Below are 57,671 nucleotides of genomic sequence, written 5' to 3'. Positions count from 1 at the left end.
TGGCGCTATAGCTGGTGAAGAGGCAGTGATTGAAGGCGATATGAAAACCTTAGCCTCTAAAGGAGCAAATATGTTGTTTGATGTTGCTGTAGCTGGGACTTATCGCTTTACGGTAACAGGCCCAAGTTCAAGTTCACCTACGTTAACCGTTAATAGTGTTAACTAGATAATTGTGTTGATGGTAAAAGGCTCAGCGAAAGCTGGGCTTTTTTGTTTTCAAAAACCGCAATACGTGTTGTGAATGACACCTAGCGTGCTGGTCGGTAGTGCTTTATTAATTATGTTTCATCAGGATAATTCAGTGTTAAATAGCAGGGTTCTCGGTAAAAGCAGCCTAATGTTATTTATGCTAAAACGGTTTTAAAGCGCCTTTTAAGGGGGCGAACAGTAATATATTACTTTGTTAACTGGCTTGCTCTGAATGAAATTTAAACAAAAAAGAGGGCTAATTGTCTGAAAAATGACAATAAATGCATTTTTGATGTAAAGACGACAAAAGTTGCAGATTTTGTTTGGTTTTTGTGTCTATACTAAAGCTGTAAAGGAAGAAAATGACAGTAGTATTAAAAGAAGGCAGGTTGTTAGCTAAGTTAACAAAAATTTATACAACGGCCCTTGTGATCTAGGACACACGCCCCAAAATCTACTTATGTAAGAATAAATATCTGCTAGAAAGTGAAGTATATAGCCTTGCTATATTATTAAAGGATAAGTTATCTATGAAAATAAATCTTTCGGGTCACCATGTTGATGTTACAGATACTGTAAAACAAGACGTTAGCGCAAAATTCACCAAAATTGCCAGCCATTTCCCAACGCTAATATCACTCGATATTATCATCTCAAAAGAACACGGCGAATTTGAAGTTGAAATCACGACAAATTATGAAGGCAGTCGTATCGCAGCAAAAGCCTCAGATCCTGTTATGTATCCAGCACTTTCAAGTGCAGGTAAAAAACTTGATGCAGCTCTTAAACACCGCAAAGGCCAGCTAAAAGCTGATTTACACGCCAAGCCTGAAGTGACAGCGCCTGAAATTGCTTATGAAAGAGTGCAAGAGATGGATCTGAAATAGTCCAAGACTTTCTAACGAAATAAAAAAACGCAGTCAAATGACTGCGTTTTTTGTGGCCGTTAACTAATGATGTTTAATCATTAATTTCAGCATTGTGATAAACATTTTGCACGTCGTCGCAATCTTCTAATGCGTTAATAAACTTGTCAAACGTTTCAACATCTTCACCAGTAACTTCGGTCATTGCTTGTGGCACAAAAGTAATGTGCTCAACTTCAAAGTTGATATCGGCAATTTCTTCAGTCAGTGCAACACGTACCTTGTTAAACTCAGTAATTGGCGCAAATACACTGATCATGCCATCTTCAAGTTCAACGTCAGTGACATCAACATCAGCCATCATTAGCAGTTCTAAAATGGCTTCGTCGTCATCACCTGCAAATACGAATACGGCTTGATGATCAAAGCTGTGGGCAACAGTACCAGGGCCACCTAACTTAGCATCGTTTTTAACAAATGCTTGGCGTACTTCTGTAAAGGTACGTTTTACGTTATCGGTTAGGCAGTCAACGATAACTGAACACCCGCCAGGGCCAAAACCTTCATAACGTGCAGTATCGTAATCTTCACCGCCACCGCCTTTCGCTTTTTCGATTGCGCGTTCTATTACATGTGCTGGTACTTGGTCTTTCTTTGCGCGAGTAATTAAGCTGCGTAACGCTAGGTTACCGTCAGGGTCAACACCACCATTTTTGGCACAAACATAAATTTCTTTACCATAACGCGAGTATAAACGCGTTTTTTGGCCGGCAGTCTTTGCCATAGATTCTTTGCGGTTTTGGTATGCTCTTCCCATCTTGATCTCGTTTTAAATTTCGAAAAATTGCCGCTGATTCTAACAAAAATAATCGCAGCTGTTTAGTCTATATGAGCATAGCTATTGATACAGATCAGCCGATATAGGGTTAATGCATTCAATTTAACATAGTTACTGTTAAATTTGTGTAAGATATTGATTACTAAAATGCGGAAATAGACTTAATAATCATCTAAACTCAAAGCTGTGTGAGTAACCCTCTATAGTAAAAATGCGCTAAACTTGGAGGGAAGTAACGATATGATTGCATTGATAAGTCAGCATTAATAAGAGAGTTCTATATGACAGATGTTAGCCAGGAAGTTGCCACCACGGATGATAATAACAAAGCCACGGTAACCGTGCTATTTTACGAGGCCCCAGTTGGTTTACTGATGAAAAATACCGTGTTGACTGATCTTGACGTAAGTGAAACAGGTAGGGTGATGTTGCCTAATGAGTTTCGTGCTGGTAAATCAATCATTGCTGTACTTGATGGCGAGTGTAAAATTCTTAACTCATTGGGCGAGCGTGTTTATGCGCAAAAAAACCTTGTTTAAAAGTCACTTAAGCCGTAACTAATTATTGTTATTTGATTAATGACAATCAATCTGAACTTTCTACCTCCTTTCTTCGTAATCTTGAGGCAAACTAATCGACTGTAAAAAGTGAGTCTCAATATTCATTTCATACTTATGACGAGCATCTATGTTGAATCATTGACCTAGATGTTTGAGATAATCGTTTAGTTGCTTAAACATAAAATATGACAAACTTAATCTGTTGTTAAACTGGCAGACAAAGTATGTATATACTGCCATCAAACGCGGTGACTTATTTACCACACCAATTAACGATCTCATTTTCAAGGAAGCATTATGCCAGCCTCGTTATTTACTCCCTATAAACTCAATGACACGTTGACTCTTAACAACAGAATATTAATGGCCCCGTTAACTCGCTGCATGGCTGATGATGATTTAGTTCCAACGCAAACCATGGCTGATTATTATGCTCGCCGTGCCGATGCTGGACTTATCATTAGTGAGGCGACCATTATTCGTCCCGATGGCCAGGGCTATGTCAATACACCTGGACTTTATACCCAGGCACAAGTTGATGGCTGGAAAGTTGTCACCAAGGCCGTGCATGATAAAGGCGGTAAAATTTTTGCTCAGCTTTGGCACACAGGACGTGTTGCTCATCCATTCTTTTTTGGTGAAGGTAATGGTGAAGTGCTATCAGCATCAAACATTGGCATAGAAGGCACAATACCTCGCAATCGAGAGTTAATGTATCAACAGCCTAAAGCAGCGACCAGTGAGGATATTACTCAGCTGGTGGCTGATTATGCAACCGCAGCAGACAATGCGCTCAAGGCCGGTTTTGATGGCGTTGAAATTCATGGTGCTAACGGCTACCTCATTGATCAATTTCTACATTACTCCTGTAATAACCGCACAGATGAATATGGTGAATCACCAGAAAATATGGCGCGTTTTGCCATTGAAGTAGTAGATGGGATTGTGGCTAAAATTGGCCACGAGAGAACGGCTATTCGTTTATCACCTGGGGCGTATTTTAATATGGAACCCGATAGCCGCGATCGGGCTGTATTTGATTACCTACTTAAACAATTAGAGTCTCGTCAACTTGCCTTTATTCATTTAGGAATATTTGATGATGCAATGGAGTTTGACTACCTAGATGGTAAAGCGTCCGCGTATTTAAGAAAGCATTACAATCAAACCTTAGTGGGGGTTGGTAGCTATACCGCTGAAACTGGCAATAAAGCCATTGAGGCGAATGAATTTGATTTGTTGGCGATTGGCAGGGCGTTTATTGCGAATCCTGATTATGTGAGCAAGGTACGTCGTGGAGAAGAGCTGACTGCTTATGATGATGCCATGTTAGCTGAGCTAGTTTGATGCCTACAATGCGATGGTAAGTTGCTAAACAGGTAAGTTAGACGTATTAAAAAAGGCAGCAAGGCTGCCTTTTTTAATGAGTATATCGTTAATAAGTTAGCGCGTTTCAAGTTTGCTTATGGATAAGGCTTCTGCAATGCTCGCCTCTGGTTTTCCGAGTAAAAAACCTTGGGCATAATCGATATGGTAGTGTTTCACGCGCTCAAGAACTTGGGGAGAATCAACAAATTCTGCAACCGTTTCAATGCCCATTTTTTTCGCAAAACTTGATACGGTTTCTACTAGGTGCTGTGCTTTAGTGTCTTGATCTAAATGCTGGATCAATGAACCATCAATTTTGATGATATCAATATCCAAACGCATTAAATGAACGAAGTTTGAATATCCAGCCCCAAAGTCATCAATTGCTATTTTACAGCCGTAGGGCTTAACTTTTTCAATAAAGTCATGCACCAAATCATAATTTGTAATCTCTTCGCTTTCTAATAACTCTAAGGTTAAGCGAGTTGATGTTTCTGGATTGGCTTTTAATAATTTTAGCAATTGCTCAACCCTTTCTGTATCAGCAATATCTTCGAGTGAAATGTTAACTGAAAAGGCATAGGGTAAACCTTTAAACAAGGCAAAAGACTTGGTTAACATCGCGGCCATTAGACGTGGATATAATCGGGAGCGTACTGCAGTTTGCATAAACTGAGCAGGCGTTAACACTGTGCCATCGTCTAAGCATATTCGCATCAAGCACTCAAACTTAGGTGGCAAGTTTTCAGTTATTGGCTTAATTAATTGCACATAGGGCGTGACCCAATCATGGGTGACTGCTGCAACAAGCATGCGGCTTTGATGCATGTTTGCTTCAAAAGCTTCAGGGTTAGACATTTCAGCTGTAAATAGTTGGTATCGTTGAAAATGCCGCCTAGCAATACGCCTTGCTAAATCAGCTTGTTGATGTAACTGAGTATATTGGTCATTGACGCAGTGGGCACCGCCTGCGCTTAGTGTGACATAAATTTCATTACCGTCGATGGCAATGGCTTTATGGCTAACATAATCAATGATTTGAACAGCAAGTTGTTGTAACTGGGCATCATTGAATTGGGAGTGGGTGAGCACGACAAATTCATCAGCACCAGTTTTATAAAGGTGATGAGGGGCTGAAACGAGTTCTAAACTATTGGCCACTTCAATGATAATCAAATCGCCAGCGTTAACACCATAAAAATCATTAATTTGCCCAAAGTCATTAATATTGAAGACGATTAATGAGGAGGCTTGATGTTGGTGTAAATCAGCGTACAGTTTTTTTCTATTAGGTAATCCGGTTAAGTTGTTAAAGTACGCCTCTTTAAAAAGGTTACTGTTTTGCTGTTCAATTTTATGAAAATTATCCGCTAAGGATTGGCGCATGACTTCAAAGTTATCACCTAACTGCTGAATTTCATCTTGGCTATTTAAGGTTAGCTTTTGGGTTAAATCACCCCTGACAATTTTTTGTGTCCAATTGGTTAGTGTCAATATATCCGAGGTGACAATTTTACCCACACTCATTAATAACCAGCTGGCTAAAGACAAGACCCCAGATAGCAGCAGTAGCTGAAAAAATAAGGTATTGAGTAATTCCTCTCCATAGAGTTTGACCTGAATTGAACCGCCATAAAACCCTTGTAACTGCCCACGTGAAATGATGGGCTGCATAACTTGGCTAAAGCCTAAAACCCATTCACTTTGGCGGGTTTTATTCGTTTCAACATGACGAATTGCAGCAGGGCGTTTTGCTGTAATAAGTTGGCCATTCGTCGCTTGACTCAATGCGTTGGGGATCAAGCTTGCCCACATTCCTTTAATAAAATAATCGTGCGTATTATCAAACCCGAGCTTTTGGGCTCGATTAAGCTGGATAGATTGATTTTGAAGGCGATGATGCAACGAAATAAGTTCACCGTTTTTATCTAAAACGGCAAAGTCAGATAAAGTGATTTGAAATAGGCTGGTTTGTTTTTTGTCTATACGCGTGGTTGCCTGAGCGAAGAACTGATCGATAGCTGTGTCGATTTCATCTTTTTGATTGTTAAGCTGGCTAAAATCAATCTGGTTACTGGCTAATACCAAATGCATGTTATGCAAAGTATCACTTATGCTGAGTTTAATGAGTTGTCTGTTTTGGTGGAGTTGATAGCTGAAAAAAATGACTTGAATACAGATTAAAATCAGAATGTTAGATAGCATAAGTTTGCGATAAAGTGGCATTTTTAAGTGCAATAACCAATACAATAATGGTTCTAACACACAATATAATAAAAACGCGCCAATCACCGCTAAGGTTAATAGTTGGCTAATGACCGCAACTTTTGGCCAATCGGCAACTTCTATTAAGGAGTTTGCATCGCCCCATGGGTTAATTGCTGTGTTGGGGTTAGTTGGGTCTACAATCCATGTTGGATTCGCTTGCCCTTCAATTTCTAATACCAGTTTATATTCTATATCTCCAGGATGGAGCGGTAACTGATACTGCCATTGATTTTTACCTGTGAGCTGCATTTGATAAAAGGGATCATCACTATGCCAGTCTGAAAAATTACCGCTGACAAATACCTTATTGATTTTACTTGTAGGTGACAGACCAAATTGCTGATTTAATTTTTCGGAAAGCGGGAGGGATAGCGTTATGTCGTAAGGGGTGAGTGCATTAGTTGCAAGGAGCGAGACGACCCAAGTTTGTAGCGGCCACAAGCAAAGTAAGGCTAAGAGTATCCCAAGCCTTTTCTTCCATTTATGTAAATAATGAGTAAGTAAACTCAATCAGGAACCTTACTTTTACAGTATTTAAGCTTGAATTCTATAACGTAAACTCAATCACTGAAAACTGTGAAGTTTATGTAATTATTAGCAATTATCTATCAATATGGGCTGATTTTTAAGCTAGGTCAACAGCATGAACAGTATTTTATTAGCGATTTTTTAGTTAATTCGATTACAACGTTAAGGTACTAATGAAATAACATTCAGTAATTGGATTTGCTTTTGCCGCGAGTGAATTATCTGCTTGAAGTGCCAGTGCATAAGATAATTAGGGGAAAACTGTTGCAACTAAATTACATCAAATTCATGCATTAACTTAGCTGTAAAATGAAAAAATTGCCTTTGAATGCTCAAGGCTGTTAACAAGAGCACAGTTGCTGCCTAGCTGATATTAGATATATTGATTATAATGTCCTGATATCGATTGAGTAGTTAACCCTATACTGAATCACACTTATTTTGATTAAAGAGAATTGACCATGAGCGCTATCCCACCTTGTCCTAAATGTGAATCTGTCTATGTATACGAAGATGGTTCGCAACTTATTTGTCCTGAGTGCGCTCATGAATGGAACCCAAACGAAGAAATCATCGATCCTGATGCCATCATATTAAAAGATGCAGTGGGTAACTTACTTGCTGAAGACGATAAAGTGACACTGATTAAAGATCTTAAAGTAAAAGGATCTTCATTAGTGCTTAAAGTAGGTACCAAAGCCGTTATTAAGCGTTTTGTTGATGCTGATCATGATATTGATTGCAAAGTAGATGGCCATGGCCAAATGATGCTGAAGTCTAAATTTGTAAGAAAGCAAAACTAAATTTAGCTTTCAAATAATAATAAAAAGAACCTGCTAAGTGCAGGTTTTTTTATGTTCCAAGTCAACAGCACTAGTATATACAACAGCACTATGTATATACAACAGCATGATGTATGTGCGGCAGGTACATAATGCGGTATGGGATTTTAAGTATCGCGTTGATTAGTATTATCAGGAAAACATAAATCTGTAGCCAAACAAAAGGGCTTAGCATTGCTGCTAAGCCCTTTTTAGGTATTTGGTGGAGGCGGCGGGACTTGAACCCGCGTCCAGAAAGCCTACATCCAAGGCGCTACATGTTTAGTCTCTCTTTTGGTTAACCTTGCAAGCTCCGAAAGACAGGATATTACAAGGCGAGTCCGGTACTGTTTCGCGGTTCACCCCCAGACAAGGTTCCCTCGCTAGCACGATGTAAGATGACCATCAAAATCCACTGCCCATGTGCAAGACGTGTGGTTGATGGCTAGCTAGCCTAAGCTGCTAGAGAGTAGTTAGAGTCGTTTGCAACTATAACAGTGCGGCTTTTTACGAGGCCAACCGCCCCTCGACATGCTCCCAGGGTTTCGTGAATCCTGTCGAATCCAGAATCGCCCCCAAAGTTTGTTGATTGTATCGGTTAAATGCCAAAATACCTAGTGCATTTCACCAATTAACAATCGTTTGTACATTATCCGTCCAGTCTAGACTTCTTCATTACGCGAGATTGTTCTACTTTCCATTCGCGTTCTTTAGTGTCTTGTCGTTTATCGTGATCTTTTTTACCTTTACCTAAACCAATTTCAACTTTTACCCAAGCGCCTTTGCGCCAGTATAGTGAAAGGGGGATTAATGTATAACCTTGACGCTCAATTAGGCCTTCAAGCTTATCAATTTCACTGCGCTTTAATAACAGTTTTTTAGTACGAATTGGATCGCAAACCACATGGGTTGATGCGGTATTTAAAGGCTGTACTGTGCAGCCATGCATAAACGCTTCACCATGCTTGATATAAACGTAACAGTCCGCAAGCGTGACTTTGCCCATACGCAAGGATTTTACTTCCCAGCCCTGAAGCTCTAATCCAGCTTCGATTTTATCTTCTATTTTAAACTCAAAGGTCGCGCGCTTATTACGTGTAATCGTAGCGGGTGGATTCTTTGACTTTTTTGAATTCTTTTTTACCATAATCGCGTTTACTGCCCGCTGTTATCCCATTTAAAAACTCTAGTCACTTATGCTTACTGTGGTAGATATGGGGGAGAGAAAAAACTAATCAAGGGATTATACCCAAACCACTTAAAGATGCGAGTTTAATCATCAGGGTAATGGATGCGTTTTACTGTAAGCGTGTTAAAATTGCCTCATTGTTATCGATAGTGTTGTTATTCATGCCAAAAATTTCAAAAAATGTGTTGGTTCGTTTTAGTGCGATGCAAATGTATGACTTGGTTAATGACGTTGAGTCATACCATGAATTCTTGCCAGGTTGTGTTGGCGGTAAAGTCATTGAGTTTGATGGTAAAACCATGGTTGCATCTGTTGATGTCTCAAAGGCTGGGATCCGAAAAACTTTCACCACTCGTAATCAAGTGGTGCCAGGTAAAAGTGTGGCGTTAACATTAGAAAATGGCCCATTTAAAAACCTAGATGGCATGTGGCGTTTTACTGAGTTAACTGATGATGCTTGTAAAGTGGAGTTCGATTTAAATTTTGAGTTTTCCAATCCACTAGCGGATATTGCATTTGGTCGTGTTTTTAAAGAGTTGATGAATTCAATGGTAACTGCTTTTACTGACCGAGCTAAGGTGATTTACCATGACAAATGAGACAGACTTATTTCCAGTTGATGTTATTTACGCATTACCTGAGCAGCAAAAGGTGATTACGGTTAATGTTGCGCCTGGTACTCGATTTATTGACGCGGTAAAGCAAAGCAACATGGCAAGTTTCTTTCCAGATATCGATTTAGCTAAAGTAAAATTAGGCGTTTTTAGTCGACAAGCAAAGCACGATGAGGTGCTTGTACCTGGACAACGAATTGAAATTTACCGCCCTTTGATTGCTGATCCTAAAGATGTTCGCCGTAAGCGTGCAGAAAAAAGCGAAAGAAGAGGGACGTAGCAACAAGATTACTGGTGCGAAAATTTAGCGAAATTTTCAAGGTTACACAGTGGGCACTGAGCTTGAACAAGCACAATGATGAAGCTGTGTCATAATTTGTTGTGTACTTAGATTATTTTTCACAATAAAAAAGCGGAAAGACGTGTCTTTCCGCTTTTTTGTATAAGTCAGTTTTTCACTTAATGCTTATTCGCCTTTTGGCATATTCTCATTTCCTGTTGGCACGTCATTTTCTTTTTCTAGACGGTTCTCTTCAACCAGAGGTTTAGCATCACGACGAATTGATGCAGGATCTTGTTCTGGAAGTAAAGGTTCAACAGTAGGAGATGAAATCGAAGGCAAGGCACCTGATTCTAGAGGAGTGTCAAAGTCCTCACTGAGTTTGTAGTCGCCTTCAACTTTGACAAGTAAATCATCTTCAAAGAACAATATGAGCTCTTTGTGAGTGATACTTGCGTCACGGCCACTTTTGAAGTGATAAACATAATACCAAACATTATCGGCAAAACTATCACGAAGAACTGGGCGGCCAAGAATGTACTCAGCTTGTTCTTTGGTCATTTCTACACGCAGCTTTTCAACTTGCTGTAATTCCATGTAGTTGCCTTGTGCGATATCCGGCTTATAGATCAGCCAATCAAAAACACTACACGCACTTAAAGAAACTGAAAGCGCAACTGCGCCTAAAAGGGTAAGACTTTGTTTTTTGTTTATCATTGTCTGTGCTACTTCCTAAAAATCTGACGACATCATACCCAAGGGGTCCCTATGCTGACAAGGGGCTATTCGCTGAGAATGCTATAACGATGTGAATAATAGAGTCGATATTATAGATATAGTTCAATGATGCTATCGGTAAATGACTTAGTTATAAATTCTTTTACGCTTGATGATGTTACGAAAATGTAGAAAATCATGGAAAATCTGAATGTAATTCTATAAGTTTGATATAAGCGCTTATGCAAAATTTGAATCATATAGATATTAATAGGATTTAATTGGCGGTTAGGTTTGTTAAGTAATTAACTTTTGACGAAAGAATAATGATAAATAATGTCACCAATTTACTCTGAACATAACGTAAAACAGTATACTGAAACCAAAGATGGTCGGTTAGTTTTTGTCGGCACGGGTCTGCAACTTGCTGGGCACATTAGTGTGCTGAGTCAAAGTTATATTGAACATGCCGATGTTGTTTTTTCTCTAGTGCCAGATGGTTTTACTGAACGTTGGATTCAAAGCCTGAATGATAATCATCGATCATTACAGCCTTTTTATGCTCAAAAAGGTGAAGTTAAAAATCGCCGAGATACTTATGCACAAATGGTTGACGCTATTCTTAACGAACTCAGGTTAGATAAAAATGTGGTGGTGGCGTTATATGGTCACCCTGGCGTGTTTGCTTGCATTTCACATCTTGCTATTGCACAAGCTCGTGAAGAAGGTTATCAAGCTGACATGCTACCGGGGATTTCTGCTGAGGCTTGTCTATGGGCTGATTTAGGTATTGACCCTGGCCATTCAGGGCACCAAAGCTACGAAGCAACTCAGTTTATGCTGTATCAGCATACTCCAAACCCCAAAACCCATTTATTGCTGTGGCAAATTGCATTAGCTGGCGAGCATACGTTAACGGAATTCTCTACCACACGCGAACGCTTAGATATTTTAGTCGCCCATTTATCTCAGTGGTATCCGCTAGATCATGAAGTCGTGATTTATGAAGCTGCAAATTTGCCGACACAAACACCAAGAGTCGAGCGATTACCCTTGAAAAACTTACCCAATGCTCGTTTAGAAATGATCTCGACTTTGATGATCCCACCTTCAGAAACACTTAGCCTTAATCTGAGTATTCTCGAAAAGCTTGGGATCAGTGCGTGTGATATCGGATAACGTAAACCAAACCTGAAATAACAAATAAGGAAATAGAATGGCAAATTTAACGGAGTTTTTTACCGAACTTAATACTGATGCGAAATTATTAGAAACCTATAAAAAAGACCCTGAGGGGACAATGAAAAACTATGGTTTATCTGAAAATGAAATCAAAGCAGTATTATCTGGTGATGCTAAAGCAGTGAGTGCATTAGCGGGTGATATTGAAATGAAAGCATTCTTGCTGATATCAAATCATACAAAATAGCCGTGCTTAATCATTTTTTACGTTTCACAGTCGTTTTAATGGCGTTACTTGTTAGTGATGCCATTAATGCTGCTGTGGATTTTGATCAGCAACTGGACACATTAGAGGTAGCGCTTCAAGTAGATTTAACCGAATCAGAAAGGCAAATTGAAACATTAGAAAAACAACAAAACCAATTGTCTCAACTGCAGTTAGCGCGTTTTCATACGCTTAGTAGTATTAAACATTTATATTTAGGTGAATTTGAACAAGCCTTGTTTACGCTCGATAAGGCGCTGTTGTTCAAGCCTGATAACGAGTTAATGACGCAAATCTCGATGTATAAGATCACTGCCAATATTGGGCAGAATAATTATCAGCAAGCATTTCAATTACTGGAAGAAAGTCTAGCCCGAATTGATAGTTATGATGACAGCAAGATAAAAGTAAACGCGTATATTCGCTTAATGAACGTGTATATGGAGCTTGATGCATTTGAAGAAATGCTCACCACTGCAACTGAGATTTTAAGTTTAAACAAAGGCGAAAATAAGAAAAACGAATGTTACGCAAAATTATATTTACCTGTTGCAAACCTAAAGTTAGAAAATTTTGAATTGTCCGCTTCTCAGTTCAAAGAAGCAGAACTGTATTGTAATAAACATAACTTTCCTCTTATTGTTGCGATGGCTATTAAAGGCCAGTCACACGTATTATTTGAAACTGGCCAATACCAAGCTTCACTTAGCGGGTATTTGGATTCGTTAGAGCGCTATCAAGCGTTTAAATTTCATATAGAAATACATGATAGCCATGCTTATTTAAGCGAAGTGTATTTTCATCTAGGAGATTATGACCAAGCATTAACGTATGCCAAGCTTGTTGAGCAACTCCCTAATGAACCGATGAATTTAAAAGGCAAGAAACGAACTTTTCACGTTCAATCGATGATCGCAAGTAAGCAAGGAAAGTTTAAAGAAGCCTATCAATATCAAGTGCAAGCTCATGCTATTGGCGTGCAACTACTAGACGAGAAAAAGGTTAAAGAAAATGCCTACCAAATGGTTAAGTTTGATAGTGCAGAAAAAACCAGAGAGTTAAACAAGTTAGTACAAGATCACGAGATGATTGCCAAACAGCGTAGCATCTTAAACAATGAGAAAAGCGCTTCGTTTATGTTTTCTACGGTACTTGCAGGTACCGTAGCGTTATTGGCTTTACTCCTTTATACCGCTTGGAATCAACGAAATCAGTTCCGAAAGCAAGCTCAAGTTGATTCATTAACGGGTTTGTTTAATCGTGGAGCAGGGATTGATAAGGCTGAGAACGAATTTATTAAAACGTTAGCCAGTGGTGGAACTTTCAGCGTTGTAGTGATCGATTTAGATTGGTTTAAAAAAATCAATGACAGCTTTGGCCATGCTACTGGTGATTGGGCGTTAAAGAAAGTGGCTGATACCATCAATGAATATAAGCGTAGTACCGATATTGCTTGTCGTTTAGGTGGTGAGGAATTCGCTATTTTTATGCCTAACACGGATAAAATGTTAGCTAATGAAGTGGCAGAGAATGTATGTCAGGCTTTTGCTAACATTAACACTCGATACTCTGGTCACCAATTTACCATTACAGCCAGTATAGGAGTCAGTGATAAAGCGGAGGAGGATTTAAGCTTAGATCCTATTATCAACAGGGCTGATACAGCGCTTTATCAGGCCAAATCTCATGGTCGAAATAGGGTCGTCTGTTTATAACACTTCCAACTTTTAAAACTGCCAAACTAAAACTATCTCGCTTTATTGCTTTCAACCGCTGAGCTATCCCATTTATCTCGTAAAAGAAAACTCATTCTCTATTGATATATTTAACATCTCAATACTGGTGATGTTTTGAGCTTTGGCTCAACCACTGCGCTTAAGTTATCGCGTGCTTTATCGATAGCGCATTTAACAGTAGATAATTTCACGGTAGATAATTTAACGAAAGCCCGCTATTTAACGCTACGTATAGGCTGCTTGCAGGCATGGTAACTCGCGCTTTATCTTTCGGCTACTTCGCATCTTTAAACCACTAAGAGCTTACTCGCTTGAGTGCAATCTTATCGTCATCTTATTGCAATCTTAAGTTTTAACGGTATCGCTTAATCGTGTGAATAGAAAAGCCAAATGAAAGAGGGGGAAGGGGTAACATTCTCGTCTTCAGAACTCTTATTGATACTCAAAACATTAGTATGCCGTATCTTCCTCGTTGCTTACTGCTTACTGCTTACTGCTTACTTTTTATTGTTCTCGATGTTTGCAGCGACGAGTAGAACCTCAAATAGGAGTATGTTTTTTAGCTAACAGCTAAACCTGGGGACACTGCCACTATCTTGAGTTGCATCTTTGAGCTTATACCAATGACCCCTTCATTCTATCGCTAATGCATGGTGTTCTTTTTTGCTGCTCACAATGGCGCTTTTTCAGTGTAAAACTCGAAATCTCAGTTTTTTTTAACTTTTTTGTAAAAAAAACGTCTTTTTTTTCAGCTGAACCAATATTTTTTGTGATGTTGATCGGACTACATCGGTTACCGTCTAGAGTAAATATTCTACATTGCTCATTACGTTTACGTTAACGTAAAATTAAAACGGTTGTTTGAATTAGTTTGGGGTGGCCCTTTAGCTAATATATTGTATTTGTTGATTTTAATTGCTTTACCTTAAGGGCAGTTCAAAACAAACATCTAATTCTACTTTGGTATAAAACCCTAAAAATGCTGTAATTAAAAATTTACATCACGTATTTTAATTACGGATTAATTTTCTTTGATTTGTCTTTGGTTAACTTGTAAGACAATTGACCAATGAAAAAATAAAAACAAAATGGATTTATTTTAAGTTGTTTTTAATCAAGTATTTATATTTTGATTTGTTATGGTCATACCAATTTATATTGCTATTTTTATTCGCTCGAGAGCAATTTCAAGCTGTTGCAAATGCAAAGGTTTGTCGTTAGGTTTTAGTACGAAACAAACATTTGACGGTTAAATATTGGCTAGTTTGTTTTGAAGATAGAGATGGAAAGGAGCAAGGCCTAAAGAGTTCGTGTAAGACTGTCATTGAGACGACTTATTGAGTTTTACGTAACTTCTTTTACTAACTTAGGACTGGATAACAATGAGTACATCAAGTTTCCAAGGTTAGGTAAGGCAACCTTAGACAAGTTAACGATGAATGACATTTAACGACTACCTTCTCTCTTTTGAAACTGACTTATGCTCAAGGGGCTTAATATGACAGCAGAACAATTAGTGGCTAGATATGCGAAATCCCAGCCAAGTGCTGATACTGAATTACCAACAAGTGCAGAACTTGCATTAATCGGTCCAGAGGTCCCAGGACAAGATACGATATTTAATGATGGTGCTTTATCTTTATTAGCTGCGCTTTGTGAAGAGTTCACTCAAGAAGTGCCTGAGTTACTAAGTAAGCGTCAGCAAAAACAGCAACGAATTGATAATGGTGAATTACCAGACTTTTTACCTGAAACTCGTGCTATTAGAGACGGTGAGTGGTCAATTCGAGGCATGCCAGACGACTTGAAAGATCGTCGTGTTGAGATAACCGGTCCAGTAGACCGTAAAATGATTATTAATGCTCTGAATGCGAACGTAAAAGTGTTTATGGCAGATTTTGAAGACTCATTAGCACCGAGTTGGGAGAAAGTGGTTCAAGGCCAAATTAACCTTCGAGATGCCGTCAGAGGTGACATCAGTTTTACAGCCGAAAATACCGGTAAGCATTACAGCTTAGATGAAGATCCTGCCGTACTAATTTGTCGAGTACGTGGTTTGCATCTTAAAGAAAAGCATGTCGAATTTAAAGGTGAGGCTATCCCGGGTGGCTTATTTGATTTCGCCATGTACTTCTACCACAACTATCATCAGCTTTTAGCTAAAGGCAGCGGTCCATACTTTTACATTCCAAAACTGGAAAGCCATGTTGAAGCACGTTGGTGGGCAAAAGTGTTTGCTTTCGTTGAAGAACGTTTTTGTCTAAAACCTGGCACGATTAAATGTACTTGTTTGATTGAAACTTTACCTGCCGTATTTGAAATGGATGAGATTCTTTATGAGTTACGTTCAAACATTGTGGCATTAAATTGTGGTCGTTGGGATTACATCTTTAGCTATATCAAAACACTGAAGAAGCATGCAGACCGTGTATTGCCAGACAGACAAGCCGTTACGATGGACACACCATTTTTGAGTGCATATTCACGCTTGTTAGTTAAAACCTGTCATAAGCGTGGTGCGTTAGCGATGGGCGGTATGGCGGCATTTATTCCAGCTAAAACACCTGAAGCAAATGAGCAAGTACTGCAAAAGGTTAAAGGCGACAAAGAACTTGAAGCACGCAATGGTCATGACGGTACATGGGTCGCTCATCCTGGACTTGCTGATACAGCAATGACCATATTCAACGATTATATCGGTGCAGGCACTAATCAGTTGCACATTACTCGTGATGTTGATGCGCCTATCTTAGCGGACGAGTTACTCACCCCCTGTGAAGGGGAACGTACCGAAGATGGCATGCGTTTAAATATCCGCATTGCGCTGCAATACATTGAAGCGTGGATCCAAGGTAACGGTTGTGTCCCAATTTACGGACTCATGGAAGATGCGGCAACTGCAGAGATATCTCGTACTTCAATCTGGCAATGGATCCAGCATGAAAAATCACTGTCTAACGGCAAACTTGTCACTAAAGCGTTATTCAAAGAGATGCTCAGTGAAGAGCTTGCTAATGTTGAGCAGGAACTAGGTTCAGCACGTTTTAACCAAGGTAAATTTAATCAAGCTGCTTGTTTGTTTGATGAAATTACCACCTCAGATGAACTTGTCGATTTCTTAACGTTACCAGGCTATGAGCTGTTAACCGCTTAAAAAATGGTGCTTCACATTGGGGTGTGAGCACCGATATTAATCAGTAAAACATAACGAATTACACAGGAAGGAGTAACACTATGTCTAACACTAATAAGCAACTAACTCGTCAAGAACAAATTGATGCGATTAAGAAGGATTGGGCTGAAAACCCTCGTTGGAAAGGTGTTAAGCGTCCGTTTACAGCGGAAGAAGTAGTGAAACTACGTGGTTCTGTGGTACCTGAAAATACCATTGCTAAACGTGGCGCAGAAAAACTATGGGATCTTGTTAATGGCGGCGCTAAAAAAGGCTATGTTAATTCTTTAGGTGCATTAACGGGTGGTCAAGCGGTTCAACAAGCAAAAGCCGGTATTGAAGCTATTTATCTTTCTGGTTGGCAGGTCGCTGCAGATGCTAACTTAGCAGGCACTATGTACCCTGATCAATCATTATACCCAGCTAACTCAGTACCTGCAGTTGTTGGACGTATTAATAATTCATTCCGTCGTGCTGATCAAATTCAATGGGGCAAAGAAGTTAACCCAGGTGATGAGAATTACACTGATTACTTCCTACCAATCGTAGCAGATGCTGAAGCTGGTTTCGGCGGTGTGTTAAATGCGTTCGAATTAATGAAATCTATGATTGATGCAGGTGCTGCTGGGGTTCACTTTGAAGACCAATTAGCATCAGTTAAAAAATGTGGTCACATGGGCGGTAAAGTATTAGTGCCGACTCAAGAGGCTGTACAAAAGTTAGTTGCTGCACGTTTAGCAGCAGATGTTAGCGGTGTTGATACATTAGTCATTGCACGTACTGATGCAAACGCTGCAGATTTAATGACTTCAGATTGCGATCCGTATGACCGTGACTTTGTCACCGGCGATCGCACCGAAGAAGGTTTCTATCGTGTGAATGCTGGTATCGACCAAGCGATTTCACGTGGTTTAGCTTATGCGCCATATGCTGATTTGATTTGGTGTGAAACGGCAAAACCTTGTCTTGAAGAAGCGAAGAAGTTTGCTGACGCTATTCACGCACAATACCCAGATCAGTTACTTGCTTATAACTGTTCACCGTCATTTAACTGGAAGAAAAACTTGGATGACGCAACAATTGCTAAATTCCAACAAGCGCTTTCAGATATGGGCTACAAGTACCAATTCATCACGTTAGCGGGTATCCATAACATGTGGTACAACATGTTTGATTTAGCTTATGACTACGCTCGTGGTGAAGGTATGAAGCACTACGTTGAAAAAGTACAAGAAGTTGAATTTGCCGCTGCTGAAAAAGGTTACACATTCGTATCGCATCAGCAAGAAGTGGGTACAGGTTACTTTGACCAAGTAACGACTTGTATCCAAGGTGGTAAATCATCAGTGACGGCATTGACTGGTTCTACCGAAGAAGAGCAGTTTTAACCTTTATTAACCTTGTAACAGTTTAGCTGCTTTGCAGCTGATTTCCCCCGGTGTTACTCACCTACAGGTTTCACCGGGTTTTTATCCAGTATTTGGAATATTAGCGCAAGCTAGTTGTCGTTCTTAATGCGAGGATTTTTAACTTCCTACCCAGTAAGTTTTCAACCAATCGCTTGTGTTGCGGCTCTTCGGAGCCGTTTTTTTTGATAAATTTTTCGAATGATTTTTGCTAAGAATGCTTCATCCGCTCACATAAAGAGTTATAGTAAAACTATTGTAACAATTGGTGACTTAAGCATTGAAAAACTCTTTACCTATCACTAAAGGCGTCGACTACTGGACCAAGCGTATCAGTGAACAAGAAATGCCTGCTTTGTGTTCAACCGTCAGGGATTTAGAAAAGCTGGCAAAAGATGATGTGTCATCATTAGCGACATTAGGTCGTAGTGTGCTGCATGATAATGCGCTTACCACTCGGATATTACGTGTGGCCAACAGTGCTATTTATAATAAAGGCACTAATCACGTTACAACGGTCAGTAGAGCTGCCGTGGTGCTGGGTTTTGATACCATTCGCAATATTTGTATTACCGCTAAACTACTCACCAGCTTGCTCGAAAATAACAATTTATCTGAGTCTGTGTATCAACGATTAATCAAACTCATGGCGCACTCTTTTCAAGCTGCCATGATTTCGCGGGTGATGCTTAAAGATTATGATGAAGCACTTCGTGAAGAAGTGTTTATCGCTTCGTTATTATATCGCATTGGTGAAAGTGCATTTTGGAGCATTGGTGGCGAATTTGTTGATAACTTAGATCAAGCGATATTAGTCTCCCCATCAGTAAAAGATGAAAAGGCTATTGTGCGTGAGCATCTTGGGACATCATTTTCGCAATTAACTCAAAGCATTGCTCGAGCTTGGGGCTTAGGTGACGTATTAACCACATCACTGTCTCACCCTGATGAGAGAATGCCTGAAATAAGGACTATTTTTCTAGCAAATGAAATTTCTGAAGCGTTGAATCAGCCTCATGTTAACCCAGAAAAGCTCAATGATTTACTCTTAGCTGCTGCAGAAATTCAAGGAATTAGTCTTGAGCAATGTAAGTCGAGGATCAGTCGCTGCGCAGAAGCCACAATGAGGTTAGCTGAAGATTATGGGGCTACTGAGTTAATTCAATACCTTCCCGATACTGCAGAAATCATTTTGTGCTTAGATAAGCCAGAACAAAAACCGCAATTTCGTGATGCTGATTTAGTACTGCAATTGAAAAAGCTGCGTGAATTGACTGAGCATGCCATTCAAAAAGCGGACTTTAATCAAGTGGTGCAGACTGCATTAGAAGGTATTTTAGATGGGGTTGGTGTTGATAGATGCGCGGTGATGTTGCTATCACTTAACCGAAAGCAGCTATCTGCTCGGGTTGTGTTTGGCGAGAGTGCAGAGTTTTTTAAGCAAGAGCTACTAATTGATATGCAAGGGGAGTTGAACCCATTTTCACAGGTCGTTGACGCTAAAAAACCAAGCTTGATTCACTCAGCTGAAAATAGCCAACTAATGTTGGTTCAACAAGGAAAAAATGAAGACCTTAATAGCAAAGTGAATTTTGCTTTAGGCTTTATGGTTGCGCCAATTGTCGTAAACGACAAAGTAATAGGGGTGTTTTATGCCGATAAGCATGCATCCGAAAGACCTTTGTCTCAGCAGGATTTTGATGGTTTTTGCCATTTGAGTCAGCTGGCTAATTTATGTTTTGGTTTAACAATGAAGTAAGCTTGGGATTGTGCAAGGTTTAGGCTAAAAACTTAAGTTCATGACATTAGCCTAGTATTGTCATCAGCTTAGTATTGTCATCAGCTTAGTATTGTCATCAGTTATTATTTTAATCATTTTATTAAAGACGAATTAAATGGAATTAGCATTAGTATCACAGGGTAAAAGCTCCTACATTTTCAAATCTTGTACGTTAATCTTATTGGCTGTTATTTTGAGTGTTATTGCAGGTAATTCAGTTGCGAATTCACTTGTGAATTCAATGGCTCAAATCGATAAAGCACAAGTTCAACCGCAATCTCTTCTAGTTGTCGATACTCTCAGACAAAGAGAGATTCCAATAGAGTTATATCTCCCAGAAAAAAGTTTTGCCTGCCATGTCGAGCAGCAGTGTCCTGTGATGATAATTGGTTCCGGATATGGGTTATTACACACAGATTATCAATTTATAAGTCAGCTATTTCAGCAAAATGGATACTTAGTGGTGGCGATTCAGCATGAGTTAGCCACAGATCCTGCATTATCAAGAACGCCGCCATTTATCCAAACACGCGCTGAAAATTGGCAACGAGGTGCTAATACTGTTGATTTTATTTTGCAGCAAAGTCGTCAATACTTGCCTGAGTTCGATTTTGAGCATGTGACATTGGTCGGCCATTCAAATGGTGGTGATATTTCAGTTTGGCTAGCAACCCAAGGTATTTCACTAATTAGTGAGAGTGAGAGTAATTTAAAACCAGTATCATCAACAGACTATGCTGATTACATCTCGCGAATTATTACTTTGGATCATCGACGAGTTCCGTTACTGCGTAATGCCAAGATCACGCAGCTTTCAATTAGAGCGAGCGATTATCCTGCTGATGAAGGTGTTTTGCCACTACCGAGTGAACAAGTAACAACTATTTCAGTGGTGACCATAAAAGATGCTAAACATAACGATATGAATGACTACGGGCCGCAATGGCTTAAAGATGAAATCGTCAATATCATCAGTGAGCATATGCAGTTTTAAGGTTTACTACCGTTTCTTTACCTTGTAAAACCCTACTCAAGCTCTATACAAAGAAAATAGCCAGCGCTTAAACATGCTGGCCATTGAGCTTTGTGTAATCGATTATTTAGCCGCACCAATTAACTTAGCAACGGCTTTGGCGTTTTCATTCGGGACTGCAATACTCAAATGATATTGGACGATTTTCCAACCTTGATCTGTTAATTGCAGAGCTCCAGTACCTCGACACAAACCATAGCTGGCACTGTTCAATAGCTCATCAAATACAATGGTATTGTCGAACTGTAATAGTTGCCTAGATTGCACCTCATAGTGCCAACCATCAGTTGGTCTGGCATAACCTTCAAACTCTTTCATATCCCATCGCTCTGTCGCATCGGTACCTAAAAAGACTGCATCAGTATCGTATAAAGAAAAATAACTATCCCAATTTGCCGCACTAGCATCTTGATGCAGTTGGTTAAGTACATTGTCAGCTAGTTGTTTCGATTCGGTTGATATCGCCACTGTCGCTGATGATGGGAGGGATGACATAACCCATAAACTGCTGGTGAGTAATAAGGTAAGAATGGCTTTTTGCATGGGAGTTCCTGTTACTTAGGTTAGCGGATATTGGTATCACGACTAATGCCAATGAATTGGATCTAGTTGATAAAAACGGCTTAGTTCTTTATACAGCAAAGGATGCTGTTGGTAAAAATCATGGGGCATTTCAAAAAAAGTTTCAGTGATAACGGCAAAAAACTCGGCTGGGTTGGTAGCGCCATAATAGTTAAACAGTGATGGGAGTTGTTGACTCGCGCAGCGCTGCAATGTGTCAAACTCTTGCCCGAGAATTGTTGACCACGCTGAATAGGACGTGATATCTCGTAGCGGCGGCGCGCCATTTGCTTGGCCGTTTTCTTGATCGAGTTGATGTGCAAACTCATGTATGACGACATTTTGTCCGTCTGTCGGATCAGCAGCGCCATCTATGGTGCTTTTCCAAGAAAGAATGATTTTACCATTTCCCCATGACTCACCTAAGAGAACATTACGTTGGTTTGACTGAACTCCAGCAAAATCAGTTCCCTGCTTTTCCACTATAAAAGCATAAGGATAGACTAAAATTTGTCTGAGTTTAGGGTAGTAGTCTGTTTTTCGATTTAATAATAGTAGGCAAGCTTGTGCCGCAATGGTGACTCTCACTTCATCTGTGGTAATAAAGCCATCACAGCCTATAAATTCTTTTTCTTCGATAAATACTTGTATGTGCTTTTTGAGCTGTAACTGAAGATCCGTTGGCATAGCTTTAAAGTAAGGGAAACGATGTTTGAGAATTTGACGCCACTGTTTAGGGAAAGCCTGCTTAGTGATCTTTGCACGTCTTATTTGATTGCGTTTCGGCTTAGTGATAATCAAACCAATAGCAATCGTTGAGACGATAATCAAAGCGATAAGAGCAAACATTTGCCTTCCTTGTGTTAAGTCATCATAGATAAAATATCCTGAACCTAAAATAGTTATTGGGCGCAAGTTGTCATAATTCAAGGGTTAATCTGTAGATGCTAAGCTTATTTTAGGTATAGCTAATAAAAATAATATCAAGGATGCGATTTGCGAGTAAAAAAAGCTGGCAAACAACTTACGTTGCTGCCAGTAAAGGAGGGGGAGGGAGATTTATTATTTTTTGCGTCACAATGCTAGTGTTGTCAATTCTGGTTAGAGTTCATTACCTTATTTGTATTTGTTGTTCAATTTCTCGTTGCTCCGCCACTGGCAGTGAGAAATGCTGTTGTATCAGCTGACGGATCAATTTCGATTTTGCAGTATGACTACTTTGGCTGAGTAGCGTTAGCTGGTTAATTGCATCCTCACTTAGCGTAAAGGTCGCCCGTTTAAATGGTGCTGGCTTTTTAGCTAATGGCTCGTTAGCTTCTGTTAACGCAAGTAACTTTTCCATTGCTTGTTTATTTGCGTTTTCAATGCTGTTTGAACTTGAATGCTGTTTTCCCATTGCATACAAGTTGGCAGCCTCAATAAAATCATCCACTGACATTTGTGGCTCAAACATCGTATTACATGGCGTAACGTTTTTCTTGAGATCTGCTAGCCCCATAGGTCCCCCTCAGTTGAGTAACATTAGCGGCATCATTACGTTGCTGAATAATCTGTTCGGCGTTTTGTACCTCTAGAAGCTCGCAGGCAATTGCCCTGATTTCGCTTGCTGCTTTGCCTGTTGGGTCAATTTCGATAACTGATAAGCCAGACTCTTCACTGTCATCGTAAATATTGCGGCTATAGGTAATTGCATCTAGTACATTGATATCGAACGTGTTGCAGACTTCTTTAGCTTCGACGATACGCCCTGCTTGGTTCGGTAAGCTTGGGCATTGAGTGATGACAAATGAGGCTCTCATTTTAGGGTTAATCATTTTACAGGTGGCAATGATGTCGTCCATGTGACTGACCGTTTTTAAGTCCCGGCGCTTAGGTCTTAATGGCATCAATACATGAGATGCGACAGATAACGTCGCTCGCAGTGCAAGGTTATCTTGTCCGCCACAATCAACAATAACGTAATCATAATGCTGCTCAAGGCTTAAAAGATCGTTGCGAATTTTTCCGTATAGTTGAACGCAATTAATCCCGGGTAATTCAGGGTTGTTATTTCTTGCTTGGATCCAATCTGAAGTTGTTCTTTGTGGATCGCAATCAACCATGATAATGCTTGATTTAGCATCTTTTGCGAGAAAAACGGCAATATTTTGTGCAAGGCAACTTTTGCCACTACCACCTTTTTCTCCGCCAACTAATATGATCATTTCAACATCTCCTGATAGGTGCAACGAGAACGGCTATATAAACACTCGCTGCAGTGAACCTGGTGAGAAGGGCATGATGCAATAACTGCGATTTGAAAGCCGAATTATTGAGATGATAAACAGCTCAAACTTCGATTAAATCAGTCATTAAATAGCAACATTTAGCTTCAATGCTATTAACTTTATGTGCAGTTTTGTAACGGGTCAATTGGCAGTATATTGACGAAAAAGTCATTTTGACTTGATGGTGTTTATTTGACAAAAACTGACTAGAGGCAACTTATTGACAGGTTTGTTTCTTGTCATAAAACGGTAACTGAACTTATTATTTTTTAGTAGGTTAGCGTGTAAAAATATTGACGAGGGGATGCTTGTATTCTGTTCTTGTGTTTTTGCAAAAAAGTCTGGGTGACTTTAATAGCTAAAAGCTGCCTTTTAGAGTTTTGTTATTCCTAATCGGTATATATCTTGTGGTACAAAATATGCAAAAACTAACCTAGAAGCTTACAGATAGTACATTGTTAAACGCTATAAGTGGTAATGAGTAATGTTACTAAGCCATCACTCACGGTATGATTCGTCCCGTTACCTTGATGAGCAAAGCGCACTGCATTAGCAGAATAAGCGAGATACGAATCTATTATCTAATTAGTTAGGAAGAGCCAAAATGAATGAAGCGTTATTATTAGAAGCAATTAACCAGAAAATGCCTTTTGGAAAATATGCTGGACGTAAATTGTTAGAACTTCCTGAGCCTTATTTAGTCTGGTTTCACAGTAAAGGCTTTCCTGAAGGAAAATTAGGTGAGCAGTTAGCGCTAATGTATGAAGTTAAACTTAATGGTTTAGAAGAAATGCTGCAGCCATTACTTAAAAAGTAGTGTGAGTTATGTGAGGTCTTTTTTCATGTAAAAACCGTTTATGACCTGTCCTTTTGTGATTTGATAGCTTGGCTGCACTTGCTGGAACCCTTGCTTTAAAAAGAAGCCTTTAGATAAGTAGGATGCATCTACGCTGAGCGCATGATAACCCTGAGTAATAGCCCATTGCTCAAGTGTTTGATAAAGCTTGCCAGCTAAGCCTTGTCGCTGCTTACCAGGGCTGATATATAAACTATCAATATACCCACGATGGTTAAAATCCGTTTCAACATTAATGACACCAATCACTTCCGGCTGCGATGGGTCGTTATTTAATAATAGCCAGCTTTGACTGCGTAAAAGGCGTTGGCGCCAATGTCTGGCTGAGCGAGGGGCAGTTGACCACGCATCTAGATGTGCTTGTGTGTAGCGAGGATGGTCAATGTGCTGAATACATTCGTGGACAAGTAGACTAACGTTACTAGCATATTGTGGGCTGAAAGGTGTTATTGATTGGTTAGCGGTGTTTTCCATAAATTTTGTTAATGCTGCTTTATGTTGATGCGTATTACGGCAGTTTAACCAAAAAAAATCGGCTAATGAAATCATTAACCGATTATGTCTTGTTTGAGGTTAAATCGAATTATTTCTTCTCGATTTTTCCAACAAATAATAATTCGTCGAATGTTTTGTTTAGCGTGCTGCTGGTGAAGTCATTCATCCACATTTGCTCATTCATGCTGACAGTATCGCCTTTAGCGATTTCAACCTGTGGACCCGCAGCCCAGAATGTTTTGTCTTCGCCTTTAACTTGAACGTAAGTGTATCCACCGCTGTTCATTGTTTCTAATACTTCACCCTGGTGCATGATACCTGCAGCCCAAGCTGAAGATACGCCTAGTGCTAATGTTGCTGCTGCAGCTAATTTGATCAGTTTTGCTTTCATGAAGTTGTTTCCTATTTGATTAGGCTAAAATTTGCAATGATTCAAGTCATGAATCCACATAAAGATACATCATTAAATCATGAAGCGATCATTGGGTCTGTGATCCGCTGCAGATTTGTGAAGTCTACATTATCATAAATTATATTAACTTAGGCTAATGCACGCCTGACTTATGTTAATTGGCATCTTAGTTTGCTTACCAACAATTAACGAAATAACTGGCAAGTCATAGTAAAAGTGTAATTGCTATTAAATTCAGTAATGGTTACCTCAGCGATCACCAAGTCAGCTACATTAACGGTGACTGATGTAATGAACATTCGGTTGTAACGGATTTTCAATCAAATTACCGTGCTGCGACACAAAATCGACAAACGCTTCAGGTAATGTCATGGACTCCATATCTTGCTGCCAATGCGCCTTTAACAATGCATCGTAACCTTCTTTACCCGCAGCGGTATAAGCACTTGAAACGCCAATATATAGCTTCTGTGAATCAATCGCTCGCCATTCGCCTTGAGTGAACTCTTCAATTAAGGTGATACGATGACTCATAGGCAAAGTGCCATCATAAAAGTATCGAATACCATAAGTGTAGGGAAAGCTTCCTGCGCCAGTACCTGTTACCCCATTATTTGTTGCCGAGTTAATGGCAGATTCCAAAGCTTGATATAAGAACTTTCCCTGAATTTGATATTTCACCAAAGGTAACTCGAACGGCAAAATGCGCCCTAATACGTCAGCTAATGACAGGTTCCCCTTGATTAATGACTGACGAACACCGCCAGCATTATGCAGCGCAAAGTCTAGTTGTGGTTCTGATAGTTTGGTGGCTTTATACATACTTCGACACACCCAAGGCGCAATTTCACTGCCATGTGGAAAGTGTTTACTTGGAAGGCGTGTATGAATTAAATCTCGAGGAATATGTGCCAATACCTGTTCTTCAAGTGCATTTAAGGCAGGGCGGTAATCTCGCATAATGGTTTGGTGAACCTCATCATTTGCGGCATTATTCAATATTCCAGGGTGAGCTAATAGCTGGGAGGTGACTGCATCAATTTCAGCTTGACTGATGTCTTGTAAATCAGATTTTTTCGCCTGTTTGGCATCGAGTGAAACTTTAATTTGTTCATCAATCATAAAGTAATTATTGCCATTTAATGAAAGGCATAGACCACTTTCATTGAACTCAATTTGAGCGAGCCCGAGAACTTCTGCATATTTACTGGCATGAATGATAGGGGTGCTATTAATACGTTCACCGTATTCTGTGTGACTTAGTCCTAAATCTGAAAATTCACCTTGAAGAGTGTGAGAGTGGCCGCCAACAATAACACTTATCCCATCAACTTTTTCAGCCAGTTCACGGTCTTGATCTAACCCTAAATGACTGAGTACAACAATGTGGTATATTCCTTGTTGATGAAGTTTTGCAATGGTGTTTTTAGTGGTGTCGATAGCATTGATAAAGTGGGTGTCAGGATCAGGTCTAGCAATGAGTGGCATTTGATCTAGAGTGATCCCAATAATTGCAATTTGTTTATCGTAAAAGGGTTTGATTAGTACTTTGGCACATTGCTGCTCAGTGTCGTAGTCAAATAACATTGGGTGGTGCTTTAAGCGACCTTCTTTATCTTCAAGCTCTTGGCTTAAATCCATATTGCCGGCTAACAAAGGGAATTCGATTCGATTTAGAAATGCCAACACAGGACTATTGCCTGCATCAATCTCATGATTACCTAATACCATGGCATCTGGCTTAAGCATATTCAGTAAATGTGCGTTTGCTGCGCCCTGAAATTCACGAAAGTACAATGTGCCTTGAAAGCTGTCGCCGCCATGAAGAAACATAAATTCGTGTTGGTTTTTCATCGCCGCGATTCTTGCTGTTTCAATTTGGTGGCCCAAACGGGCATAGCCGCCGGTTTGCGTTTCTGCAAGGTAAGTTTGCTCATTAAACGACAAGGAGAATTGAACCTGACTTGGCTCGAAATTTGAATGCGTGTCATTGATATGGGCAAGTGATAAAGAATAGGTGTTCGGCATTTCGTCCTCAAAAAATGGTAAGAGCGAATTGGATATTAGCCCTTATTAGTAAATGCTTAAGTAATTAACTTGGCGACATGATAATGCGTTAACCCCTTTTTGGGAAACGACTCAAAAAATAAATACTCTGTGAGGGTATTATTATTGGCAAAGTCGCAATAATCATAGTCAAAAAAGGGAGCTAGGCTCCCTTTTTATTGAAATATCAAACTGTTTTATATCGTACTATTTTTTGCCGCAACCTCGGGCTCTGGCGTATGTTGGGTTGTTTGTTTTGTAAACTCGCCATCATCAGATAATACGATGCCTTTATGTTTCATTCGCGTGCCCCACAGTTTACGCGCTAATTGCTGCATATCAGTGACAGGGTCGTTTGAATCGACAATTTCTAAGCCTAGTAAAGATTCGACAATATCTTCTAATGTCACAATACCTTCACCTGAGCCGTATTCGTCCACAATCATGGCAATTTTTGTATTGCGCTTAATCATGAGCTCGAAAATCGGTAATATCTTCGCGGTTTCAGGGATCACAAGCAGATTCTTTTTCAACACACCAATAGATTCTTTTGGAGTGTATCGTTCTGCTTGAATAATATTATTACGGTTAACGTAACCGATAATATTATCCGGATCATCTTCGTAGACAGGAATACGCGTAAAAGGTTTCGCTAGAAACTGCTGTACAAATTCACCTTGTGACAAGTGAATTGGTAATTTAAACATGACCGTTCTTGGCGTCATGATTGCAGAAACTGGCATTTCTTTTACTGACAACATTTGGGTCAAAATTGATGACTCTTGTTTGTCTAGTTCGCCTGAACGCAAGCCTATTTCAGCCATCGCACTCATTTCTTGTCTGATATATTGGCCTTCATCGCCTTTCCCCATTAATTTGGTCACTTGAGAAGACATCCAAATTAGCGGTTTAGTTAATCTTTCCATCCAAACCAAAATCAAAGACACAGGCGCAGCGAGTGAACGCCAATAGTTAGCACCTAATGTTTTCGGAATGATTTCAGAAAAGAATAAAATCAAGAAGGTAAGCACACCAGAGAATACTCCAAGCATTTCATCACCAAAGACTTTTGCAGCTTGTGCACCTGCAACAGCGGCACCCACGGTATGGGCGATGGTGTTTAATGTCAGAATAGAAACTAGTGGTGATTCCACATTTTGTTTCTGTTTATCAAGCCGTTTCGCGGCTTTAGGGTTAGTTTTTGCCAAGTTGGCAATATAACTAGGGGTAACAGACAGTAATACCGCTTCAAATACACTGCAAAGAAACGAGATTGCAATGGCGATAAATACTATAATGATAAGAGTTATCATAAAGGTGGAATTACACCTCCATATGGCAGACCAATATTAGTCCAACGAAATTTTAGCACAGTCGTGAAAGTATCAAAGCTTTAATGCAGTGACACTGGCGAAATTTTGTAAGGATCTGTATAATTCGCCGCCCGCTAGCAGGTTTTAGGTTTTTTTGAGGTTACACAAGATGAGTGAGAAAAAGATCAATTTATTGGATCTTGATCGAAAGGCAATGAGAGCGTTATTCACCGAAATGGGCGAAAAACCGTTCCGTGCTGATCAATTGATGAAATGGCTTTATCACTTTGGTGTTAGCGACTTCGAAGAAATGAACAACATTAACAAAGCACTACGCGCTAAATTAGCTCGTAAGTGTGAAGTGGTTGCGCCAGAAATTTCTAGCTTCCAAAAATCTGAAGATGGCACGATTAAGTTTGCTATCAATGTTGGCCAAGGCCAAGAAGTGGAAACTGTCTATATTCCTGAAGAAGACAGAGCCACTTTATGTGTGTCATCTCAAGTGGGTTGTGCGCTAGAGTGTACCTTCTGTTCTACAGCTCAACAGGGCTTTAACCGTAACTTAACGGTTGGCGAAATTGTTGGACAAATTTGGCGAGTATCGCAATTTTTAGGTTTCCAAAAAGAAACAGGCGAACGACCAATTACAAACGTAGTGATGATGGGCATGGGTGAGCCATTACTTAACTTAGCTAATGTGATCCCTGCAATGGACATCATGTTAGATGATTTTGGGTTTAGCTTGTCAAAACGCCGTGTCACCTTATCAACCTCTGGTGTTGTTCCAGCACTTGATAAACTGGGTGATGCGCTAGATGTCGCTCTGGCTGTGAGTATTCATGCGCCAAACGATGAACTGCGTGACGTGTTAGTTCCAGTTAATAAAAAATACCCATTGGAAGAGTTCCTTGCTGGTATTCGTCGTTATTTAGCAAAATCAAACGCTAACCGTGGCCGTGTAACGGTTGAGTATGTGATGTTGGATCATATCAATGACAGTACTGATCAAGCACACGAGTTAGCCAAGTTAATGAAAGACACACCGTGTAAGATTAACTTAATTCCATTTAACCCTTATCCTGGTTCGCCTTATGGTCGCTCTTCTAATTCCAGAATTGACCGATTCTCGAAAGTGCTAATGGAATATGGGCTGACTGTTATCGTTCGTAAAACACGTGGCGATGATATTGATGCTGCTTGTGGTCAATTAGCGGGTGATATTCGTGACCGCACTAAACGTCTTGCGAAAAAACGCATGCAAGAGAGTGCTATTTCGGTCACAATGGATTAACTCATTGTTTGTATAGATTAATAGGCGTAAAAATCATGCACGGATTGCCGAAGCTTTTAATGATTGCTACTTTATCACTGCCTTTAGTGGGTTGTGTAACGGAAAGAACGTATACTGGTACGGATATCCCTGTTTCTGAAAGAACCTTGGATAAACAGTCTGCTGCAAAAGAAAGAATGCAATTAGGCCTAACTTACCTTAACCGTGGCAATATGGAGCAGGCAAAGTTCAACTTAAACCGTGCTGTTGAGTATGCGCCGCAATTAAGCGCAGTGCACACAGCTATGGCCTATTATTACCAGACTGTAGGTGATATTGAGCGCACAGAAGAATCATACAGAAAAGCAATTAATACCAGTGATGCGACGGGTGATGCGATGAACAACTTTGGTGTATTTTTATGCCAACAAGAAAAATATTCGCAAGCTGAAGCTATGTTCAAAAATGCGATTAATGCAAAAGAATACACACGTACTGCGTCAAGTTATGAAAACCTTGGCGTGTGCAGTTTATCAGCAGGTGAGCCTGAAAAGGCGAAGCAGTACTTTGAAAATGCATTACGTTATGACCCAAGAAGAAAGTCTACTTTAATGGAGTTAATTGATTTAGCTATTTTAGAGAATGACTACGATAGCGCTAAATTCAACTTAAGCCGTCTTCATCGAGTGGCAGAGCAAACGCCTGAAAGTTTAGCTTTAGGAATAAAAATATCGCGCGAGTTAGCAGATGAGGATGCGGTTAAACGCTATGGTATTACCTTAATTGCCAAATACCCGACATCAGAACAAGCGAAAGAATACAGGGCTACTTTGCATTAATGACAAATAACAATCAAACATCCCAAACCAATGGGAGTGACGCTGAACAGGCAGATATACTTGAAGCAGTATCTACTGCTGGTATGTTGCTGCGTACAGCTCGAGAGAAAAAAGGGTTATCGATTGAAGCGGTTGCGACCCAATTACATTTACGTCCTGGCATCATCGAAGATATTGAGAATGATAAATTTGATAATATTGCTTCAGCAACCTATGCACGTGGATATGCGAAAAACTATGCCAAATACATCGAAGCAGATGTAGATGCAGTACATCAATGTTTAGCGCAACAATTGCCAGATGAAACTGCAGCAATGCAGAGTTTTTCTCGCAAAACCACACGTGAAGCCCGTGATAGCCGCTTAACAATAGTGACATATTTAATTGTCCTTGCCTTGTTAGCGCTGCTAGTAGTGTGGTGGGTGCAAAAAGACTCTATGTTAAGTGGGATAGATTTATCCAAACCTACCGTAGAAGAAGTTGCAGCTGCAAATGTTGTTAGTCAAACAGAAGATTTATTAGAGCCAGAAATCGACCCTAACATGGCGTATGTAGAGCCAGCGGATCAGTTAAATGAACAGACTGCCCTGCAAAATGAACAAAGCAACAACTCAGATTTGCCGGCATCATCAGTTCAACCTGTAGAGCCAGCGAGTACTGATGTTGTAATGCTTGATAATGCGCAACAAAATGTGGTCGAGCCTGCGTTACAATCAGCATCCGCTTTGGTTGCTGATAATGTTGCTGCACAAGATGCTATTTCTATGAGCTTTAGTGCTGATTGTTGGGTGAATATCGTTGACGCAACAGGCAAAACCATTGTTGATGGTGTCAAAGGTGTTGATAGAGTGGTTGAAGCACAAGGCGTTGCTCCGTTCAAATTGATCTTAGGGGCTCCACAAGTTGTGACCCTTCAATTTAATGGTGAAAATGTCAGTTTAGCTGACTTTTCAGAAGGCAGTGTAGCGCGATTAACCTTGCCGAAAGTGTAACCTTGATTGTAATTAGATAAGCAGTAGAGCAACAGATTATGTATAACGAATCTCCAATCATCCGTCGTCCTTCGAGCCGCATTTATGTCGGCGATGTCCCTATCGGTGATGGCGCACCTATTGCAGTTCAGTCGATGACGAATACTAAAACGACTGATGTCGAAGCTACAGTTGCACAAATTCGCGCTCTTGAAAAAGTCGGTGCAGATATTGTGCGTGTTTCTGTGCCAACTATGGATGCAGCTGAAGCATTCAAAGTGATCAAGCAAAGTGTTAACGTGCCTTTGGTGGCAGATATTCACTTTGACTATCGTATTGCACTCAAAGTCGCAGAATACGGTGTTGATTGTTTACGTATTAACCCAGGAAATATTGGCAACGAAGAACGTATTCGCAACGTTGTTGAATGCGCTCGTGATAAAAATATTCCAATTCGAATTGGTGTTAATGGTGGTTCATTAGAAAAAGATTTAATGGATAAATACCATGAGCCAACACCAGAAGCACTGCTGGAATCAGCAATGCGACACGTGGATATTTTAGACCGCCTTAACTTTGACCAGTTTAAAGTAAGTGTTAAAGCATCGGATGTCTTTTTAGCGGTTGAGTCATACCGCTTATTGGCTAAGCAAATCAAACAGCCTTTGCACTTAGGTATTACTGAAGCTGGCGGCGCTCGTGCAGGCTCAGTTAAATCAGCTGTTGGTTTAGGAATGCTATTAGCTGAAGGTATTGGTGATACCTTGCGTATTTCATTGGCAGCCGATCCCGTTGAAGAAATCAAAGTCGGTTTTGATATCTTAAAGTCGCTACGTATTCGCAGTCGTGGTATTAACTTTATTGCTTGTCCTTCATGCTCTCGTCAGGAGTTTGATGTGATCAATACTGTTAATGCACTTGAAATGCGTTTAGAAGACATTACCACTGCCATGGATGTTTCTATTATTGGTTGTGTGGTTAATGGCCCAGGCGAAGCATTAGTATCAGATATTGGGCTAACAGGTAGCCATGGTAAAAGTGGTTACTATGACGATGGTAAACGTCAAAAAGAGCGTTTTGATAACAATAATTTGGTGGATTCATTAGAAGCCAAAATCCGTGCAAAAGCGGCGATGATGCAAAATCGAATCGATATCAAAGACGCAACAGAATAAGTTTGCTTTACATGAAAAATACACCTTACCAGCGATGGTAGGTGTTTTTTTGTGTAAGGCGTGAAAATAAATTAAGGCTCTCGGTCATCGATTATTAATCGATCTAATAGAGCAAGTAAGTAGGCGAATCAACGTGGCAAAACAGATCCAAGCAATCCGCGGAATGAATGACATTCTGCCAACGCAAAGCCCATTATGGCAACAAGTCGAGTCGGTTATCCGCTCAACGGTTAGTGCTTATGGTTACAGCGAAATTCGAACTCCAATTGTTGAGTCTACTGACCTTTTTAAACGTTCAATTGGTGAAGTCACCGATATTGTTGAAAAAGAGATGTACACTTTTGCTGACCGCAATGAAGACAGCTTAACGCTGCGTCCAGAAGGTACAGCGTCTACTGTTCGTGCTGGTAATGAGCATGGTTTACTGTATAACCAAGAGCAACGTTTATGGTACATGGGTCCCATGTTCCGCCATGAGCGCCCTCAAAAAGGCCGCTACCGTCAATTCCACCAGTTTGGTGTAGAAGTGTATGGTATTCCAAGTGCTGATGTTGATGCTGAAGTATTAATGTTATCTGCACGCCTTTGGGATTCGTTTGGTATTAAAGAACACGTAAAACTGGAGCTGAATACACTTGGTGATACAGCGGAACGTGCTGCTTATCGTGATGCGCTAATTGCATTTTTAGAGCAACACAAAGAACAATTAGATGAAGATTCTAAGCGTCGCATGTACTCAAACCCATTACGAGTATTAGATTCTAAATCACCGCAGGTTCAGGCTATTTTAACTGATGCACCAGCACTGATGGATTACTTAGGTGAAGAATCAAAAACACATTTTTCAACCTTATGTGAACTCTTAGACGCGGTTGGCATCGAATACACAGTTAACCCTCGTCTTGTTCGTGGATTAGATTACTATAATCGTACGGTTTTTGAGTGGGTAACAGACAGCTTAGGCTCGCAAGGTACTGTTCTTGCTGGTGGCCGTTATGATGGCTTAGTGGGTCAGTTAGGCGGTAAAGATACGCCTGCTGTTGGTTTTGCAATGGGCCTTGAGCGCATTGTATTACTACTGCAAACGCTAGAGCTTGATAAAGATGTGGCACCTGTTGTTGATGTTTATGTCACAGCAATGGGTGAAAAGTGTGTTGTTGAAGCAATTAAAATTGCTCAAGAGTTGCGTCAAAACCTGCCAACGCTTAAAGTCATGACTCATTGTGGTGGCGGTAACTTCAAAAAGCAGATGAAACGTGCAGATAGAAGTGGCGCTGAATACGCACTTATCATTGGTGAAGATGAAATTGCTAACCAGCAAGTCGCCGTTAAACCATTGAGAAATAAAAACGAACAACTTTTGGTTGCCCGAGCTGATTTGGCGACCACGATTAAATCATTATTTTAATGTCAGCGTGACGCTGATATAAAACAGAACTGAATAGAAAGGGGAAGTGCGCGTGGAAATTTATAGCACAGAAGAACAACAAGTCGATGCTATTAAGCAGTTCTGGAAAGATTACGGCAGCTCAATCATTGTTGGCGCTGTAGTAGGTCTGGGTGGATTATACGGTTGGAACTATTATTCTGACGTCAAATTAGAAAATGCAGAAGCCGCTTCTGAAGCATTCCAAAGTATCAGTGCTAATTCAGCTGATAGTGCAGCGGTAATGGCTGCAGTGAGCGAGTTTGGTCAACAACACGATCAACAAGGTTACCAAGCGTTGCTAGAGTTAATGGCGGCAAAAGCAGCTGTTGAAGCGGGTGATTTAGATAAAGCAGAAACTGCTTTTACAAAAATTATTGCTTCAAATCCAGGTGCTTCTTTAGCGTCACTAGCAACAATTCGTTTATCACGAGTTCAAGCTGAGCAAGGTAACTTAGGCACTGCACTTGCAACATTAGATCAAGTGACAGATGAAGCATTTAATGCACAGCGTGATGAATTAAAAGGTGACTTTTTAGTGCGTCAAGGCGATATGGATAAAGCACGAGTTGCTTATCAAGCTGCAATTGATAATGGCGGTGCATTAGCAAGCCCAGCGCTACAAATGAAGCTAGACAATTTAAACAAGGCATAAGGAATTAGCCGAATGAAGTCTTTATGCAAAACCTTGCTTGCTGCTGGATTAAGTGTCGCAATGCTATCGGCTTGCTCTTCAAGTGATACCGAAGAAGAAGTCGTAACAGAACTTACAGAAATTCAAGCCACTGTCTTTCCTGAAGTGAACTGGGAAGTAAACGTTGGCAATGGTGTAGGCGATTACTACTCGCAGTTAAAACCAGCTATTTTTTATGGTCACGTGTATGCCGCTGATCGTAATGGGACAGTTGTTGCTTATAATGAAGAAACTGGTGAAGTAGCTTGGCGTAAAGATTTAGCGTCAGAATTTAAAGATACTGCGCTGGCTAAAACAAAAGAAGCGCGTATCGCAGCGGGTGTAACCGTTGGCCGTAACAAAGTATTTGTGGGTGGTGAGTCAGGCTTATTAGTTGCTTTAGATGCAAAAACGGGTGAAACCCAGTGGAGCGCTATCGCAAGTGGTGAGTTATTGTCAGTTCCTACGGTATCGGAAGATTCAGTCGCAGTGCATACCAGTGATGGTAACCTGGAGTCTTTTTCAATTGCAGATGGCACCAAGTTATGGAGTCATGAAATGCAACTACCTAACTTGACCCTTCGTGGAACAGGTGCTCCAGCATATGATTCTGGTGGTTTCTTCCTTGGTACTGCTGATGGTAAAATAGCGGTAGTAGTAAAAAATAACGGTCAAGTTGCTTGGGAACAAGCGGTATATAATCCAACCGGTGGTAACGAGTTTACTCGTATGGCCGATGTGGACATGACACCGTTAATTTTGGGCGATAATTTATACGCGGTAAGTTACAATGGTAACTTAGTGTCAATGGAGCTGAGAACGGGTCGTGTTGTTTGGACACGTAAGTATTCAAGCTTTAATGAATTGGCCTATGCAGGTGTTGGACTATACTTAGTTGATGACCATAGTCGTATCTATTCAGTAGACAGACGAAATGGTTTAGAGCTTTGGAGTAATACTACGTTAACAAACCGTAGCTTAACATCTCCTGCCGTTATTGGTTCTTATATTGTTGTAGGTGACTTTGAAGGTTATCTACACTTTATCGACCGCAACACTGGCGAAGTAGCTGGGCGAGTTGAGGTTGATAGTGATGGTTTATTCTCACAACCGGTTGTGGTTGGAGACAAGGTATATGTACAAGGTCGTAGCGGAAAGCTAGCGACTGTTGTTCTGCCATAATTAAACCAGAAACCCTATTAGAGCCCCTGGAAGTGTGTTCCGGGGGCTTTTTATTTAAAAGTTTTTAGAGGCAAAATCATGATCCCTGTAGTGGCCCTTGTCGGGCGACCTAATGTTGGTAAGTCAACTTTATTTAACCGTCTTACTCGCACAAGAGATGCGCTTGTCGCCGATTTTCCAGGTTTAACTCGTGACCGTAAATATGGTCGTGCTTTTTTATCTGGTTACGAATTTATTGTGGTTGATACTGGCGGTATCGATGGCACTGAAGAAGGGATCGAAACCAAAATGGCTGAACAGTCGCTAGCGGCGATTGAAGAAGCTGATGTTGTACTGTTTTTAACGGATGCTCGTGCCGGCTTAACAGCAGCGGATTTAGCCATTGCTGAACATTTACGAAGCCGTGATAAAACGACTTTCGTTGTTGCAAACAAAGTTGACGGTATTGATGCTGATTCTGCTTGTGCTGAATTTTGGTCACTGGGTTTAGGTGAAGTTTACCAAATGGCAGCGGCTCAAGGTCGTGGTGTCACAAACATGATTGAATACTCACTAGCACCGTATGCGGAAGCGATGGGTATCAAGCGTGAAGAAACAGACGAGCAAGACGAAGAAGTTCGTGAGTATACCGAAGAAGAAGCTGAAGCTGAGCAAGAGCGCTTGCAAAGTTTGCCAATCAAATTGGCTATTATCGGTAAACCCAATGTAGGTAAATCAACGCTGACTAACCGTATTTTAGGTGAAGAACGTGTTGTTGTTTATGATGCACCCGGTACGACTCGTGACAGTATTTATATTCCTATGGAACGTGAAGGTCGTGAGTACGTGTTGATTGATACTGCAGGTGTTCGCCGCCGTAGCAAAGTGCATGAGACAATCGAAAAATTCTCTGTTATTAAAACCCTGAAAGCGGTTGAGGATTCAAACGTTGTTCTGCTTGTTATCGATGCGCAAGACGGTATTACAGAGCAAGATCTTGGTCTATTAGGTTTTGCGTTAAACGCAGGGCGTGCAATTGTATTAGCAGTGAATAAATGGGATGGCCTTGACCAAGACTTTAAAGAAAGTGTTAAAAGCGAACTTGATCGCCGCTTAGGCTTTATTGATTTTGCCCGTATTCATTTTATTTCAGCACTTCATGGAACAGGCGTTGGCCATTTATATGAGTCTATTGAAGAAGCTTACGACAGTGCGACTCGTCGTGTGAGTACTTCAATGCTGACACGTATTATGCAAATGTCACAAGATGATCATCAGCCACCGTTAGTGCATGGTCGCCGTGTTAAATTGAAATATGCTCACGCAGGTGGATATAACCCGCCAATCGTCGTGGTGCATGGTAACCAAGTGAGCAAATTACCGGATTCATACAAACGCTATATGATGAATTACTTCCGTCGTTCATTAAAAGTGATTGGTACGCCGATTCAAATTCGTTTCCAAGAAGGTGCGAACCCGTTCCAAGGTAAGAACGAAAAGCTAACCATTAGCCAAGAGCGTCGACGTAAACGCGCTATGAGCCATATTAACAGCCGTAAAAAGTAGTATTAAACGGTATTTATTGCCAATAAAAAGCCTGAATGATGTTCAGGCTTTTTTTATGGCATAAATTTATAGCTCACTATTTAACGTACTTTTTGTTTAGGTGCACTTGTACGATGACTTCGTTGAGCAGTACTTCTTTGAGACGACATCCTTTGAGTTGACGCTTTATAAGATGAACTTCTTGATTGGGTCATCGTCTTATTATGATTTGAACGGGTAGCACTTGTACGATTCGAAGCGTACTGTTTTGAGCTCGCTGCACTTTTCATTTGATGTGATTTCACCTTATTTTGATGGCTTGATGCTTTCACGTTCGACGGGCTTTTATAGGCTGTCGACTTATGGGTATTTTTATTTCCATGGGCGCTTTTGTTCACATGTGTGCTTTTGTTCAAATGCGCCGCTTTATTCGCCGTTGTTGCCTTGTATGCTTTATCGGATTTAACCGATTTACTGACAGCATGAGACTTATTGTGCTTCAGCGCTTTATTGATTCTTTGCTGCTGCGACTGCTTGGCATAATGTGATTTATTAAGCTGGCTGCTTTTGATGCCATGCTTAGTTGAATGATGAGCCACCTTGACCTTGTTATGACGTAGCTTATCGTAACGGTGACTGACTTTCGGCGACTTATACGCAACACCTCGTCTATGAGTCGGATTATGCTTCCAACGCTTTGAGCCGCTGCTATAAGCTATTTTATGTGGCTTGCGGTAATAACGGGTGTGACGGTGATTAACCACGACAACTCGATGATGTGACCAGTGGACAGCGCCAAAGAAATAATTAAAGTTGATGTAAACACTCGGCCCCCAATATATCGGACGATGTGGTCGATAGTAGGCGTAAGCGGGGTAATGCCAATAGACTGGTGGGTAAGCATGCCAGCGCCAGTGACCGTATACAATTCTTGGGTCATAAACGGGCACGTAAATGACTTCAGGTTTTGCCGGTTCAATAATGATTTGTTTTTCAACACGGGTAACGGTCATGTTATCCATATTATCGAAGCTATCTGCATCATCTGCTTGTTGTCTTAGTGTTTGAATACTTGCAAGAACACTTGCTTCATCTTGTAAAAATGTTTCCCCTAAATGTTGAGTCCAGGCTAAGTCTTCATTGAGCTTTTCAAGTACTGTAGGAAAGGCCACTAATGCGGTCACGCTTGGATCCCATGACTGTGATTCAGCTTGCTGCATCTTCTGCTCGCTTGATAAATGCTTGTGTTGTTCCTCCCAGCGACGAGCTTGTACAACTTCTAGCGGGTATGTCGATGCAATTAAAATATGCGTCAGTAAACTATCAGGATAAAGCGCTATTGGCGCGAGCATTTGCGCCAATTCAGCTTCAGATGGCAGAGTTTGTTGATACTGCGTGTCATTATTGTCAGAGGCGATGACCGAGAAAGGCACCAGCAAGCTCAGACTGATAAGGCCAGCCTTGAGTAGCTTATGTGGAAAATGCAGTCGTCTCATAAAATCTCCAGATATCGAATATCGATACTTTGCGAATGATAGAACTAGCTTAACCAAGTGAAAATGAACGTAAGATGAAAGCGGCCATTATGAGCGTAGAAATTAATAGAAAAGTGACCACAAGGATGAGCAACACATAATTAAAAGCACTATATGCAGTAAAACATAGCGGCAGTAACAGCAACGAGGTTGAGTAAAACGAGTTTTTAGAAGAAAGCATTAGCGGCAGTTTTTAGCAATACGCTAGCCATTTATGATAATAGGTTAGCAATCCTTAGCAAAAGTCTAGCAGCAGGTTAGCTACCCAATAATATCAGCGAGCAAAACTGAGCATAAATTTAGCGCCGCCATATTCAGCGGACTCACTGACAGTGAGTGTACCTTCATAGCTCGTGACTAAATCTTTCACAATGGCAAGTCCAATGCCATGACCTTGATGGTAAGTATCAGCACGCATACCACGTTCAAAGATGGTCTCTTTTTGTTGCTCCGTTAAGCCTTTACCATCATCTTCAATAATAAAAGATAAACATGACTCCGATTGCGTTACTGACAAGCACACTTGAGACTTCGCAGCTTTGCAGGCGTTATCGAGTAAATTACCTAACATTTCGCTTAGATCCGTTTCATCACCTTTAAATATCAACCCAGCTTGTGATTGATAATCAATATCTAATGATGAGTGTTGATGAATTTTCGACAATGTTCTAATCAGCTTCCCTGCGACTTCATCAATACTTACCCCTAAATGCCATGCCGTATTGGCTGACATTTTTGCTTTATTTAGCTGATAACTGATGATGTTGTTAATGTTGCTTGCTTGCTCTTTAGAGTCTTCACTTAAATCGCTTTGGCTTTGCAATACTGCTAATGGGGTTTTTAAGCTGTGGGCTAAATCGGCTAGTGCATTTCGATATCGCTGACGTTGCTGTTGTTCAGTGCTGAGTAAAACATTGAGCTGTTTTGCGACTGCATTTAGTTCAGCTGGGTAGTTAGAGTTCAGTCGAGTTTGCTGACCTTGATCTACCAAGGCGAGCTCACGCGTAAATTGATTTAAGGGTTTTAACGTCCAGAATAGCCAAATTGCTTGGATTAGCACTAATACAAGCATCAAAATAATCAGCCAAGTCCACAATGTAGCGCTAAATTCTCTGATCTGTTTTTGATAATCAGCATCGTCCTTAATGATATGGACTGTAATAGGTAGCGGCGCGTTGGGTGTTTCAAAACTGACACTGAAACTATAAACCACATGATTGTTATCGCCATTGCCTGCCAAGTCATCAAAGCTTACTTGAGTCAGCTTTCCTTCCCCCATAGGTGGAGTAGGCAGCGCGAGTTCTGTTTTAGCTGGCGTTGGGAGGCTTAACCCAAAGAAAGACTCTGACTGCCACACCATTTGATTATCAGTAGTAATAAGAGCATATAGACCTGAGCCGATCACATTAAATTGATTTTCGAGTAAATAATTAGGCATGACTACGCTATCGTCTTTCACTTCTGCTACAGCTAACACAGAGTAAACATAAGCACGTAATTGTTGGTTAATTGATTGCGTTATTTGATGCTGAAAAGCGCTATTAACTGTCACACCAATTAATGGCAATAACACCACAATTAGCAATAACCCGCTAAGCATTAGCCTTAACTTAAGCGAATCTAGCTGGGCAGATTTTAACGAAAATGACTTGTTCTTAAGCTGCACTAAATGAGTCAACTTAGATAATTGATTTGCGATAAACCTCGTCATTTTAGTGTGCATAAGATTAACTTAACGCGCGTAAGCGATAGCCTTGGCCACGCAAGGTTTCAATCAATTTATATTCACTGTTAGGGTCGAGCTTTTTTCGTAAACGGCGAATAAAAACTTCAATGACATTTGAGTCTAAATCAAAATCTTGATCATAAATATGCTCTATCAAAGTTGGTTTAGAAATCACTTCACCTTGATGCAACATGAAATATTCGAATAATTTAAATTCAGAGCTACTGAGAATAATTGACTCTTGATTATGGGTTAGTTCAAGCGTGCGTGTATTTAAATTAAATGGACCATTAGAAACAATAGGACTTGCCTGACCGACTGAGCGGCGAATAAGCGCATTCAAGCGAGCAACCAACTCTTCTGGCTGAAACGGCTTGGTGAGATAATCATCGGCGCCAGAATCTAACCCTAGGACCTTATCTTGCCAACCATCTCGGGCGGTGAGGATCAAAATAGGGTAATCAATTTGTTGATTGCGTAACTGAGTAATCAAACTCAATCCATCAATCTTAGGTAAACCCACATCAATAATAGCAGCATCGTAGGGATATTCTGTTGCTTGAAACAAGCCATCTTCACCATCCGATGATATATCGACACTGTAATTTGCGGCTTGTAAATGCTCGGTTAGGTTTCTTTGCAAGCCTAAATCATCTTCAACTAACAATATTCTCATGGTTAATTCCTCGAAACTGAACCGGTACGTGCATTCACGGTGGCGTAAAACACCATGCCTTTATTAGAAAGCAGTTTGACTCGATAGCCAGGAGAACCATTCACTGATGTTGACTGAACAGAAAGCACTTTGGCAGCGTATTGCCTTTTAGCAACTTGTGCCGCTTGCTGTGAACTGTTGATTGCTAATTTCTTAGGTTGATTTCGTTTATTTTGGTTCGGTGTTTGATGAGAAGCATGATGAGTTGATTGTCCCCATGCGATAGAAGAAACAGCTGAAATAGGCGCAGCTTGGGTTAATCCAATATTGAGAAAGCTCAACATTAGCGTTAACACAGGTATGCTTAATTTCATTGTTACTTTGCTCATTGCCAAATCCAATTCAATATTTATCTTTGAAATCAGTCATCAGTGTAAAAGATCCCTTTCAATATAGAAACATCTGCTATGTATGAAGTTGCATTCCCTTTGTGAAAATGAAGTATTGCGCGGCGAATATGAATGTAAGATGAATGGTCGTTTAATTGTATTTAATCACCAATTTCTGATGGTTAACTAGAACTTGTTGTCAATATTCTACTTCCACTGTTCAGCTTGCATTCATTTTCATTGTTCTTAAATAACCCTCATTAACGATACGGAATCACGGTGATTCAATCACCCATTGATGGCTGTGATATCAATTAAGAGGGAACACACATGAATAGACAATACCCATGTTTAAGACGTATTAGATTGTTCGCTATAAGCTCAATAAGTCGTTTTTTGATGCTAGTGATGGGCGTTGCTTCGATGTCAGTAATGGCAAGTACTTTACAGCAAAGCATAATTGTCAGTGAGGGGCGTCAACTCTCAAGCATTGAGCAGGGGGATCCGTTTAAGGCTCAACATGGCGTATTGACTGAACAACAAAAAAGTACCCTGAATGAACTTGTGTTAAAAGAGAAGCAACAGCGACAAGCTGGTGAGTCCGCAGGAAAAAATCATGCAGAGAAACTGAGCCGCAGTGAGGTCATAGCGCTTCGGGCAAGTGGTGTCATGTCTGCAAAAGTGCAACAAGGTTCGCCTGCTGCGCAAAGCTTATCGAATGGCACAGGGCTAAGTAAAGTACAAAAGGCTCAGGTAAATCAGCAGGCTATTGTCGGTTATCGAGATTTTGAAATTTATGCCGCTTATAGCCGTTTATTTGATGATTTAGATGAAGATGGTTTTTACCAAACGTTTAGCGTGACCTTTGATGCCGATGTTTATGGTTTTACTCAAGGAGAGGCAGCTAATGTTTATGCCGAACTTTATTTAAGTCGTAATGGAGGCCCTTGGGAGCATTATTATTCTACCGATGTGTTTACTATTTATGGCGATGCTACCGATGACGATTACGAAGTATTAACGACATTAGCTCAAGGTTATAAAACTGATTATTACGATGTGTTGATTGATTTATATGAACTCGGGTACGAGGACATTGTGGCGACATTAAGTAGTGAAGAGTCTGATGGATTATATGCATTACCATTAGAAAGTAGTGATAGAGATGCGGTTTATGAGGAAGAATACGTTGAAGTGATTGAAACAGAGGTGCATGTCAGTGGCGGCAGTATGGCGTGGACTTCGTTACTCATATTCTTGTTGTTAGGTGTACAGCGAACAGTGTTACCAACAAAGCGATTAAATAACAATGCTGATTAAATTTGCAACGATGGAAAGTCATAAACCAAATAACAAAATCCCGCTTAATGCGGGATTTTGTTATCAGTGATTTCTATCATTGGCCGTTTGGGGCCAATTACACCACCACTGATTTAATTTCACCTTGATGCAGCTTGGTTGTCAGTGTTTCACCCGCTTTTACCTGTTGGGCATTTTGTAAAATATTGCCTTTACCATCACGGGTAATACTGTAACCACGGCTTAATGTCGCTAATGGGCTAACGGTTTCTAGTTGATGCGCACTGTAATTCACTTGCTGATTGGCATTTACTAGCCTTGCTTTCATTGCTTCTTTTAAACGATTGGTGAGATAACCCACTTTGTTTTGCTCTAAGGTTAGCTTATGAGCGGGTGATCGCTGTTGCAGTCGACTCTTAAGTTGTTGCTGAGCTAATGTTGCATTAGCAAGCTTATGACGCAGGGCTGATTCAAGCTTTATCTGCATTTCATCAAAGCGCTGCTCAAGTTGTTGTAGCTGCCTTTTAGGATCTTCACGTTGTAGCTGGTGGCTTAATTCACTGAGTTGCGTACTTTGATGTAATAAGTAATGACGCATTGATTGTCGTAACCGTGAAAAGGTCAAGTTAAGCTTTTGGGTCTTATTACCTTTATCATCTGATAATAACTCTGCGCCAGCAGAAGGCGTCGGAGCTCTTACATCTGCGACATAATCACTGATAGTGGTATCAATTTCATGACCTACCGCACTGACAACGGGCAGGGCGCTATTATAAATAGCATGGGCTAAGTCTTCATCGTTAAAGCACCATAAATCTTCTAAAGAGCCACCACCGCGGGTAAGCAATAAAATGTCGACCTCTAAACGTCTATTGGCCGTGGAGATTGCCTTGATGATTTGTTTCGCTGCAGTCGCGCCTTGTACTTGGGTTGGGTAAACGACCACTTCAATTGACGGGTCGCGAGTAGAAAGCACTTTAACCACATCTCTAACCGCAGCACCAGTGGCAGAGGTAATAACACCAATTCGTTGAATATTTTGCGGTAATGGTCGCTTGGTTTCTGTTGCAAATAAGCCTTCGGCAGCTAATTTAAGCTTAAGCGCTTCATATTGCTGTGCAAGTAATCCATCTCCAGCTGGCAGCATTGACTCTAAAAGTAATTGATAGTCGCCACGAGGTTCATAAACACTGATAGAACCTTTAACTAATACTTGTTGGCCATTAACAGGTTTAAATGGCACGGTTTGATTACGACCTTTAAACATCGCACAGCGAATTTGTGAACGACTGTCTTTTAATGTCATATACCAATGACCTGAATTTGGGGAAACAAAGTTCGAGATTTCGGCCTCAAGCCACACCTTACCTAGCTCACCTTCAAGCAGCTGGCGGACTTCGCCGTTTAAACGGGAAACCGTGTAAACATTATTTTTCGAGCTTTTCATCAAATTCAACCGACTAAGAGTATTTTTTAACTATTTTCCATTTACCAACCTAAATATGCAAGGTATAATCCCGCCGCAATATTTACCCTTTCCAAACCCTACACTTTCTGGGAGATGTTGCATGTTAAGATTAAGAAATGACGCACTAACATTTGATGATGTACTACTTGTGCCTGCTCACTCAACCGTCCTCCCAAATACCGCTGTTCTAAAAACTCGTCTGACTAAAAAAATTGAATTAAACACCCCAATCGTTTCTGCTGCAATGGATACGGTCACTGAAGCTCGCTTAGCGATCGCTATGGCGCAAGAAGGTGGTTTAGGTTTTATTCATAAAAATATGACGATTGAACAACAAGCTGAAGAAGTTCGTAAAGTTAAAATTTACGAAGCGGGTATCGTTCAACAACCTGTAACCGTCACGCCAAGCACCACACTTGCTGAGTTAAAAGAATTAACTGAACGCAATGGCTTTGCTGGTTATCCAGTGATTAACGATGCTAATGAGCTTGTGGGTATTATTACTGGCCGTGACGTTCGCTTCATTACTGACTGGAGCCGTACTGTAGAGCAAGTTATGACGCCGAAAGATCGTCTAGTGACTGTGCTTGAAGGGACTAAGTTAGATGAAGTGCAAACACTAATGCATTCACACCGCGTTGAAAAAGTATTAGTGGTTGACGATAACTTTAAGCTAAAAGGCTTAATCACGGTTAAAGATTTCCAAAAAGCAGAGCGTAAACCTAATGCATGTAAAGACGAATTAGGTCGTTTACGTGTTGGTGCAGCTGTTGGCGCAGGTGCTGGCAACGAAGAGCGTATTGCTGCGCTCGTTAAAGCGGGTGTTGACGTATTGCTGATTGATTCATCTCATGGTCACTCTGAAGGTGTGCTGCAACGTATTCGTGATACTCGTGCCTCATTCCCTGATTTACAAATCGTAGGTGGTAACGTTGCCACTGCTGAAGGCGCTTTAGCCTTAGTAGACGCTGGTGTTGATGCCGTTAAAGTGGGTATTGGCCCAGGTTCTATTTGTACCACTCGTATCGTTACTGGTGTGGGTGTGCCACAAATTACAGCGGTATCTGACGCTGCAGCAGCGGTTAAACATTTAGATATCCCAGTTATTGCTGATGGCGGCATTCGTTTCTCGGGTGACTTAGCTAAAGCCTTAGCTGCTGGTGCATCATGCATCATGGCAGGTTCAATGTTTGCGGGTACTGAAGAAGCACCGGGTGAAACAGAGCTATACAATGGCCGTGCTTATAAGTCATACCGTGGTATGGGCTCATTAGGTGCGATGACGCAAACTCAAGGGTCTTCTGATCGTTACTTCCAAAGCGATAACGCTGCTGACAAATTAGTACCTGAAGGTATTGAAGGGCGTGTTGCTTATAAAGGTAAGTTAAAAGAAATCATTCACCAACACATGGGCGGTTTACGTTCTTGTATGGGTCTGACGGGTTGCGCCACCATTAAAGAATTAAATGAAAAAGCTGAATTCGTAAAAATTACTTCAGCGGGTATGGGCGAGTCTCATGTTCATGACGTTACGATCAGTAAAGAAGCGCCGAATTATCGTAGCGGTTCTTAAATCATAAAGCGGCATATTGTTATGCCGCTTTTTTTCAACCTTTTCTCGTCAGTGGTGACTAACAATACACAATGAGACAGGGTTGAAGTACACCTACGAAGAATACTGTTTTTAAAAGTAAACCCAGATATAAGGTATCCCATGAGCAACATTCATGAGCATAAAATCCTGATCCTAGATTTTGGATCGCAATACACGCAGTTAATCGCCCGCCGTATTCGTGAAATCGGTGTTTATTGTGAGCTTTGGGCTTGGGATGTATCTGAGGAGCAAATTAAAGAATTTGCTCCAAACGGCATCATCTTAGCAGGTGGTCCAGAAAGTGTGACCGCAGAAAACTCACCACGTGCCTCTGAATATGTATTTAATGCCGGCGTGCCTGTCTTAGGCATTTGTTATGGCATGCAAACCATGTCTGAGCAGCTTGGCGGCAAAGTGATTCAAGGTGTAGGTGAAGGTGAGTTTGGCTACGCACAAGTTGAAATTCAAACTGAATCGGCGTTATTTAAAAGCATTGAGGATGCGATTAGCGCTGAAGGCAAACCTTTGCTTGATGTATGGATGAGTCACGGCGATAAAGTTTCTGAAATCCCAGAAGGTTTTGTTACTGTCGCTAAAACAGAAACCTGTCCATATGCTGCAATGGCGAATGAAGACAAGCGTTTTTACGGCGTTCAATTTCACCCAGAAGTTACCCATACTCGTCAAGGCAAGCGCATGCTTGAGCACTTTGCATTAGACATTTGTGGTTGTGATGCCAACTGGAAACCTTCTTCAATTATCGAAGATGCAATTGAACGTTTGAAAAAACAAATCGGTGATGATGAAGTTATCTTAGGTTTATCTGGTGGTGTTGATTCATCAGTAGTCGCTATGCTGCTACATCGCGCCATTGGTGACAAATTAACGTGTGTGTTCGTGGATAACGGCTTACTACGTTTAAACGAAGCTAATCAAGTGATGGAAATGTTTGGTGACCACTTCGGACTGAACATTGTCCATGTTGACGCTGAAAATCGATTCTTAGACGCGATGGCTGGTGAAGCTGATCCAGAAGCTAAACGTAAAATTATTGGTCATGTATTTGTTGATATCTTCGATGAAGAATCAAAGAAATGTGTCAATGCTAAATGGTTAGCGCAAGGCACAATTTACCCTGACGTTATTGAATCAGCAGGCAGCGCCACCGGTAAAGCCCACGTGATTAAGTCTCATCACAATGTAGGCGGACTACCAGATGATATGGAGCTGGGTTTAGTAGAACCTTTACGTGAATTATTTAAAGATGAAGTCCGTAAGATTGGTTTAGAGCTAGGTCTGCCATACGACATGCTTTACCGTCACCCATTCCCTGGACCGGGTTTAGGTGTGCGTGTTCTTGGTGAAGTGAAAAAAGAGTACTGTGACTTACTGCGTTTAGCTGATGCTATCTTTATTGAAGAACTGCATAAAGCAGATCTTTACCATAAAGTCAGCCAAGCCTTTACTGTATTCCTACCAGTACGCTCTGTAGGTGTTATGGGTGATGGCCGTAAATATGACTGGGTTGTTTCACTACGTGCAGTTGAAACTATCGACTTTATGACGGCGCATTGGGCACACTTACCATACGACTTCTTAGGTCGTGTATCGAACCGAATCATTAATGAAATCGATGGTATTTCACGTGTGGTTTACGATATCTCGGGTAAGCCACCTGCGACAATCGAATGGGAATAAGTTTCCATTAATTAAAAAAGGCGCTTAGGCGCCTTTTTTATTGGGATAAATTTATTGCTGTTTGCCGTATAATCTAGTGAAGTTTGATGTATTGTCATTCACTAGGGCCTGTTGCTCTTTGCTGGTTAAGTTTTGTTCGAAATGAAAGTGTTTTAATTGAGGCGGATGGATTGATGCCTAGTCATCTAAGCAAGATTCATCCAACAAAAAGTAAAACGCTTTTAGTCGAACCCTTTGGGCAGCGTTTGTTGACCATTTTTACGGCGTTATCGACTTTTTATGTAGAATAACTACACCAAAAAGTCTCTGTCTTGTATAAATGGTCAACAATTCGCTGCAAAAATAACCTTGAAAGATCAGCAGGCCCTAAATGATTTAATGATTAAGCTATATTCAGTAAGTTAAACATAGCAAAGCCTAAGAGACACTCATGACGTTAGAAAACAAAGTCCATATCAGCCAAAAGCAGCAAAGGAGTCAGGCCAAGCCATTAACTGATGAAGAGTTAGCGGTACGTGCCGCTCAAGATGAAAAGTGGATGCGAGTGGCTTTAGCGCTGGCCACTAAAGCTGAAGAATTAGGTGAGGTGCCTGTTGGGGCTGTCTTGGTCAAAGACGATGTGCTTATTGCATCAGGATTTAATTTAAGTATTACTGAGCATGATCCAAGTGCCCATGCTGAAATGCAGTGCATAAGAGCGGCAGGCAAAGTGCTTGAAAACTACCGTATGTTAGGCGCCACGTTGTACGTTACCTTAGAACCATGCCCAATGTGCGCAGGGGCGATGGTCCACAGCCGAATTGAACGAGTGGTCTTTGGTGCTAAAGATTTAAAAACGGGCGCGGCGGGGAGTGTGATAAACCTACTACAAGACACGCACTTTAATCATCAACTTAGCGTGGATTCAGGCGTATTAGCTGATGAATGCGCGAGCCAATTAAGTCAGTTTTTTAAGCGACGCCGAGAAGAGAAAAAAGCGTTAAAAAAACAATTAAAAACGCAATCAGACTTGTTGCTGCAAAAAGGCGAAGAATAGTTTTTGACGGTTAAGCATTTTGCGCTGCTTTAGCTTAATGATATTACGGCGGCGAGCGTTATTATTTCTTTTCATATTTCACCTGTTAACTTGTTGAAATCTGTTATTTAAAATCTATTCGTTAAAAGTTATTCGTTAAAAGTTATTCGTTAAAGTCTCAGGCAGTAAAACCTAATGTGTTAAAACCTAAGGTGTTAAAACATAAGCTATTAGAACATAAGGTATAAGTGAAGACATTAGAACGAATGTCTTATAACCCCCTGAATCTTTCTTTTAATTGCATCAGTAAAGCCCTGTCGCTTAACGTTAATGGCGAGTCAGGCGTTCTCATTCAGTAGGGCACTCAAACGTCAGTATCATGCCCTGACACTATTAATACCAAGTAATTATGAATGCTTTATTAAATGACACTTCTTGACGTGTGCATGAGCTTATTGCGCCGATGATTTAAGGAGCTCGTTAGGCTTATCATCTTGCTGCTCTTCGGTAGTCGATTCTTGCTCGCTTGCCTCTTTGGCTTTTGATTCTGCGAGCATCGCTTGTTCTTTATTTTGATTATCAACCCAAACTAAGGTGTCGTAATAACGACGGATATTATCAACATAATGGGCAGCTTCGTTGCCTCTGGCGTAACCATAACGAGTATTTTTGTAATACTTACGCTGCTGCAATAACGGTAAAACTTGTTTTACATCGCGCCATGCGCTGGGATCTTTCCCCATACCTTGAGTGATTTTACGTGCATCTTCAACATGACCTAAGCCAATATTATATGATGCAAGTGCAAACCAAATTCGCTGGCTATCAGGAATAGACTCAGGCAAACGATCGATCATTTTTTGTAAGTATATCGCGCCGCCTCGAATACTTTGTTCAGCATCAAGTCGATTATCGACACCAACAGAGCTTGCCGTTGGTTGGGTTAACATCATCATGCCACGGACACCGGTAGGAGAGCGGGCGTGCGGGTTCCAATGAGACTCTTGATAACCGGTTGCAGCAAGTTTACGCCAATCTAAATCGCCAGCATGCTTTTCAAATAGCGCTTGATACTCTGGTAATACATTGTCGATAGCGCGAATAAAAGCACGAGTATCCACATAGTCAAAACGCTTTACGTGGCCAAAGTATTTTTCGTTAAGGTGCTCTAGGGTGCCATTGCGTTTTTGAATGTGCCAAAAAGACAGTAATGAGCTCAGTAAATAATCACTGTTAACTGGTGGCAGTAACCACACCACTTGGGTTTTCTCATCAAGGACAATACCTGCACGTAATTCAGGTAAGTAGCGTTGGTTGATCAGTAAGCTGTTGGAATCTGCAATGGTATAAAGCACTTCGCCTGAGGCGACCATTGAAAATAGCTCTTCATTGTCGCCATCAACAATTTGTTTCCAAGACAAGTTCGGGTTGGATTGCTTTAACTTAATTAAGGTATCGACAGCGGCAGACTCTGAGATAACGCTAATGTCACCTTGTAGGTCATTAAAGTCTCGTGGTTTAAGGTTCCCTGACTTGTATATTAAGACTTGGTTGACTTCATATAATGTGGGACCGAGAAGAAACTGCTCACGTCGATTGTTAGTCGTTGTGATCGCTGCGGCCACAATATCAATGTCATTTTGGCGTAATGCTTCAAATAGCTGCTGACGATTGTGGTAGGGCACCATTTCAAGAGGAACATTGAGATATTCAGCAAACTTAGCGGCCATTTCATAATCAAAGCCACTCTCACCTTGGTCTGAATTAAGGTAAGTTTGTGAGCCGTAAAGCGTCCCTACCTTTAAGACGGTACGCTGCGGGATCTGTTCAACATATTCAGTGATAGTAATGTCAGCACGATGACACCCACTGAGTAAAAAGTTGATTGAAATGATAGAGACTATCGTTAAGAGTTTACTCATATCCCTCTTTGTTAAATCCGTTAATGATAAATAGTCTTGTTATGGCTGCGTATCGCTAGGCAAGATTAAGTGTTGCTTGCACTGATATTGCGGCTAGTTTTATGCCTATATCGATGCTGGTTTGCTAATCAGATTGTCCATAACCTGAATTAACATAACAGCGTTAACCTTTACGGTATAAATATACTGTAGCAGTAGTTTTGTATTTCACCTAGTCTGCTGGTGGTAACTGTTAAAATATACGGTTGAATTTATTAGTAAATTCGAATTTAAAAAAATAAAATTATCATAATTTGTTGCTGAAATAATAACACGATATTCAGCAGTTTATTTTTGATTGTTTTCGTTAACGGGAAACACTGTTCTAGCAAGCCTTCTTAGGTGATTTATATAGTCTGATTCCCTATAATAGCGCCAATTCTTACCCTACCAATATAATCAATAAGGTGAATTGACGTGATTGAGATCATTCGCGGAGCCCCAGCACTTTCAGCTTTTAGAGTTCAAAAGCTTATGGAGGCCTGCGAAAGCGCAGCCCTTCCTGTTGAGCAAATTTACGCTGAGTATATCCATTTAGCCGATTTAAGTGACAAGCTTGATGATAAAGAGTATCAGCAGCTTGAAACGATTTTAACTTACGGGCCTGCTATCGAATCTCATGCGCCAGAAGGTTCGTTATTTTTTGTTACCCCTCGTCCTGGCACCATTTCTCCTTGGTCATCTAAAGCAACCGATATCGCTAAAAACTGTGGCTTAAGCAAAGTAAAACGCTTAGAACGTGGTGTAGCTTATTACGTTGCCGGTACCTCATTAACTACCGAACAACTTGAGCAAGTAAAAGGCTTAATCCATGATCGTATGGTTGAAGTGATTTTACCTGAGTTTGCCGCAGCATCAGTGTTATTTGAACGCACTGAGCCGCTACCGTTTAAGAGTATTAATATTCTTGCTGAAGGTCGCCGTGCATTAGAAGTTGCCAACGTAGAACTAGGTTTAGCCCTAGCAGAAGATGAAATTGATTACTTAGTCGATAACTTCGTACGTTTAAATCGTAACCCTAACGACATCGAATTAATGATGTTTGCTCAAGCAAACTCAGAGCATTGTCGTCATAAAATCTTCAATGCTGACTGGACTATTGACGGTGAAGTTCAGCCAAAATCATTATTTAAAATGATTAAAAACACCTTTGAGGTGACACCTGATAACGTGTTATCAGCATACAAAGATAACGCAGCCGTGATGAATGGCAGTGTGGCAGGGCGCTTCTTCCCAGATCAAGACGGTGTGTACAATTACCACACTGAGCCAATGCATATTTTGATGAAGGTTGAAACCCATAACCACCCAACAGCCATCAGCCCATACCCAGGTGCGGCAACAGGTTCAGGTGGTGAAATCCGTGATGAAGGCGCTACAGGTCGTGGCTCAAAACCTAAAGCGGGCTTAACTGGTTTTAGCGTATCAAACCTTAAAATCCCTGGTTTTGTACAGCCATGGGAAGGCGATTACGGCAAACCTAGCCGTATTGTTACTCCGTTAGAAATTATGACAGAAGGCCCATTAGGTGGCGCTGCTTTTAACAACGAATTTGGTCGTCCAGCACTTGTGGGTTACTTCCGTACATACGAGCAAGAAGTATCAAGCCACAACGGTGTTGAAGTTCGTGGTTACCACAAGCCAATTATGCTTGCTGGTGGTTTAGGTAACATTCGTGAAGATCATGTTCAAAAAGGCGAAATCACCGTAGGCGCTAAGCTTATTGTTTTAGGTGGCCCAGCAATGAACATTGGTTTAGGTGGTGGTGCTGCTTCATCAATGGCATCAGGCCAATCTAGTGAAGATTTAGACTTTGCTTCAGTGCAACGTGAAAACCCAGAAATGGAACGCCGTTGTCAGGAAGTGATCGACCGCTGCTGGCAAATGGGTGATGACAACCCAATTCAATTTATTCACGATGTGGGCGCTGGCGGATTATCAAATGCCTTCCCTGAGCTTGTGAATGACGCTGATCGTGGCGCATTGTTTAATTTACGTAACGTGCCTTCAGACGAGCCAGGCATGAGCCCACTTGAGATTTGGTGTAACGAATCTCAAGAGCGTTATGTGTTATCTGTTGCGCCTGAAAACTTAGAAACCTTCAGACAGATTTGTGAGCGTGAACGTGCTCCATTTTCTGTAGTGGGTGATGCGACTGAAGAGCAGCACTTAACCCTTGAAGATAGCCACTTTGATAACAAGCCAATTGATTTACCGCTTGAAGTGCTATTAGGCAAAGCACCTAAAATGAGCCGTGATGTGGTCTCGGCTAAAGCTAAATCGCCAGCGCTTAATCAAGCAGAAATAAATGTAAAAGATGCGGTTTCTCGTATCCTACATTTACCAACAGTTGCAGATAAATCATTCCTTATCACCATTGGCGACCGTTCAGTGACAGGTTTAGTTAACCGTGACCAAATGGTTGGCCCTTGGCAGGTTCCAGTTGCCGATTGTGCAGTTACTGCATCAAGCTTTGACAGCTACGCCGGTGAAGCAATGTCAATTGGTGAGCGTACACCGCTTGCACTACTTGATTTTGGCGCATCAGCGCGTATGGCTGTAGCAGAATCAATCTTAAACATTGCTGGTACTGATATTGGCTCATTCAAAGACATTAAATTGTCAGCTAACTGGATGTCAGCAGCAGGTCACCCAGGTGAAGATGCGGGTCTTTATGAAGCAGTAAAAGCTGTCGGTGAAGAACTTTGTCCAGAGCTTGAGTTAACTATCCCTGTGGGTAAAGACTCAATGTCGATGAAGACTGCGTGGAATGATGCAGGTCAAGACAAAACAGTCACATCGCCAATGTCGTTAGTTATCACTGCTTTTGGTGTGGTAAAAGACATTCGTCATACTGTTACACCAGAGCTTCGCACAAACAAAGGCGAAACTGAGCTGTTATTGGTTGATTTAGCCAAAGGTCAAAACCGTTTAGGTGGTTCTTGTTTAGCACAAGTATTCAGCCAACTGGGTGATGTTGCACCAGATTTAGATGATGCTGCAAGCTTACGTGGATTCTTCGAAGTTATTCAGCCATTAGTCGCTGAGCAAAAAGTGATGGCTTACCATGACCGCAGTGACGGTGGCTTATTCACCACATTAGTGGAAATGGCATTTGCTGGTAACACTGGCCTAAACATCGATTTAGCAGCACTGAAAGGTAACGACCTTGAACGTTTATTTAACGAAGAACTAGGTGCGGTTATCCAAGTGGCTAAAGCAGATAGCGCAGCGATTAAAGCGCAATTTGCCGCTGCTGGCGTTGATTGCCATAGCGTTGCGACATTAACGACAGACGATAGCATCACAGTGGTTGACGGTGAACGTGCAGTATTCAGTGATTCCCGTGTATCGCTTCGTACTATGTGGTCAGAAACCACTTACCGTATGCAAGCCATGCGTGATAACCCAGAATGCGCCAAAGAAGAATTTGAGCTTAAACAGCAAGCTAAAGACCCAGGTCTAACAGTTAAATTAGGCTTTAACCCAAGTGAAGATGTAGCAGCACCTTATATCTTAAAAGGCGCAGCACCTAAGATGGCGATTATTCGTGAGCAAGGCGTTAACTCTCACGTTGAAATGGCAGCCGCATTTGACCGCGCAGGTTTTGAAAGCCGCGATGTTCATATGTCAGACATCTTATCGGGTCGCATTAGTCTTGAAGAGTTCCAAGGTCTAGTAGCTTGTGGTGGTTTCTCATACGGTGACGTACTGGGCGCTGGTGAAGGCTGGGCTAAATCAATCTTATTTAACGAGCGTGCTCGCAGTGAGTTTTCTCAGTTCTTTGAGCGTGATGCGACATTAGCGCTGGGTGTTTGTAATGGTTGTCAGATGTTATCTAACCTGAAAGAAATCATTCCAGGTAGTGAGCATTGGCCACACTTTGTCCGTAACCGTTCAGAGCGTTTTGAAGCCCGTGCGAGTTTGGTTGAAGTGCAAAAGAGTCCTTCAATTTTCTTCGAAGGAATGGAAGGTTCACGCATGCCAATCGCCGTATCACACGGTGAAGGTCGCGCTGAATTTAAATCTGTTGAAGCATTAGCAGCAGCTGAAGCATCAGGTACAGTGGCACTGCGTTATGTTGACGGTAACGGTCAAATCGCAACGCAATACCCACAAAACCCGAATGGTTCGCCAAATGCAATTACTGCACTAACGACAACAGATGGTCGAGTAACCATCATGATGCCGCATCCAGAGCGTGTATTCAGAACCGTTGCTAACTCATGGCACCCAGACGAGTGGGCAGAAGACAGCCCATGGATGCGTATGTTCCGTAACGCACGCGTTAAGTTAGGTTAAGTTGTAACTTAACCTAGTATTGAGTGAACAGCAAAAAGGCGACCAAATGGTCGCCTTTTTTATTGTATGGGATTTGTGTAGGGAGTATTGCTAACTCATTTTTTGACCGAAATGAGTTTAAATGCCTTGTTAGCAATTATTTATACAAGCTTTCAACGTATTTATGGGTTGGTTCTTCAAGGAGATCCTGAGGATGATCTCCACCGAATGTTAACCACTTACTTTTACCTGTGTACGTTGTATTTCCAATCTCTTTTTGGGTCTTTGAATCGTAAGTAATAATTTGAATTTCGATTTTATCCGATTTTCCAGACCATTCTGTAGCCCTATCTTCCCAATGCAAAATAATAGGTTGAACAAAGTATCCATATACATTCGTATCAATAGATTCTAAACAGTCCTTACCTTTACAGTCAGTTGTAATAGTTACTTTAGAAGTGTTTTTAGAAAAGGCACTTCTAACTGCATTTGCAGTCATTCGACCAGAATTTCTATATTCAGTTTCATCATACCAACCATTTTCTGGTGTTGAGATTAGAACGCCCTTATTTTGATCTAATTTTACTTCAGGTGATTGGAATTCATTATGTTTAAAAGATGAACTACAACCTGAAAGAAAGATTATTGCAGTTCCAAACATTACCAAATTGCGATTCATATAGTTACTCCCTGTTTAATTGCTTGTTATAAGCACTTTTAACAAAGGCTGTAAAATTATTTATTGTATATGCAGGTGGACACATAGTTAATCCTGACTCTGGATTATAAGAGAAAGTCATATTAATTTGATACTCACTATCCAAAGGAAGACATCCTGTACCAACACCTGTTGGTTCCGTTTTAAACGGAGAAGTTGACAAATTACCGTTTAGAAATACTTTACCGTTTTTAATTAATTCAAAGGTGAAAATAAGCTTGGTAAAATCAGGATGCTTTTGATCGATGAGAGGAACCAATATTTCAAACGGTGTACATGAAAGATATTCTTTATGTGGAGTGCGTTCTTTTTCAGGTATATCGTACCATCTAGATACTGATACTCTCATTTTCTCAGCATCTTCAAATGAAAGAGTTGCAGGTGTGCCTGCTAAAACATTTGAGCTAAATATGAAAAAGATAAATATACCTAAAAACTTCATCTGACTCCCTGTGCTTACGCCCTAATAATGGGCATAAAATTGTTGGCTAAAATGTTGAGGAGCAAAAACAGCAAACTGTTTTTAGTCCTTATTTATTAGGTTGTTATATGGCATTTTGCTTAATGCCTGCCTCACGTTCTTAGTTTAGGTAGATGAAGTAACTAAAGCCTTGTTTAAACTCATGATAAATAGTGTATTCTCCATGAGTTATTAGCCTCTGCATTTCTTCACACATACCATTTTGTGATTCTTCATAGGTTGGCTAGTAAGCAATTTCCCAGTTGCCGGGAGATACATAAAATATCTCTTTGTCTAGCAAATGACGTTTACTAGAACCTTTTATCGAATATGCACGAATGCCTTTGTCACTACAATCTTCAGCTGGTACTAATTTCTGAACCTCTATTTTTACGAGCCCATCTTCAGGCTAGTATTTAAGGTTGGCACAACCAGCTAGAAATAAGAGTGAAATTGTGAGGATGAATCGTATAGCCTCCGTTGCCTGCCCTTGTTAAGAGCTGCCACGTTTTGTACCGGATGATAGTAACAATAATACACCCGCAATAAATGAAAATTGTATAACACCGATATATGTACGATTCGAATAATTGGTACATAACATAGATTTTTTAACTACATCAGTTAATGTTTCTCTTATTGTTGAGTCAACAAAACACGGCATTGCAGCCAAAAGAATTATGATCCCGCAAATGCTAAATGTTGTAATTGATATATTTATTCCAAGCTGGAACTTAGTTTTCTTTTTGAATCGGTGATAAAAAGAATAAGCTGTTAGCACAAGTAAAGCCAGAAATGCCATTGTGTAAACAAAATTGAATGGCATCTTAAAAGCATTAACCCCAATAAAATTCTCATCTCGAATAGCATTCATTGTTGCAAAGATAAAGAATGATGGAAGTAACATAACTCCATAGATCGTGGTAAGAATATTAACGATGCTCATTACAATTCCCCCTCTTAACGAATGATATGGACTCCCCTTACCAAATGGCCACTATGTGCCATATTGAAAGTGCAAACATTCAATCAAGGAGAGTCCATATGTCC

At 40.7% G+C, this 57,671-nt stretch carries 48 protein-coding genes, 1 other RNA gene and 1 pseudogene (1 of these 50 running past the window's edge); 28 read left to right on the top strand and 22 right to left on the bottom strand.

The window, feature by feature from the left end; all coding sequences use genetic code 11:
- Window positions 1–166 carry the 3' end of an alpha-1,6-glucosidase domain-containing protein gene (locus tag AN944_RS16295; RefSeq protein WP_055025702.1) on the top strand. It extends 4,175 nt beyond the left edge of the window, so the window shows 166 of its 4,341 coding nt (coding positions 4,176–4,341); its start codon lies off the left edge, out of view; it ends in the stop codon at window positions 164–166.
- A 553-nt stretch (window positions 167–719) separates the two neighbouring features.
- Complete coding sequence (gene hpf, locus AN944_RS16290) at window positions 720–1,076, top strand: ribosome hibernation-promoting factor, HPF/YfiA family (protein WP_055025701.1); 357 nt, start codon at window positions 720–722, stop codon at window positions 1,074–1,076.
- A 73-nt stretch (window positions 1,077–1,149) separates the two neighbouring features.
- Here hpf and AN944_RS16285 read toward each other — a convergent pair whose 3' ends face one another.
- Window positions 1,150–1,872, bottom strand: coding sequence for a YebC/PmpR family DNA-binding transcriptional regulator (locus AN944_RS16285; protein ID WP_055025700.1), 723 nt, complete (start codon window positions 1,870–1,872; stop codon window positions 1,150–1,152).
- 302 nt (window positions 1,873–2,174) lie between these two features.
- Between AN944_RS16285 and AN944_RS16280 the strand changes: the two genes are divergently transcribed.
- Together AN944_RS16280 and AN944_RS16275 are read left to right on the top strand one after the other, a co-directional pair.
- Complete coding sequence (locus AN944_RS16280; RefSeq protein WP_055025699.1) at window positions 2,175–2,432, top strand: TIGR02922 family protein; 258 nt, start codon at window positions 2,175–2,177, stop codon at window positions 2,430–2,432.
- A gap of 318 nt (window positions 2,433–2,750) precedes the next feature.
- Window positions 2,751–3,800, top strand: a complete 1,050-nt coding sequence (locus AN944_RS16275) for an alkene reductase (RefSeq protein WP_055025698.1) — start codon at window positions 2,751–2,753, stop codon at window positions 3,798–3,800.
- A gap of 96 nt (window positions 3,801–3,896) precedes the next feature.
- Here the strand turns inward: AN944_RS16275 and AN944_RS16270 are convergent, their stop codons facing one another.
- Entirely contained in the window at window positions 3,897–6,599 is a 2,703-nt protein-coding gene (locus AN944_RS16270; RefSeq protein WP_144430210.1) for an EAL domain-containing protein, read from the bottom strand.
- A 479-nt stretch (window positions 6,600–7,078) separates the two neighbouring features.
- Here AN944_RS16270 and AN944_RS16265 point away from each other — a divergent pair, with 479 nt between their 5' ends.
- The gene (locus tag AN944_RS16265) at window positions 7,079–7,420 is read left to right on the top strand and encodes a zinc ribbon domain-containing protein YjdM (protein ID WP_055025696.1); all 342 of its coding nucleotides are present in this window, start codon (window positions 7,079–7,081) and stop codon (window positions 7,418–7,420) included.
- A 239-nt stretch (window positions 7,421–7,659) separates the two neighbouring features.
- On the opposite strand, the gene ssrA is transcribed toward AN944_RS16265, so the two are convergent.
- Window positions 7,660–8,015: a transfer-messenger RNA gene (gene ssrA, locus AN944_RS21320) on the bottom strand.
- Between the two features lie 72 nt (window positions 8,016–8,087).
- Entirely contained in the window at window positions 8,088–8,585 is a 498-nt protein-coding gene (gene smpB, locus AN944_RS16260) for an SsrA-binding protein SmpB (RefSeq protein WP_055025695.1), read from the bottom strand.
- Between the two features lie 203 nt (window positions 8,586–8,788).
- Between smpB and AN944_RS16255 the strand changes: the two genes are divergently transcribed.
- Together AN944_RS16255 and AN944_RS16250 are read left to right on the top strand one after the other, a co-directional pair.
- Window positions 8,789–9,226: a type II toxin-antitoxin system RatA family toxin gene (locus AN944_RS16255; RefSeq protein ID WP_055025732.1), complete on the top strand. Its 438-nt coding sequence runs from the start codon at window positions 8,789–8,791 to the stop codon at window positions 9,224–9,226.
- Window positions 9,216–9,549: pseudogene (locus tag AN944_RS16250) on the top strand (RnfH family protein). Before AN944_RS16255 ends, AN944_RS16250 begins: the two are co-directional and overlap by 11 nt.
- Before the next feature lie 158 nt (window positions 9,550–9,707).
- On the opposite strand, the gene AN944_RS16245 reads toward AN944_RS16250, so the two are convergent.
- Window positions 9,708–10,238: an outer membrane protein assembly factor BamE gene (locus AN944_RS16245; RefSeq protein WP_055025693.1), complete on the bottom strand. Its 531-nt coding sequence runs from the start codon at window positions 10,236–10,238 to the stop codon at window positions 9,708–9,710.
- 336 nt (window positions 10,239–10,574) lie between these two features.
- Here AN944_RS16245 and AN944_RS16240 point away from each other — a divergent pair, with 336 nt between their 5' ends.
- The 7 genes from AN944_RS16240 to AN944_RS16210 all read left to right on the top strand — a co-directional run bounded on the left by AN944_RS16240 (window position 10,575) and on the right by AN944_RS16210 (window position 20,773).
- Window positions 10,575–11,417, top strand: coding sequence for an SAM-dependent methyltransferase (locus tag AN944_RS16240; protein WP_055025692.1), 843 nt, complete (start codon window positions 10,575–10,577; stop codon window positions 11,415–11,417).
- Between the two features lie 37 nt (window positions 11,418–11,454).
- On the top strand, window positions 11,455–11,667 hold the full coding sequence (locus AN944_RS16235; RefSeq protein ID WP_055025691.1) for a hypothetical protein: 213 nt from the start codon (window positions 11,455–11,457) through the stop codon (window positions 11,665–11,667).
- A gap of 38 nt (window positions 11,668–11,705) precedes the next feature.
- On the top strand, window positions 11,706–13,400 hold the full coding sequence (locus AN944_RS16230) for a GGDEF domain-containing protein (protein ID WP_144430209.1): 1,695 nt from the start codon (window positions 11,706–11,708) through the stop codon (window positions 13,398–13,400).
- A gap of 1,519 nt (window positions 13,401–14,919) precedes the next feature.
- On the top strand, window positions 14,920–16,575 hold the full coding sequence (aceB, locus tag AN944_RS16225; protein ID WP_082420035.1) for a malate synthase A: 1,656 nt from the start codon (window positions 14,920–14,922) through the stop codon (window positions 16,573–16,575).
- A gap of 80 nt (window positions 16,576–16,655) precedes the next feature.
- Window positions 16,656–17,981, top strand: a complete 1,326-nt coding sequence (aceA, locus tag AN944_RS16220; protein WP_055025689.1) for an isocitrate lyase — start codon at window positions 16,656–16,658, stop codon at window positions 17,979–17,981.
- Between the two features lie 298 nt (window positions 17,982–18,279).
- Window positions 18,280–19,758, top strand: coding sequence for an HDOD domain-containing protein (locus AN944_RS16215; RefSeq protein ID WP_055025688.1), 1,479 nt, complete (start codon window positions 18,280–18,282; stop codon window positions 19,756–19,758).
- Between the two features lie 136 nt (window positions 19,759–19,894).
- Window positions 19,895–20,773, top strand: a complete 879-nt coding sequence (locus tag AN944_RS16210; RefSeq protein ID WP_055025687.1) for a hypothetical protein — start codon at window positions 19,895–19,897, stop codon at window positions 20,771–20,773.
- Between the two features lie 102 nt (window positions 20,774–20,875).
- On the opposite strand, the gene AN944_RS16205 is transcribed toward AN944_RS16210, so the two are convergent.
- The 4 genes from AN944_RS16205 to AN944_RS16190 all read right to left on the bottom strand — a co-directional run bounded on the left by AN944_RS16205 (window position 20,876) and on the right by AN944_RS16190 (window position 23,577).
- Window positions 20,876–21,355, bottom strand: a complete 480-nt coding sequence (locus tag AN944_RS16205; RefSeq protein WP_055025686.1) for a nuclear transport factor 2 family protein — start codon at window positions 21,353–21,355, stop codon at window positions 20,876–20,878.
- Between the two features lie 42 nt (window positions 21,356–21,397).
- A complete protein-coding gene (locus AN944_RS16200; protein ID WP_055025685.1) occupies window positions 21,398–22,222 on the bottom strand; it encodes a zinc-dependent peptidase in 825 nt (274 codons plus the stop codon).
- 262 nt (window positions 22,223–22,484) lie between these two features.
- On the bottom strand, window positions 22,485–22,871 hold the full coding sequence (locus AN944_RS16195) for a hypothetical protein (protein WP_065108595.1): 387 nt from the start codon (window positions 22,869–22,871) through the stop codon (window positions 22,485–22,487).
- A complete protein-coding gene (locus AN944_RS16190) occupies window positions 22,831–23,577 on the bottom strand; it encodes an AAA family ATPase (RefSeq protein WP_055025683.1) in 747 nt (248 codons plus the stop codon). Before AN944_RS16190 ends, AN944_RS16195 begins: the two co-directional genes overlap by 41 nt.
- A gap of 667 nt (window positions 23,578–24,244) precedes the next feature.
- Between AN944_RS16190 and AN944_RS16185 the strand changes: the two genes are divergently transcribed.
- On the top strand, window positions 24,245–24,457 hold the full coding sequence (locus AN944_RS16185; protein ID WP_055025682.1) for a DUF3820 family protein: 213 nt from the start codon (window positions 24,245–24,247) through the stop codon (window positions 24,455–24,457).
- Between the two features lie 6 nt (window positions 24,458–24,463).
- Here the strand turns inward: AN944_RS16185 and AN944_RS16180 are convergent, their stop codons facing one another.
- The 4 genes from AN944_RS16180 to AN944_RS16165 form a co-directional block, all read right to left on the bottom strand.
- Complete coding sequence (locus AN944_RS16180; protein ID WP_055025730.1) at window positions 24,464–24,970, bottom strand: GNAT family N-acetyltransferase; 507 nt, start codon at window positions 24,968–24,970, stop codon at window positions 24,464–24,466.
- A 109-nt stretch (window positions 24,971–25,079) separates the two neighbouring features.
- Window positions 25,080–25,382: a hypothetical protein gene (locus AN944_RS16175; protein WP_055025681.1), complete on the bottom strand. Its 303-nt coding sequence runs from the start codon at window positions 25,380–25,382 to the stop codon at window positions 25,080–25,082.
- A gap of 294 nt (window positions 25,383–25,676) precedes the next feature.
- Window positions 25,677–27,431: a bifunctional UDP-sugar hydrolase/5'-nucleotidase gene (locus tag AN944_RS16170; RefSeq protein WP_055025680.1), complete on the bottom strand. Its 1,755-nt coding sequence runs from the start codon at window positions 27,429–27,431 to the stop codon at window positions 25,677–25,679.
- A 215-nt stretch (window positions 27,432–27,646) separates the two neighbouring features.
- The gene (locus AN944_RS16165) at window positions 27,647–28,762 is read right to left on the bottom strand and encodes a CNNM domain-containing protein (protein WP_055025679.1); all 1,116 of its coding nucleotides are present in this window, start codon (window positions 28,760–28,762) and stop codon (window positions 27,647–27,649) included.
- Window positions 28,763–28,931: 169 nt separating this feature from the next.
- On the opposite strand from AN944_RS16165, the gene AN944_RS16160 reads away from it, so the two are divergent.
- The 8 genes from AN944_RS16160 to der all read left to right on the top strand — a co-directional run bounded on the left by AN944_RS16160 (window position 28,932) and on the right by der (window position 37,843).
- Entirely contained in the window at window positions 28,932–30,053 is a 1,122-nt protein-coding gene (locus AN944_RS16160; RefSeq protein WP_055025678.1) for a bifunctional tRNA (adenosine(37)-C2)-methyltransferase TrmG/ribosomal RNA large subunit methyltransferase RlmN, read from the top strand.
- A gap of 32 nt (window positions 30,054–30,085) precedes the next feature.
- The gene (gene pilW, locus AN944_RS16155) at window positions 30,086–30,871 is read left to right on the top strand and encodes a type IV pilus biogenesis/stability protein PilW (RefSeq protein ID WP_055025729.1); all 786 of its coding nucleotides are present in this window, start codon (window positions 30,086–30,088) and stop codon (window positions 30,869–30,871) included.
- On the top strand, window positions 30,871–31,863 hold the full coding sequence (locus tag AN944_RS16150) for a RodZ domain-containing protein (protein WP_055025677.1): 993 nt from the start codon (window positions 30,871–30,873) through the stop codon (window positions 31,861–31,863). The genes pilW and AN944_RS16150 overlap by 1 nt, the downstream gene beginning before the upstream one ends.
- Window positions 31,864–31,901: 38 nt before the next feature.
- Window positions 31,902–33,017, top strand: a complete 1,116-nt coding sequence (gene ispG / locus AN944_RS16145; RefSeq protein WP_055025676.1) for a flavodoxin-dependent (E)-4-hydroxy-3-methylbut-2-enyl-diphosphate synthase — start codon at window positions 31,902–31,904, stop codon at window positions 33,015–33,017.
- A gap of 133 nt (window positions 33,018–33,150) precedes the next feature.
- Window positions 33,151–34,425, top strand: coding sequence for a histidine--tRNA ligase (gene hisS, locus AN944_RS16140; RefSeq protein ID WP_055025675.1), 1,275 nt, complete (start codon window positions 33,151–33,153; stop codon window positions 34,423–34,425).
- A 52-nt stretch (window positions 34,426–34,477) separates the two neighbouring features.
- Window positions 34,478–35,098 (top strand): tetratricopeptide repeat protein, encoded by a 621-nt coding sequence (locus tag AN944_RS16135; protein WP_055025674.1) that lies wholly within the window; start codon window positions 34,478–34,480, stop codon window positions 35,096–35,098.
- A 12-nt stretch (window positions 35,099–35,110) separates the two neighbouring features.
- On the top strand, window positions 35,111–36,298 hold the full coding sequence (bamB, locus tag AN944_RS16130; RefSeq protein ID WP_055025673.1) for an outer membrane protein assembly factor BamB: 1,188 nt from the start codon (window positions 35,111–35,113) through the stop codon (window positions 36,296–36,298).
- Between the two features lie 78 nt (window positions 36,299–36,376).
- Window positions 36,377–37,843, top strand: coding sequence for a ribosome biogenesis GTPase Der (gene der / locus AN944_RS16125; RefSeq protein WP_055025672.1), 1,467 nt, complete (start codon window positions 36,377–36,379; stop codon window positions 37,841–37,843).
- An 80-nt stretch (window positions 37,844–37,923) separates the two neighbouring features.
- Here the strand turns inward: der and AN944_RS16120 are convergent, their stop codons facing one another.
- The 4 genes from AN944_RS16120 to AN944_RS21545 form a co-directional block, all read right to left on the bottom strand.
- The gene (locus tag AN944_RS16120) at window positions 37,924–39,318 is read right to left on the bottom strand and encodes a DUF3300 domain-containing protein (protein ID WP_055025671.1); all 1,395 of its coding nucleotides are present in this window, start codon (window positions 39,316–39,318) and stop codon (window positions 37,924–37,926) included.
- Window positions 39,319–39,631: 313 nt separating this feature from the next.
- Window positions 39,632–40,957, bottom strand: a complete 1,326-nt coding sequence (locus AN944_RS16115; RefSeq protein WP_055025728.1) for an ATP-binding protein — start codon at window positions 40,955–40,957, stop codon at window positions 39,632–39,634.
- A gap of 127 nt (window positions 40,958–41,084) precedes the next feature.
- A complete protein-coding gene (locus AN944_RS16110; protein WP_055025670.1) occupies window positions 41,085–41,759 on the bottom strand; it encodes a response regulator transcription factor in 675 nt (224 codons plus the stop codon).
- A gap of 2 nt (window positions 41,760–41,761) precedes the next feature.
- Window positions 41,762–42,127, bottom strand: coding sequence for a PepSY domain-containing protein (locus tag AN944_RS21545; protein WP_225442085.1), 366 nt, complete (start codon window positions 42,125–42,127; stop codon window positions 41,762–41,764).
- Between the two features lie 330 nt (window positions 42,128–42,457).
- On the opposite strand from AN944_RS21545, the gene AN944_RS21800 reads away from it, so the two are divergent.
- The gene (locus AN944_RS21800; protein ID WP_082420034.1) at window positions 42,458–43,447 is read left to right on the top strand and encodes a choice-of-anchor H family protein; all 990 of its coding nucleotides are present in this window, start codon (window positions 42,458–42,460) and stop codon (window positions 43,445–43,447) included.
- 97 nt (window positions 43,448–43,544) lie between these two features.
- Here AN944_RS21800 and xseA read toward each other — a convergent pair whose 3' ends face one another.
- Window positions 43,545–44,873, bottom strand: a complete 1,329-nt coding sequence (gene xseA / locus AN944_RS16095) for an exodeoxyribonuclease VII large subunit (RefSeq protein WP_055025668.1) — start codon at window positions 44,871–44,873, stop codon at window positions 43,545–43,547.
- A gap of 121 nt (window positions 44,874–44,994) precedes the next feature.
- Here xseA and guaB point away from each other — a divergent pair, with 121 nt between their 5' ends.
- From guaB to tadA, 3 genes are all read left to right on the top strand, one after another.
- On the top strand, window positions 44,995–46,467 hold the full coding sequence (gene guaB / locus AN944_RS16090; RefSeq protein WP_055025667.1) for an IMP dehydrogenase: 1,473 nt from the start codon (window positions 44,995–44,997) through the stop codon (window positions 46,465–46,467).
- A 141-nt stretch (window positions 46,468–46,608) separates the two neighbouring features.
- Window positions 46,609–48,186 (top strand): glutamine-hydrolyzing GMP synthase, encoded by a 1,578-nt coding sequence (gene guaA, locus AN944_RS16085; RefSeq protein ID WP_055025666.1) that lies wholly within the window; start codon window positions 46,609–46,611, stop codon window positions 48,184–48,186.
- A gap of 430 nt (window positions 48,187–48,616) precedes the next feature.
- The gene (gene tadA / locus AN944_RS16080) at window positions 48,617–49,222 is read left to right on the top strand and encodes a tRNA adenosine(34) deaminase TadA (RefSeq protein ID WP_063124249.1); all 606 of its coding nucleotides are present in this window, start codon (window positions 48,617–48,619) and stop codon (window positions 49,220–49,222) included.
- 431 nt (window positions 49,223–49,653) lie between these two features.
- On the opposite strand, the gene mltF is transcribed toward tadA, so the two are convergent.
- Window positions 49,654–51,123, bottom strand: a complete 1,470-nt coding sequence (gene mltF / locus AN944_RS16075) for a membrane-bound lytic murein transglycosylase MltF (protein ID WP_055025665.1) — start codon at window positions 51,121–51,123, stop codon at window positions 49,654–49,656.
- A gap of 459 nt (window positions 51,124–51,582) precedes the next feature.
- Between mltF and purL the strand changes: the two genes are divergently transcribed.
- The gene (gene purL, locus AN944_RS16070) at window positions 51,583–55,464 is read left to right on the top strand and encodes a phosphoribosylformylglycinamidine synthase (RefSeq protein WP_055025725.1); all 3,882 of its coding nucleotides are present in this window, start codon (window positions 51,583–51,585) and stop codon (window positions 55,462–55,464) included.
- Between the two features lie 136 nt (window positions 55,465–55,600).
- Here the strand turns inward: purL and AN944_RS16065 are convergent, their stop codons facing one another.
- The 3 genes from AN944_RS16065 to AN944_RS16055 form a co-directional block, all read right to left on the bottom strand.
- On the bottom strand, window positions 55,601–56,122 hold the full coding sequence (locus AN944_RS16065) for a DUF4823 domain-containing protein (RefSeq protein ID WP_082420033.1): 522 nt from the start codon (window positions 56,120–56,122) through the stop codon (window positions 55,601–55,603).
- Window positions 56,123–56,126: 4 nt separating this feature from the next.
- Window positions 56,127–56,603: a hypothetical protein gene (locus tag AN944_RS16060; RefSeq protein WP_055025664.1), complete on the bottom strand. Its 477-nt coding sequence runs from the start codon at window positions 56,601–56,603 to the stop codon at window positions 56,127–56,129.
- Window positions 56,604–57,114: 511 nt separating this feature from the next.
- Window positions 57,115–57,567: a hypothetical protein gene (locus AN944_RS16055; RefSeq protein ID WP_055025663.1), complete on the bottom strand. Its 453-nt coding sequence runs from the start codon at window positions 57,565–57,567 to the stop codon at window positions 57,115–57,117.
- Window positions 57,568–57,671 lie beyond the last annotated feature (104 nt).

The sequence above is a fragment of the Shewanella sp. P1-14-1 genome, from assembly GCF_001401775.1.
In the GTDB taxonomy this organism is placed as follows: domain Bacteria; phylum Pseudomonadota; class Gammaproteobacteria; order Enterobacterales; family Shewanellaceae; genus Shewanella; species Shewanella japonica.
This window is presented reverse-complemented; position numbering and strand designations above follow the sequence as displayed.

Coding starts and splice junctions, on each gene's coding strand:
- hpf (WP_055025701.1), top strand. CDS start 720: ATGAAAATAAATCTTTCGGGTCACCATGTTGATGTTACAGATACTGTA.
- AN944_RS16285 (WP_055025700.1), bottom strand. CDS start 1,872: ATGGGAAGAGCATACCAAAACCGCAAAGAATCTATGGCAAAGACTGCC.
- AN944_RS16280 (WP_055025699.1), top strand. CDS start 2,175: ATGACAGATGTTAGCCAGGAAGTTGCCACCACGGATGATAATAACAAA.
- AN944_RS16275 (WP_055025698.1), top strand. CDS start 2,751: ATGCCAGCCTCGTTATTTACTCCCTATAAACTCAATGACACGTTGACT.
- AN944_RS16265 (WP_055025696.1), top strand. CDS start 7,079: ATGAGCGCTATCCCACCTTGTCCTAAATGTGAATCTGTCTATGTATAC.
- smpB (WP_055025695.1), bottom strand. CDS start 8,585: ATGGTAAAAAAGAATTCAAAAAAGTCAAAGAATCCACCCGCTACGATT.
- AN944_RS16255 (WP_055025732.1), top strand. CDS start 8,789: ATGCCAAAAATTTCAAAAAATGTGTTGGTTCGTTTTAGTGCGATGCAA.
- AN944_RS16245 (WP_055025693.1), bottom strand. CDS start 10,238: ATGATAAACAAAAAACAAAGTCTTACCCTTTTAGGCGCAGTTGCGCTT.
- AN944_RS16240 (WP_055025692.1), top strand. CDS start 10,575: ATGTCACCAATTTACTCTGAACATAACGTAAAACAGTATACTGAAACC.
- AN944_RS16235 (WP_055025691.1), top strand. CDS start 11,455: ATGGCAAATTTAACGGAGTTTTTTACCGAACTTAATACTGATGCGAAA.
- AN944_RS16230 (WP_144430209.1), top strand. CDS start 11,706: ATGGCGTTACTTGTTAGTGATGCCATTAATGCTGCTGTGGATTTTGAT.
- aceB (WP_082420035.1), top strand. CDS start 14,920: ATGACAGCAGAACAATTAGTGGCTAGATATGCGAAATCCCAGCCAAGT.
- aceA (WP_055025689.1), top strand. CDS start 16,656: ATGTCTAACACTAATAAGCAACTAACTCGTCAAGAACAAATTGATGCG.
- AN944_RS16210 (WP_055025687.1), top strand. CDS start 19,895: ATGGAATTAGCATTAGTATCACAGGGTAAAAGCTCCTACATTTTCAAA.
- AN944_RS16205 (WP_055025686.1), bottom strand. CDS start 21,355: ATGCAAAAAGCCATTCTTACCTTATTACTCACCAGCAGTTTATGGGTT.
- AN944_RS16200 (WP_055025685.1), bottom strand. CDS start 22,222: ATGTTTGCTCTTATCGCTTTGATTATCGTCTCAACGATTGCTATTGGT.
- AN944_RS16195 (WP_065108595.1), bottom strand. CDS start 22,871: ATGGGGCTAGCAGATCTCAAGAAAAACGTTACGCCATGTAATACGATG.
- AN944_RS16190 (WP_055025683.1), bottom strand. CDS start 23,577: ATGATCATATTAGTTGGCGGAGAAAAAGGTGGTAGTGGCAAAAGTTGC.
- AN944_RS16185 (WP_055025682.1), top strand. CDS start 24,245: ATGAATGAAGCGTTATTATTAGAAGCAATTAACCAGAAAATGCCTTTT.
- AN944_RS16180 (WP_055025730.1), bottom strand. CDS start 24,970: ATGGAAAACACCGCTAACCAATCAATAACACCTTTCAGCCCACAATAT.
- AN944_RS16175 (WP_055025681.1), bottom strand. CDS start 25,382: ATGAAAGCAAAACTGATCAAATTAGCTGCAGCAGCAACATTAGCACTA.
- AN944_RS16170 (WP_055025680.1), bottom strand. CDS start 27,431: ATGCCGAACACCTATTCTTTATCACTTGCCCATATCAATGACACGCAT.
- AN944_RS16165 (WP_055025679.1), bottom strand. CDS start 28,762: ATGATAACTCTTATCATTATAGTATTTATCGCCATTGCAATCTCGTTT.
- AN944_RS16160 (WP_055025678.1), top strand. CDS start 28,932: ATGAGTGAGAAAAAGATCAATTTATTGGATCTTGATCGAAAGGCAATG.
- AN944_RS16150 (WP_055025677.1), top strand. CDS start 30,871: ATGACAAATAACAATCAAACATCCCAAACCAATGGGAGTGACGCTGAA.
- ispG (WP_055025676.1), top strand. CDS start 31,902: ATGTATAACGAATCTCCAATCATCCGTCGTCCTTCGAGCCGCATTTAT.
- bamB (WP_055025673.1), top strand. CDS start 35,111: ATGAAGTCTTTATGCAAAACCTTGCTTGCTGCTGGATTAAGTGTCGCA.
- der (WP_055025672.1), top strand. CDS start 36,377: ATGATCCCTGTAGTGGCCCTTGTCGGGCGACCTAATGTTGGTAAGTCA.
- AN944_RS16120 (WP_055025671.1), bottom strand. CDS start 39,318: ATGAGACGACTGCATTTTCCACATAAGCTACTCAAGGCTGGCCTTATC.
- AN944_RS16115 (WP_055025728.1), bottom strand. CDS start 40,957: ATGCTTAGCGGGTTATTGCTAATTGTGGTGTTATTGCCATTAATTGGT.
- AN944_RS16110 (WP_055025670.1), bottom strand. CDS start 41,759: ATGAGAATATTGTTAGTTGAAGATGATTTAGGCTTGCAAAGAAACCTA.
- AN944_RS21545 (WP_225442085.1), bottom strand. CDS start 42,127: ATGAGCAAAGTAACAATGAAATTAAGCATACCTGTGTTAACGCTAATG.
- AN944_RS21800 (WP_082420034.1), top strand. CDS start 42,458: ATGAATAGACAATACCCATGTTTAAGACGTATTAGATTGTTCGCTATA.
- xseA (WP_055025668.1), bottom strand. CDS start 44,873: ATGAAAAGCTCGAAAAATAATGTTTACACGGTTTCCCGTTTAAACGGC.
- guaB (WP_055025667.1), top strand. CDS start 44,995: ATGTTAAGATTAAGAAATGACGCACTAACATTTGATGATGTACTACTT.
- guaA (WP_055025666.1), top strand. CDS start 46,609: ATGAGCAACATTCATGAGCATAAAATCCTGATCCTAGATTTTGGATCG.
- tadA (WP_063124249.1), top strand. CDS start 48,617: ATGACGTTAGAAAACAAAGTCCATATCAGCCAAAAGCAGCAAAGGAGT.
- mltF (WP_055025665.1), bottom strand. CDS start 51,123: ATGAGTAAACTCTTAACGATAGTCTCTATCATTTCAATCAACTTTTTA.
- AN944_RS16065 (WP_082420033.1), bottom strand. CDS start 56,122: ATGAATCGCAATTTGGTAATGTTTGGAACTGCAATAATCTTTCTTTCA.
- AN944_RS16060 (WP_055025664.1), bottom strand. CDS start 56,603: ATGAAGTTTTTAGGTATATTTATCTTTTTCATATTTAGCTCAAATGTT.
- AN944_RS16055 (WP_055025663.1), bottom strand. CDS start 57,567: ATGAGCATCGTTAATATTCTTACCACGATCTATGGAGTTATGTTACTT.